This window comes from Pontivivens nitratireducens (genome assembly GCF_014235845.1).
GTDB classification, from domain to species: domain Bacteria; phylum Pseudomonadota; class Alphaproteobacteria; order Rhodobacterales; family Rhodobacteraceae; genus Pontivivens; species Pontivivens nitratireducens.
This window is the reverse complement of sequence record NZ_JACJUQ010000002.1, coordinates 115344-173014: the sequence shown is the minus strand read 5'-3', so window position 1 is coordinate 173014 and position 57671 is coordinate 115344. Positions and strand designations below refer to the sequence as shown.

The window sequence follows — 57671 nt, the reverse complement described above, 5'->3', positions numbered from 1 at the left end:
TCGAGGATCTCCGTGCCGACGGGAACCCGCAGCACGATGTCGTCCCCATCCGCGCCGGTTTTCTGACGCCCCTCCCCAGGCCGCCCGTTCTGCGCAAAGAAATGCTGCTGATAGCGATAGTCGATCAGGGTGTTCAGACCCTCGACCGCCACTGCGATAACGTCGCCGCCGCGCCCGCCATTGCCGCCGTCAGGGCCGCCATACTCGATATATTTTTCGCGCCGGAACGAGATACACCCACGCCCCCCCGCGCCGGAACGCACGGTAACCTTGGCAAAATCGAGAAACTTCATGGGCGCACCCTCCGTCGAACAAGCCGTGCTGATACGCTAAGGTGCGCTGCGCCTCAAGGGGCAGCGCACGGCCTCATGCCCCGGTCCAGATTATCGGTCCAGGTTATAGGTCCAGACCGGATGTGTCGCGGCCCGGGCGACGGAATAGGCCTCCCCCTCACCCAGATAGTGAAAGCCAGCCGTCGTCAGAACCGCCGCTGAGGCATCGTTGTCCTGAAAGACCTGCGCCTTCAAGGCCCCGCCGCCATGGGCGAAGTGATGCGCGACGACAGCGGCCAAAGCCTCGCTGGCGAAGCCGGTGCGCCAGAAGGGCGGGCCGATCCAGTATCCGACCTCCCCGGTGTCGCTGAGGGATATGACGCCCAGAAATTCCTCACCGTCGATCTTGGTCGCATCCAGTGCCCATGCCTGCTCACCATTGTCGTCGCGTTGCGCGCGCTCGATGAACCCCTCGGCTGCGCCGGGCGGATACGGATGGGGAATACGGGTCGTCATCGTTGCCACCCGCGCATCCCCCGCATGAAGAGAGATCAGCCCAGCATCCGACGCGCGCAGCGGGCGCAGGGTCAGACGTTCTGTCTCGATCACGGGTACGGGCATCTGAAATCCTCGGCCTGTGGGGCGAATTGTGTGCATGGTCTGGGCACGTGCTGTGAAACGAGATCGGGGACCGGCGTTTCCGCCGATCCCCGTCATGTGAACTCGATAGGAAGGGCGGCTTATTCAGCGGCCTCCTGCGCGGGAAGCACGCTGATGAACGTACGACCCTTGAGACCCTTGTGGAAGGTCACGTTGCCTTCCTCCGTCGCGAACAATGTGTGATCGCGGCCCATGCCGACGTTCTGACCCGGCCACCACTTGGTGCCGCGCTGACGCACGATGATGTTGCCGGGGATGACCAGTTCGCCACCGAATTTCTTCACGCCGAGGCGGCGACCAGCGGAGTCGCGACCGTTACGCGAGGAACCGCCTGCTTTTTTATGTGCCATGCTATTGTCTCCTGCGTCCTGAAATTATTCGGCTGCCGCTTCGGCCGTCTCGGCCTCGGCTTTCTTGGGGGCTGCTTTCTTCTTCGCAGGCTTCTTGCCGTCTGCGAGGATGTCCACGATCCGGACCTTCGTCAGGTGCTGACGATGGCCGCGACGGCGCTGGGAGGAGTGCTTCCGCCGGCGCTTGACGAAGGAGATGACCTTGTCACCGCGGGTCTGCTCGACCACTTCCGCCATCACGGCTGCGCCGTCGATCATGGGTGCACCGACCGTGACGGTATCGCCACCGATCATGAGCACTTCTGCGAAGCGAATCTCGTCGCCCGCCTCACCGTCGAGCTTCTCGACCGTGAAAACATCGTCTTTGGCAACGCGGTACTGCTTGCCACCTGTCTTGATGACCGCGAACATGCTGGTCTTCCTTTTCATCTTCGCGCCCTGCGGTCCCCTGAACGGGAGTTGCGCGGAATTCCGCACCTCGGGCAGCGGCCCCTGGTGGAGCTCTCTACAAATATCGCGCAGGCATGTTTGCCCGCGAATGGCTCGTATGCTGCGAAGCCCCTGAAGTGTCAAGGCCGAATGAACCTCAGCCAGATCGGAATTCAGACCCGGCCACGACCATCGCTCCGTCAGCCGTGAGCAGGAAAGTTGTCGTTCCCGCCCTACTATCCCTTGCAGCGGAGTTTCCAAACCGCTAAGTCGTCGCCTCACGGAGAGGTGCCAGAGTGGTCGAATGGGGCGGTCTCGAAAACCGTTGAGCCTTCACGGGTTCCCAGGGTTCGAATCCCTGTCTCTCCGCCATTTTCTGCTACGGCCATTAAGTAATTGAAATGGTTGCCACTTCAGCGGCGTCGGAATTTTCAACCACACACGCCTACCACACACGTTAACCACATAGCGGGTTGAACCGCTCACACTCCGACTCGCACCGCTACGCGCAAGAACGACTAGGTGGGCAGGATGTGTGACATGGAGTAACGCGTTTGGCGCAGCTCATCGTTCTCGCTTGCAGCGGGTCTGCTAGGCTGAAATAGTTTCGCAAATGCTTTTAAGGGATAGCGACATGGCTGAATGCATCATCTGTGGCAGTCGGATCGGTTTTTGGGAAGGTGACGAACATCGCCGATGCAAGTCCTGCATCAAGAAAAACGTCTGGCCAGAAGACCACCCTAACTACTCTAAAGAGCAGGCAGAACGCGCTTCGATAATCGAGGAGCGACAGGAGGCGATAGAGGCGATCCTTCTGACAACGGAAACAGCCCCGAACCTACCCATCACAGAGCGAATCGAGATTGTCACTGCTGAGTGCGCCTTTGGCATGAACATCTTCAAAGATTTGTTCGCCGGGGTTCGGGATGTGATAGGCGGGCGCTCTGAGGCTGTGCAAAAGACCATGCGCGATGCTAGGCGAACTGCCCTTTACGAACTCAAAAAAGAAGCCCATGCTGTTGGGGCCAATGCCGTTGTAGGCGTGGATTTGGACTATGTTGAACTCAGTGTGGCAGCAAACATGGTGCTGTTAGTGGCGTCAGGAACCGCAGTTCGGATAAGTAAGAACACACGACAAACTGAGTAGGAAAGAGTTTTGACCAACACGACAGAAAGTTTGAAGCTATACAGCTACGACCTAAAAGAAATAAAGATCAAAGAACGCACTGAATATATATCCACTACGGTTAATATATCTCTCGCGCCTCCGCTTCAAAACCTCACCGGGCACGATATAGAAGTGACATTGCGACTTGCAAAGGATGAATCTCAGCCCATATCCGAAATACGTAGACAGATTGCCGGTGAAGTACCAAGAATCCTAAAAGAAGCCGCCGAACTCCTAGAGCGAAATCTCACTGAGAGCGGAGATAGTATCGAGTCGAAGGCAGGCTTAACTTAACAGCGCGACGGGCTCCACGAAGCAAAAACTAAAAGGCAACACTTTATGAGTATTAGAACCAAATTCTACGTAATTATCGCTTGCGCGACCCTTCTGCCACAAGGAGCTCTAGCACAGCGTGAAGATGCTATGACGCTAACGTACGATGGCCGCTTCCCACAGAACGAAGAATTATGCGGGCTGGCAATTGAAACGATTTCAAAATCCGTCATGCTCAATAGACAGAATGGCACACCCCTCTCCGAAGCTATGTCCCAAGCAAGGGAGACTGACGAATTGTTTGACTTCAATGATACTGTGAAAGACATGGTCTTGGCTGCATATGAATTCCCCACAATGAATTCGACGGAGGGGAAACTTGATGCTTCTGAGGATTTTGCCAATGTATGGGTGAATGCCTGCCATCGAGCTCAACGATAAATTTTCTCGAACCGTTAGGCGTGGAATTGACCAAAGTAATCCATGTGGCGTCATGACAACCTCTAATTCTCGGGAAAATTTCACGACATGATTCGCAAGTCATTAATCATCGTGGCGTTTCTGCCGCTGTCTGCTTGTTGGGAGAGTGAAAAATCCTGCTACGACAAACTAGACGAAAAGCTAGACTCCCTCTACCAAACCGCGCAAAGCATGAGCTCGACGCGAAATACCAACAGCATTGAAAGGGCAATTTTGTCCCAACAAATACGCTTGGCGTCTCTTTATAATGATGAGGATGTGAGTGTTTGTGATTTTTACCTTGACCAAATCACGTTACGTAGAAAATAACTCCTTCAAGACTGACAAGGAATGATTTCTGCTCTGATATGAACTGCAATCTGGGTGAAAGCATTGGGAAAAAATCGGGAATAGGCTTTTAAGTTATCTTGTAAAGTCATTATTTTTCCTCCGAGTTGCAGGGGGGCTGCCAGTTCAAAATCGGCCCGCCCTCTTATTCCCAAGGGGGACCCGTCACTTAGGCAGGGTCCTTCGCGTTTCAGAGCAAACCTCAGCCTATCCGTTCAAGATTCGGTGAACTGACATGCGGCTGATACCCATGTTCGCGGCAATCTTGTAGGTGGACAAGCCCTCTTCCCTCAGTTCCTTAACCCTGTCACGATCTATGCTAGGCTTCCTGCCCTTGTAGACCCCCTTCGACTTGGCCTTGGCGATCCCCTCTGCCTGACGCTTGCGGATGATATTCCGCTCAAATTCAGCGAACGCGCCCATCATGTGAAGTTGCAGCTTGGCAAAGGCATCATCCTTGTCAGCAGAGAAGGTCAGCCCCTCAGTCAGGAAGCGGATGGTAGCGCCCTTGTCGTTGACAGTCTGGATTATGTCCTGAAGGTCCCTCAGGTCGCGGGCAAGGCGATCAATTGAGTATACGGCAACCGTGTCGCCCTCTCGGATGTAGTCAAGCATGGCTTGCAGCGCTGGGCGATCCTTGGCGCTCTTGCCTGACAGCTTCTCTTCAAACACCTTCTCGACCTGGCCGAGGTCCTGACGGTCCAAGTTCTGATCCACGCTGCTAACGCGACGATAACCTACCAAAGCCATAGTACCCTCCAATCTGGTAACATTTGACTTTAGAGTAAGGTGATTCTAGTCACATTTGCAAGCATAAATACCCTATTGTGACTGCTCCGACAGTAACAGCCATCAGTAACCTTACCGTCTACTCTAAAGGGACGCGACAGAGGCAAGAGGGGGCAGGAAACTTGGGCGTTGCTACAGCTTGAGGTAGGGCATCTGATCGTGAGCAAGCCAGGCAGCCAAATCACCACTAACCGCAACGACACATGCAATATTTTAAGTCTCCCTTGACATTCGGCAGGAAGCCTGTCAAATTGCTGTAATGCGTTTGGATAGCATCGGAATTTTCCGAGTTCGCTCCGATGTATCATGGCGACATGCCAACCCGAACCCGCTCCGTAAGGTCGCGGGAATTTTTGTGTCAAACGCTTGGGCGCGACAGCGGCCAAGCTCCCATACATAATTGAACGGATAGCCCTGAGGCATGCGCCTCTCCGAAGGGCCGTCACCCATTGAAAGGACAAAATTTGAAAGACGAAAATCGAACCTACAAAACCTACTCGCACCAGTTTGGCAATGTAATCGAAGGGACCAGCAAAGTGTACTGCGACTTCGAGCCAGCAGACGCCACCACATACGAAGCCCTAGCTTTCTGGCTGAGAGAACTCGGTATCTTCCCTGATCGCCGAACATCCGAGAAAAAATTCATCTGGGCTTTGTCGGACTTCTGCATGGCATATATGTCCAGCATCGACGGGCGGGTGTTTTGGCCGAGCGCGAACGCGGAATTTACGGATAGCGCCTACGGCGGCACCTTTGTGAGGGAGTTAAAGAAGGCCCTTGAAGGTCAATACCTGCAAAAGGTTCAACCCTCATCCAAAAGGGACAGGCTCTGCGCCGTGTATAAAATTCGCATTCCCAACTTTGGCCACGCGCTCAAGTTCAAACCTCACGGCCTAAGCCCTGCCATTCAAGTGCGCAGCCCCAAGGTCCCTCGGGCGGGTCACTCCACGGGTGGACACAAACTTAGCCTCAAACGCTTCGATCAAGAGGAAGTCAGCAGGTTACATAATGAAGTGCGTCTCATTCGGGCTTGCATGGCAGCACACCCGCTAAACCACCCCACGGGAGCTACGTTCAGCACGATCACCCGCATATTTAACAATTCAGACCTTGAGCAAGGGGGCAGAAGCTACGGAAGCTATCAGAACCATTCAGAAAGCGTGAGACTATCCATGACCATTGACCTTGAACCTGTTTGCGAAATTGACCTGAAATCCTGCTACCTTGCTATCATTGCAGGAAAGCTAAGCAAACGGCTGCCTGATGATCCCTACTCAATCCTTCCATACGTCCAGAAGCATCAGGGAACAGACCGGTTTACAGAAGCGCGCAACCTCATGAAGCTGCTAGTATCAAAGCTTTTGTCCGTGGACGGGGAACCTACCTCCTTCCCAAAAGGCGAAAAGGTCAGAGGCGAAGATGGCAAGGTTAAAACACGAACGGTCAAGCAGAAGTATAACGTACCCAAGAAAGTGAGTGCTAAAAGCCTGTATGACGAAATTTACCAAACCTACCCATTCCTGAAAACATGTGACCTTGATGTATTCAAACTTATGAATATTGAAAGCAACATTATGACCGCAACCATTCTTCAGTTGGCCCTCGCGGATGTTCCCAGCTACCCTGTCCATGATTGTCTGATATGCAAGGTTTCTGATAAAGACGTTGTTCTAGAGGCCCTCAGGGAGAACTTAATTCACTACCTAGGAGCGGTTCCTGCCCTTGACATAACCTACCCAAACGGAACCTGTCAGATTTATAAGGCAGATTATCCAGATCACTATACTGACTATTCAGAAATAACTAATTACCCTGAGGAAGATGAAGATTACTCAGTAATAGATGATGAAGATTATCAGTTCCTAGAAGACTTAACAGACCAAGAATTAGGGGAGGGAAGGAAAGGTATAGAGGAAGAAAAGTATACTCCTGAGGTATGGCAATCCACCCAACATGCAAACGCAGGCTATCAGAACCAGCCAAAGTCGGGCAACCCCTAATCTCACGCGCAAAGCACGAGGAGAGGCCCTTCACTGGGCCTCCCTTCCTAATTCAATCCAGACCGATAAAATAGTCCCACATAGGGCTTACTCCACCTATCTCTCAGGCACCAACCACCCATTGCCATCTCCAATCAACTCGGCCCAGCGCCTTTGCCAATACGTCGAAGCTCACGCCACCAGAATATAGACCGTAGGTTATTGTACGGAATTCATGGCCAAGTATTCTTGCAGTTACGTTTTCAGCAACCCCTGCGGTTTCGAGTTGGGTAGCGACACCCTTCCTGAAGGAATGAAACACAAAGTCAGGGCCATAACCAAGGTCTGCCTTCAGCCTGCCAAACTGCTTTCCTACAGCATTGGAGCGGTCGTTATATTTATTGAAGGTCAAGCCGGATAATAGGTAGGCGTCTGTGCTATCTTTCTTGAGTTGTGCCACCAACGTTTTGATGTGGCTATGTATCGGAATTTCCCTGATCCCTGCGGAGGTTTTGGCGTCTTCAATCTTAAAGCGATCATCTGTCAGGTGTTCCAGCTTCAGAGAGCAAAGCTCCTCAATCCTTGCGCCAGTGTATGCCCCTAACTGAATTAGGGCTGAGAGCACCTCAGAGCGCCGCTGAGAGCCGTCTAGCAATTTTTGGTAGTCCCCCTTGCCAAAATGCTTTCTGCGCTTCCTTACGTCCTCTTTTGTCTTCTTTCGAGGGGCGCTGGGCACCACCTTGTCGAAGGGCTGGGGGGTGTCGAGTTTGTGGTGTCGCTCCAAGTATGCCCAGTAGCCCCTGCAAGCTGAAATGATCCTACGGCAGGTTGCGGCAGACAGTTTTTGTTCGGCCATAAGTTCATGGTCCACCCAGTCCATAACCTGCAAACGGGGCGCCTCATCAGCATAGGAGAATTTCTTGGCAAAGCGCCTTAGGTCGGCTGCTTTCATGTCTTTGGTTTTGGCAGTGCCCTCAGTCATGGCGATGTAATCATCTATGTACTGGTCGAGTTGGATGTAGTCACCGTGCACGACGCCAACAGCGTTCCGTAGGTCGTCGTCTTCAAATAATTCGGCGATTTCAGCTTGGCGATGCTTAATGTCATAAGCGTTCCATCCTTGGAGTTGAAGCTCCTCAGCCTGTGCCTGCAATGCAGTAATTGCGTCCTTCGTGGCGACGCCGTTTCGTTTTGCCTCAAAAATTGCCTTCCACGTTGACACAACACCCAAGACAAGCCGTTCGGCTTCGGTCAGGCTCTCTGTTTGTAGCGATCTGACCAGACGAGCCTTTCCACCAAAATGTGGCCTCAGTGATCGTGGTATCTCAAGAACAGCGTACCAGACACGACGACGCTTTTGCAGGTATTTCGCCACGACCATCTCCAACCAAACCACACACGATTACCACACACGTTTAGACTTCTATCGCCTTTATAATCAATAGAAAAAGACCATAAAAACGACTTGACGTCGAATCCCTGTCTCTCCGCCAATTTGCCTTGATTTCACAGGATCAATCGACGCTCAATCAATCCTATTTTTGAACTGCTCATGCGATTTTCAGGGCTTTGAGGAGCGTTTCCTTAGCCTAACGCGCGGGCGTTAGTCTCGTTGCCTCTGTTGACGCGCCATGGGGCGGCATTACAGTAGACCTTCAACCAAGTGACGTTGAAGACTTCCTGAATGATCGGGCGGAATGGTTCGCTAGGAAAAATGGTGCCTTCAAGTCGCAGTATCTTGATTGGCTAGCCACCTACGGCGAACCGCGCTGTGGCGCTAAGACTGCAAAAAGCGAACGCTGCAAGAATTCAGTCAGCGGCGGCATACAACGGCCCATCGACGTTTGGTTGCAAGAAGACGGCGGTTTTTGCCATGCGCATGGCGGCGCAACTAGCAAAGAAGCACATGGGAAGTAATCAACTCTTTGGTGCCCAATCGTCGTAATATGGCACGACACTGGTTCCAAATGTCGTAAACGTAAGAGTGTGGGGATGGCGGCGGAGTTGAGGCCATTCATCTCGCCACGCAGATTATAAGGGAGCAGCTTGTGGTTCCTTCGATATGGGTTGCAAAGAGTGCAGATGAGAGGGGGATTCAGCACTCCGTCTTGTATCATTCTCTGGATGTTGCTGCGGTGGCGGCTCTGCTGTCACATACGTCAGAGGCAAAAATATTCACCTTGTTTGCGGCCTTGCACGATGTCGGTAAGATCGGCGCCAGATTCCAGCTCATGCTCAGAGATGGTACACCTCAAAACTATCGGCACTGGGAAGTGACGGAGGCTCATCTGCACGCGAATGATGATCTACTCGCTGCAGCGATTGGTGGAACGCTCGAGACCCGCAGGGCGCTATATGCTGCATGTGCTGGGCATCACGGTCGACCGCCGACACTCACTCCACTGAAATCGGCGGAATGGCGCAGCATGGTGCGCAGCATCGGCTCGGATGCACAAATTGCCGCGCGCGAGTTCACAGAGATCCTGCTCGATTTGTTTCCTGTTGCGCAGATGACTGATTGTTACGATGCAAATGCAGCGAGTTGGCGCTTGCCTGGATTCATCGCGCTGGCAGACTGGATTGGCTCCAATACAGAATGGTTTCCCGCTGTTGATGCAGTCCACTCCGCGACCGATTATCTGGAAATTGCGCGTGAACGTGCTGAGGTTGCCGTGGCGGCTACAGGACTGGGCAGAGCTGAGGGAATTGGCTCGCCCAGTTTTGATTTCTCGCTAAGCCCACTTCAATTGGCGTGCACCCATACACCACTACCGGATACACCGACATTGGCCATTCTGGAGGATGAAACCGGCGCGGGGAAAACCGAAGCAGCGCTGATCCTCGCCGGTCGTATGTTGGCGCGGCGGCACGGACGCGGCATTTATTTCGCTCTACCTACTATGGCCACGGCCGATGCGATGTTTGCGCGATCAGAAGCGATCGTAAGACAGATGTTCGATGCTCCGCCTTCGCTCACCCTTGCACATGGTCGTGCGCAATTGTCCGAGACCTGGGCTGAGGTTCGTGGGCGTGAGGGTGGTGACGGGCCGGGTTGTTCGGCCTGGCTGGCCGATGATCGGCGCAAGGCACTGTTGGCTGACGTTGGCGTCAGTACGATAGATCAGGCCTTGCTTGCGATCCTCCCGACACGCCACTCCACCATGCGTCTGCATGGACTGTCCTCCAAGATATTGATCGTGGATGAAGCGCATGAAATGGCCGATCCTTACATGGGAGCGTTATTGGCCAAGTTGCTCTATGTGCACGCGCGTATGGGTGGTTCGGCGATCTTGCTGTCAGCAACTCTGCCGTTGAATCTGCGCGCGCAACTGGTCGGAGCGTTCGAAGCGGGAGCAGGACGTGAGACAACATCAGTTGAAGGTGAGCGCTATCCGGCCTTGGTCATTAACGGTCGTGCGAAGGGGATCGCACCGCGAACCGTCGCACGCGGGCCGGTACATGTTACACGCCTCGACAGCGCCGATACCACGCTCGACATGTTGGAAGCCAAGGCGCGCGCAGGTGCGGCCTGCGCATGGGTTCGCAATGCGGTGGATGACGCGATCGAGGCTTACGAGGTGCTCAAAGCGCGCGGAATCCCCTGTGACCTGCTGCATGCCCGCTTTGTACTGGCGGATCGCAAGTTGCATGAGGCAACGGCCCTGCGACGGTTCGGAAAACATCGTGAGGGCGGGGCTGGGCGTGTGCTGATCTCCACCCAAGTTATCGAAAGCTCCCTGGATCTGGACTTTGACGTTATGGTTTCGGATGTAGCGCCGATGGCATCCTTGATTCAGCGGGCGGGCCGGCTCTGGCGTCACATGGAGGAGCGCCCCTCCTCCTCCCGCGCGGTCGAGGGTCCATGCTTGCATGTTCTGGCCCCTGATCCGGACGTTGTGAAGTCATCGCAATGGTTGGGGGATGTACTCGGTGCCGGCGCGTTCGTGTACCCGGTGCCGTCGATCTGGCGCACGGCGCGAATCCTGTTCGACGCGGGTGAAATTCGGGCCCCACAGGGGCTGCGCGGTTTGATCGAACCGGTGCATGGCGCGGAGGCGATCCCCGTGCCAGAGGTTCTGGAGCAGGCGGAAATTGATCGCTTGGGGGCTGTGGGGGCGGAGCGTGGTCAGGGCCTGCGCAATGCCATTGATTGGGACGCCGGTTATCGTGCGATGGGCGCGTGCCACCCCGAAGCCGACTATCCCACACGATTGAGCGGCGAGACGCGCGATCTGCTGTTGCTGCGAAAAGGCGAACACGGATTAGAGCCCTTGCATGGTGATGGATCAATACGGGAGCTGCCGTTCGCACAGGTCTCCGCCTCGATGGCCAGGCTGAAGGGAATTGATCTGCCTATAGTTGAGGCTGACACTTTTACCCGCAATTGGCCGGGCTGGCTGATCGAAAGTTTGACGCTGTGTGTCGTCGAGGAGGACGGAATGATTGCACCGGGGTTGCGATATTCTGCGGAACGGGGTTTGATATTCACGTCCCCGAATTGAGATCAAACGGGGATGGTCCGACTAGGAAGAGTTCAATTCGCGCGGGCGTTTCACTGAAAATTTCACGCAGCGTGTCAATCCACACACCATAATTGCGTGTAAGCTGTTCAGGTGGCCACATGGCTTTGAATCTCATAACAGACCCTTGGATCCCGGTGCGCATGAAGGATGGCAGTACGCGCATGGTGACGCCGGCTGGGGTGTCGGATGGGCAGGTTGCCGCGTTGGAGTGGCCGCGGGCCGATTTGAACCTCGCGTGCATGGAGTTGTTGATCGGGCTCGTCCTGATGGCTGACCCGCCTGTTGACCTGAAGGATTGGTCTGCGCGTCAGGCGCCGGATTCCAGCCGGTTGTCACAGCGGTCGCTGGACTACGCACCTGCATTCGAACTTCTGGGCGGCGGCGCGCGCTTCATGCAGGATCGTGCGGAACTGGAGGGTGCGGGCGACGGGGTGAATATGTTGTTCATCGACAGCGCCGGCACCTCAACCGCCAAGAAGAACGCCGATCTGATGCCGCACCGCGGGCGCTACGATGCATTGCAGCACGGGTTGGCGGCGATGGCGCTGTATACCTTGCAGGCCTTTGCGCCCTCGGGCGGCGCTGGCAACCGGACTTCGATGCGCGGCGGGGGGCCGATGGTTACGCTGGTTGATCCGGGGGAAGGTCTGTGGTCGCTGATCTGGGCAAACGTACCCTATGGAACGCCCGCGACTATGGATGATTTGCCATGGATGCGGGCAACGCGCACTTCCCAGAAAGGGGAAGTGGTAAGTCACGAGGATGCGCATCCTGTCGAAGCATTCTTCGGGATGCCGCGCCGCCTGCGGTTGATCGGCGATGAACGCGGAATTGTCGGCGTGCGCCAGCGCCCTTACGGGACCAATTACGCAGGATGGGTGCATCCGTGCGCACCCTATTATCAGCAAAAGGCGGGCAGCGAACATCTGCCTGTTCATCCCAAACCCGGTCTTTTCGGATATCGCAACTGGCTGGGGATTGCGTATCAGGACAGCGGTGGCCTGCGACATCCCGCGCAGATGGTGATGGAGTGGTTTGCCCATCGGTTGCATCATGTCGAGGATGAGGCGACCCTGCTCGTCGCGGGCTGGGCGATGGCGAATATGAGCGCGCAGGATTTCATCTGGTCGCGCGCGCCTCTGGTCGCGCTGGATCTCGATGGGTTGGACAGGTTGAGTGGTCTGGTCAAGGCCGCGCAGACCTACTCCTCCGCCCTGCGACGCGCCCTGGAACCCGTACTAGAGGGTGAGGCGCGCGAGGCAGAGGTCGAGGCGTTCTTTGCCGAAACCCAAGCTGCGTTCGATGGCCTCCTGCCCCGATTGGCGGAGGGTGAGGACGTGGCCCAGGACTGGCTCACCGAGATGCGCCGCGTTGCGCTGGAACTGTTTGACCGGCGGGCGTTGCCGCTGCTTCATGTCCACAAACTTGAGAAGAAGGCGGAGATCGTGGCGCGGCGGGGTCAGTTGGCGGCAGCGTTCAAAGGTTATGGCAAATATGGCGAAGGTGCCTACAGGGTGTTGGAAATGATGCCGCCCCCACGCAAAAAGGGAAAAGCTGCATGAACGAGAGTAGGCAACCCGACCGGGTGGAAATCATCCGCGACTGGTGGGCGCGCAATATTGCAGCACGCGACCGGCCCGCAGCCCGAGCGCTCGCCGCGCGGTTGCGGCGTGCGGATATCGTGGAAACCCTCTGTCATGCAGAGGTTCACGATCTGTCGCGCAAACTTGGCTTGCGTGACCCTGCCCGTCTGGCCGCTTTGGTGCGCGTTCTGGCGCATGTACGCGACCATAAACCAAGGGCACTGGCGGCGCGCATGGGGGACAGTGATGGTTCCGCATTGCGATTTGAGCGGATGGTGCGCGCCACGGGTGACGAATTGCCCGATCAGGTGCTGCGCGTGCTCCCCATGATCGAGAACACCTGCGACGTGGGCTGGCTGGGTCGCGACATGCTCGACTGGAGCGACAAGACGCGGGCGCGTTGGTGCTTCCAATATTTTGACGACCGGAACGAATCCCGGCCTACTGAGGACGTGACATGACGACATTCGTGCAATTCCATTTGCTGACCGCTTATCCGCCGTCCAATCCCAACCGCGACGATGCCGGGCGGCCCAAGCAGGCCCTGGTGGGCGGTGCGCCGCGTTTGCGCCTGTCCTCCCAATCCATCAAGCGCGCCCTGAGGGAGAGCGATTATTTCCAACAGGGACTCGAGGGGCATGTCGGCACCCGCACCAAGCGAATTGCGGAAGAGATCGAGAAGGAGCTGATCGACGGTGGCGCGGACGCCCAGGATGCACGTGATGCGGCGAAGAGCGTCGCCACCGCCTTCTCCAAGATGGAGGCGAAAAAGGATACGAAATCGCCACAGCGCATGACAACGCTGGCCTTTGTGTCGCCCGACGAATGGGTGCTGGCCCGCGAGCTTGCCGCTGCCATTGTCGCGGGTGAGGATAGTCCCAAGGAAAAGGATTTGCAAAAACGTGTGCTGCGACGTGCCGACGGTGCGGTGGACGTCGCGATGTTCGGGCGAATGCTGGCCGGGGCCGTGGACTTCAACCGCGATGCCGCCGTGCAGGTTTCACATGCGATCACCACGCACAAGGCCGTGGCGGAGGAAGATTACTTCACTGCCGTGGATGATCTGAACAAGCGGGAGGAGGACGCAGGCGCAGGACATCTGGGCGCGCATGGGTTCGGCTCGGGCGTTTATTACCTATATGCATGCGTGAACGTCGATTTGTTGATCGAGAACCTTGACGGGGATGTGGAACTTGCCGCGCGCGGCTTGGACGCGCTGGCGCGTGCGCTGGCGACCGCGACGCCGAAGGGCAAGCAGAACAGTCACGCACACCACCCTCGCGCAGATTATGTGCGCTGCGAGGTTGGCACATCGCAACCGCGCGATCTGACCGGCGCTTTCTATACACCTGTACCGCAGGCAGACGCGCTGCCTCTTTCGGTAGAGATGCTGGAACAGCGAGTCGTAAATCTGGATCGTGCCTATGGGCTGGACGCGCTGGACACTGTGCGAATGCTGGTTGGGAACAGCGGTACTCTGGATGAGATCGCGGCCCATGCGGCGGGAGCTGCGACCCGTGGTTGAGGCACATCTGGTGTTTACGCTGGGGGCCACGCTGGCTGCGATGGGCGATCTTGCGGGACAGGAGCGGAGGGGCAGTTGGAACTGGCCCGGCCGCTCCGCCGTGATCGGTCTGATGGGTGCTGCCCTGGGCATCCGGCGCGACGGGGATTTTCAGGCCCTCGATGCGTTAGCCATTGCTGTGGCGGAGTTTGAGACGGGCACGCCGATGCGCGATTTCCACACTGTCCAAACGGTGCCTACGGCAGTGGTGAAGTTTCCTCAAACCCGCGCGGCGGCGTTGCGCGATGCAGGCGATCGGGTAAACACCGTGCTGACCCAACGCGATTACCGCTGTGATGTGCTTTACGGCGTAGCAGTTCGGGGCGCTGGGTTGGAGGTGATCGCACAGGCGCTGCGGCACCCGGTGTTTACGCCGTATCTGGGGCGCAAAAGTTGTCCTTTGAATACGCCACTGGCGCCGCTGATTGTCGAAGCGTCTTCAGCGGTAGAGGCGCTGGCGCATGTCCAGGTGCCGGAATGGCATGCCGCCAGCGTCGCGCGGTTGATCCACGAAGAACCTGGAATGGGGCATGGACCTGAGCTACAGCGCAGCGCCCGCCACGACAGGGCTTCGGAACGCGATCGCTGGCATTTTTCCTCTCGTGAAGTTGTCACACGGACCTGCGCGATCACTCCGCAGGTGATGGCATGATGCGCTATCTGTCCCGCTTGCAGGTACGCCGCGATCCTGCGACGGCAGCGCTTCGCGGTCTGATAGACCCCGACGACACCGCCCGCGCGATGGATGCACATCACCGTATGATCTGGTCTGCCTTCGCAGACGATCCCGACGCGACACGTGATTTCCTGTGGCGGGCGGAGGGGCAAGGACGCTTTACGGTTCTGTCCGCGCGCCCCCCGTCGGAGGCGGGTCTGTTCGAGGAGCCGAAGATCAAACCCTTCGCTCCGGATTTGCGAGCCGGCGACCGGCTGGGGTTCGTCTTGCGGGTCAATGCGACGCGGACGTTGAAAGGCAAAGGTCGCGTCGATGTAGTGATGGAACGGCTGCACGATGTTCCCAAAACAGAACGTGCGGAGCAGCGATCTGTGGTGGCCGGAAGTGCCGCGCGCGACTGGCTGGAACGCATCGGTGCACGTGACGGATTTGCGGTGCACGCTTGCGATGTTCAGGATTATTCCGTGCAGATGTTGCCCGATCATCGGGGGAAGCGCAAAGGCCAGCCGCAATTCGGAGTCCTTGATCTGAGCGGCAGCGTGGAAGTGACGGAGGCAGCGGCGTTCCTTGCGCGCGTCAATGCCGGGTTCGGGCGCGCCAAGGCGTTCGGGTGCGGATTGATGCTACTGCGCCGCATATGAGCGGGTTGCCACCGCCCAAGCCGATCCCGCTGAAGGATAGGGCACAGTTGGTGTTCGTGGAGCGGGCCCAGCTCGACGTGAAAGACGGTGCTTTCGTCGCGGTGGAGTCGGACGGCGCGCGCACGCACATTCCCGTTGGTGGTCTCGCTGGACTTATGCTGGAACCGGGCGCGCGGATCAGCCATGCCGCCATCGCCCTGGCCGCGCGCACCGGAACGCTGATCACCTGGGTTGGAGAGGCCGGAGTGCGCCTGTATTCCGCCGGTCAGCCAGGCGGGGCGCGGGCGGACAAGCTGTTGTGGCAAGCACGGTTGGCGCTCGATGATGCCGCTCGACTGGGCGTCGTGCGCAAGATGTTCCTGATGCGATTTGGTGAGGATGCACCGCAGCGCCGGTCCATAGAGCAATTGCGTGGAATCGAGGGCGCTCGGGTGCGCAAAAGTTACGAACTATTCGCCGCGCAATATGGTGTGCGATGGAAACGCCGGAGCTATGATCAGGGTGACTGGGATAGCGCTGATGTGCCGAACCGATGTCTTTCCGCGGCGACCGCATGTCTGCACGGATTGTCCGAGGCGGCGGTTCTGGCCGCGGGCTACGCGCCTGCAATCGGTTTTTTGCACAGGGGGCGGCCCCGCTCCTTTGTCTACGACATAGCGGACCTGTGGAAGACCGAAACGGTTGTGCCAGAAGCGTTCCGTATTGCGGCGCGCGCGTCACGCGGTGAGCTGGATATGGCCCCTGAACGCGCCGTGCGCCTGGCATGTCGCGACACGTTTCGCCAAACCAGGTTACTCTCCAAGATTATCCCCTCAATTGAGGAAGCGCTCGAAGGCGGCGGTTTGCTGCGCCCCGAGGATGCTCCTGAGGCTCCCGCGGCATCATTTCAAACGGAAAAGGGCCTCGCCGATGATGGTCATCGTTCTGAATGACGCACCACCGCGATTGCGCGGACGTCTGGCCGCGTGGCTGCTGGAAGTTCGCGCAGGTGTTTACGTTGGGAATTACTCCGCCCGCACGCGTGAGATGATATGGGAACAGGTCGAGGCGTATATTGATCGGGGTGACGCAGTGATGACTTGGCGCGCGCCTACGGATCAAGGCTTTGACTTCCGCACGGTCGGCCGAAACCGGCGCATGCCGCGCGATTTCGACGGCCTGACATTGGTGCGTTTTGCTCCGGTTTCTGATAGAAAATAATCGGTACGCTCTTTGACATCGCGAATATCTCAGTAGATCAGTACTTTGCAGAAAGACTGTTCCCCGCACCCGCGGGGATGAACCGGCACCGGCTTGAGGGTCTGTTTCTTCTGATCGCTGTTCCCCGCACCCGCGGGGATGAACCGGCATTGCGCCCCTTGGGCGTACCGATGAACGTCTGTTCCCCGCACCCGCGGGGATGAACCGCCAATTCGGGCGAGTTCTGCAATCACGCGGTCCTGTTCCCCGCACCCGCGGGGATGAACCGTGCTACACGCGGCCCGTGGTGGACTGGCTGGCCTGTTCCCCGCACCCGCGGGGATGAACCGGCATCAGATCGGGCGTCGCATCCGCGCCGGATCTGTTCCCCGCACCCGCGGGGATGAACCGCGTGCCGTGGTTCGGATGCGATGCGCTCATACCTGTTCCCCGCACCCGCGGGGATGAACCGCAGGCTCAGTTGAAACGGAGACCACGTATATGCTGTTCCCCGCACCCGCGGGGATGAACCGCCTCTGCGCATTTCTGGAATGTTTCCAAGCGCCTGTTCCCCGCACCCGCGGGGATGAACCGCATCAACGTGATCGGCACATCGTACTGGGTGTCTGTTCCCCGCACCCGCGGGGATGAACCGTAGTCAGCCATCGGCCCGCCGCCGGTTTCGAGCTGTTCCCCGCACCCGCGGGGATGAACCGATCAAGGGCCACCTTGAGCATTGCTACGTGCTCTGTTCCCCGCACCCGCGGGGATGAACCGCGCACGACATGCTCCACAGCATCTGGTAGTGGCTGTTCCCCGCACCCGCGGGGATGAACCGCCACCAATGTCTGCTATCAGCATGAAGGGCAGCTGTTCCCCGCACCCGCGGGGATGAACCGGGGGGACCGATCTATCGCATGCCCGTCCGTTTCTGTTCCCCGCACCTGCGGGGACGAACCGCCTAAATTTCAGCCAGTTGCGCGCCTCAGGTCGGCCCCGCAGTCTGCCGACGACGGCAGGAACCGTTGAATTCTGTCACAAGAGGGGGGAAGGTGTTAATCTCAAGGGATTGAAAAAGGCCGATGCGGACTGCGCATCGGCCTTTTCATGGGTGCTGCGTCGGATATCAGCTGGTCGTTTCCATCCAGGCGCGATGGCGGCGTTCGTCCGACAGGCCCTTTTCCAACTCCGGGCGCAAATCAGCACTCGCCACAGGGTTTTTCAAGGCTTGCTCATACGCCATCACCGTGTCGTCCTCATTGGTCTTCATGGCCTTGAGGATGGCGTCATCCCCGACCAGACCGGCCAGTGCGACCTTGCCCGTGGTGAGCCATTGCTTCATGTCGCCCTCCCGAGGAGGAACGACGCCCATGCCGCTCGCGATGCGGCTCAGATCTGCCACATGCGCCTCGTGATCGCGCCGGAAAGTTCCGATCTGCTCCCGGTAATCCGACGTCTCGAGCCGTTCGATCGCACTGTCATAGGCTGCGATCGCATCGTGTTCCAGCGTCAGAAGGTTGCGGATGAGGTCCTTGACGGTGTCCTCTGTTCCCACTGTTGTAGGCATAGCTGATCCTCCTTGCGATTACTGCTGTTCCGTCTGCGTGCCTGAATGCGGACGCGCCTTGCCCAGGCTGGGCTTCTGCCCCAGGGGCTCGGGCTTGTCGCGCTTGCTGAATTCGCCGCGACCGTCCAGCGACGGACCCGATGTCCAGCGGCCCTCGGGCGTCGGTTCATCAAGCGAGGTGTTCAGGAAGTAGTACGAATGCTCGGTCGCCTCATGCTCCTTGGGCGTCGAGTTGGGGATTGGCAACTGAGACTCCATTCCGCCCAGTTCTTCGATGACCGCCATCCATTGCTGCTGGTGCATGGTATCGCGTGCGATGAGGAACGAAAGCATGTCCTTCATGCCCGCATCCTCAGTCATGTTGTAAAGCCGCGAGGCCAGCACGCGCCCACCACTCTCAGCGGTCGCATTGGCCAGCATATCGGCGGCGAGGTTCCCCGTGGCGTAAACATGGCTCATGTCGAAGGGCACGCCGTTGGAATTCACTGGCATCGCGGACAGGCCCGAGGACAGGATGTGGCGCGGGTTGGCCCCCCCCATGATCGCGTTGACGATCGGATCCTTCGCTGCCTCCTCCTGCGCGGTAAGAGGCGCGCCTTCGAGGTTGAGCGCGACCGCATGGCCGAGGAATTCGATATGCGACAGTTCTTCCGTCGCGGTCATCATCAGCATATCACGATATTTGTCATCGCCACGCGCGCCCATTGCCTGAAAGAAATACTGCATCGCAACGCGAATTTCGCCTTCGACGCCGCCGATGGCCTGCTGAAGAAATTTGGCGAACTGGGGATCGGGTGTATCAACGCGCACCTGGTATTGCAGCTTGCTGGAATGGTGAAACATCATTGGCTCCGTAAGTGGTCTTATTGAAAATAGCGTAACAGACTGAAAACCCTTGATGCCCGCATTCGTTCCCATTCTTTTGTTCGTTCGGAGCAGTACAGCAAACTGGTGGCCTGTTTTAGAGCGCAATATGACGTGCGCCGTATCGTGGGGCCGCAAATACGGAATCGTACCTCCGGGAGTAGCAATGAAAATCACAGTCGTGAGCTGATCGGCATTTCGCTGAAGTTCTCAACAGAGGGGTGCCTTGCGCGGGCGATGAGCGGTCGCGTAGTGCCGCAGCCTACTTGACGCCTGCTCTGTATATCTATATTTCCCGATATATGGATAAACAAAACGCCCTCGATGCCTTTGCAGCGCTCGGCCAGTCAACACGACTGGATGTGTTTCGCCTGCTCATCAAGGCGGGCGAAGCTGGCATGTCCGCTGGTGAGGTTGGCGATACCCTTGGCGTTCGTCAGAACACCATGTCCGCCAACCTTTCGATCCTGGCGCGATCCGGCTTGATCCGGAGCGAGCGGCAGGGCCGCAGCATCCGTTATTTCGCGGATATGGACGGCGTGCGCGGTCTGCTGGCGTTCCTGATGGAGGATTGCTGCGCCGGGCGTCCTGAGCTTTGCCAACCTGTCATCGACCTGATCGCCTGTCCCCAAACATAGGAAGATTGCCATGAACGACTCCTCGCTTCCCGCCGCGGCCGGGCTGGGCACTTTCGAACGCTGGCTGTCCGTTTGGGTGGCGCTCGCCATCGGGGCGGGGTTGCTGCTGGGCAATCTCTTTCCGGGTCTCTTCGGTGCCCTGGCCGCGCTGGAGATCGCCTCGGTCAACCTGCCTGTGGCGATCCTGATCTGGGCGATGGTCTATCCGATGATGGTGGGGGTGGATTTCAGCTCCCTCTCCCATGTCGGGGACAAGCCGAAGGGGCTGGTGGTGACGCTGGTGGTGAACTGGCTTATCAAGCCCTTCACGATGGCGGCCCTGGGCGTGCTGTTCTTCAACCATGTTTTCGCCGGCCTGATCCCGCCGGACGATGCGCAGGCCTATCTGGCGGGCGTGATCCTGCTGGGGGCAGCGCCCTGCACCGCGATGGTCTTCGTCTGGTCGAACCTGACCCGCGGCGATGCGACCTACACGCTGGTGCAGGTCAGCGTGAACGATGTGATCATGATCTTCGCCTTTGCGCCGATCGTGGCGTTACTGCTGGGCGTGACGGATATCGTCGTGCCGTGGGATACGCTGCTGTTGTCGGTCGGCCTCTACGTTTTGCTGCCGTTGATCGCCGGGTATCTGACCCGCAGAAGCCTTGTGGAGAAGGATGGAGAGGCTGCGGTTGATGCCTTCAAATCGCGGGTGCAGCCGTTCTCGATCATCGGTCTGCTGATGACGGTGGTGCTGCTCTTCGGGTTTCAGGGTGAGGTCATTCTCGACCGTCCGCTTGTCATCGCGATGATTGCTGTGCCGCTGCTGATCCAGTCCTACGGCATCTTTTTCGTGGCCTATGGCGCGGCGCGGGCCTGGGGAATCCCGTTCAACGTGGCCGCGCCCTGCGCGCTGATCGGCACGTCCAACTTCTTCGAACTGGCCGTGGCGGTGGCGATCAGCCTGTTCGGCCTCGGCTCGGGGGCGGCGCTGGCGACGGTGGTTGGCGTCCTCGTGGAGGTGCCGGTCATGCTGTCACTCGTCGCCTTCGCCAACCGGACGCAGCACTGGTTTCCAAAGGCTGGGGGCACGTCATGAGCATCGTCATTCATCACAACCCCGATTGCGGAACCTCGCGCAACGTGCTGGCAATCATCGAGGCGTCGGACGAGGTGCCCGTGATCATAGAATATTTGAAGACGGGCTGGACGCGACCGCAGCTTCTGGCGCTGTTTGCGGCCGCCGATCTGACGCCCCGCACGGCCCTGCGGACCACGAAATCACCGGCGGAGGATCTGGGGCTGCTCGATCCTTCGGTCAGTGATGAGGCGATCCTGACCGCCATGATCGACCATCCGATTCTGGTCAACCGCCCGATCGTCTGCACCCCCAAAGGCGTGCGGCTGTGTCGTCCAAGCGAGACTGTGCTGGAGCTTCTGGACAACCCGTCATTGGATCCACTGGTGGAAAAGAACGCCCCACCCGCCGCAGCCGCGCGCAACAACCCTGACTGAGGAGCCGCGTCTAATGCGAATACGGCGCCCTACGCGATACCCGCCAGGACGCCGCCAAGATGATTGCTGACTGAAAGGTCAGTCGCCCAGATACTGACCGAAGACCTGAACAGACGTGTCATCGATATAGAGCACACCGCCGACTTCATCGGCACGCGGGCCGTAAAAGCCTGCCTCGTGACTGGTGGTCTGGGTTCCGCTGAAACCACCGCCGCCATTGATCGTCGCGCTTGTCAGGGTTGAGGTGCCGCCCGATACCGTATTGTCCGAGATCATGGCGTCACTGATGGTAATGGTCGCCACGTCCGTCACGTTGCTGGTTCCCAAGATGAAATCTTGCCGTTGCCCCCCCAAATTGTCGAGGGTCACATCAAGCGTTCCGGCACTGAAATCAGCCGTCGCCTCCATGGTGCCGTCCAGATCGTAGAGCGCCAACCCGTCCTGAATTGCAACCTCCGAAACACCGCTATACGTGGCCGTGCCGCCCCCCGGCACATCCCCCACAATGGTGGGAACGCCGACAACGCCGGTCGTGGTATCGCCACCGCTTGGCTGTGAGTCGAAGAAACGGGCGAATTCAGTGGTTCCGGTCAGATCGATGGTGCCGCCACCATTGAGCGTCACCGTGGTACGCGACACGTCGATGGTGCCGCTTTCGGCATCCAGTTCGAAAGTATCCGCCTGCCGGTCCAGCTCACCGGTGATCTGATCGGTTGTGCGCGCACGCACATTCAGACTTTGCGCGTTCAGCGCATCGACACGGTTGGAGGTCAGCGAGTCAAATTCGACATAGCGCGGGTCGCTGCCATCGAAACAGGCGCTCAGCCCGCCGAGGGACAGGACAGCCAGCGCGAATACGGGACGGATCGTCATGGTCAGTATCCTTTAGGTAAGAAAGAAGTCATCTGCGAAGTCATCCACGCTGAGATCGGCCGCAGTCAGCCCTGCGAAGGTGATCGTCGTGCCCTGATCGTCGAAGGTCGCGACGCCGTCCACGTCGAAGACGTGACTGAACGCCTCCGCCGCATCTGCGTAGCCGAATCCGATGAGGAGAATCTGGTCCACTCCGCTGTCGAAATCGGCACCGCTCACAATCGCGGTACGGGCGGCGGTATCAATATCCAGCATGCCGATCGTGTCGTTGCCGTCGCCCGTGGTGAAGATGAACTGATCGGAACCGCCACCGCCCTCCAGCAGGTCGTCGCCTTCACCCCCGCGCAACGTGTCGTTGCCGGACAGGAAGGTCGAGATATCACCGCGCAGCACATCATTGCCGGCACCGCCCTGCATGTTGTCGGTGTCGTAGCCGCCGATCAGCAGATCGTCACCCTCACCGCCGTACAGTTCGTTGTCGCCGCTGACCATGTACAGGAAGTCGTCCCCGGCCCCGCCATCCATCGTGTCGTTGCCGAAGGCATCGCCGAGAGCATCGTTCCCCTCACCGCCATTGATGGAGTCATTGCCGGTGCCGCCGTCGATCGTGTCATCGCCTGCCCCGCCGAAGATGGTATCGTCGCCATCGCCTGCATTGATCGTGTTGTCGCCGGCATCGCCATAGATCAACTCGGGTCCAGCTTCGCCGCCGAATGTCTCCTCGATATCATTGAGCTGCACCGTCAGTGTGGTGACGGTCACGTTGCCTGCCTGATCGGTGGCCTGCACGATAACGTCGCGGCTGACTTGTTCCTCGTAATCGAGCGTGGCCCCCTCCACGACAAGCAGATCGGACCCGCTCAGAACGAAGCGCCCGTCGGCATCGTCGGTCAGTGTCAGCTCGACCGCTTCACTGGTCTGCACCGTGCCGACCAGCGTACCGCCTTCGGCATTCTCATCGACGCTGGAGTTGTCGAGCGTCAGCGCAGCGGCTGCTTGCGTATCCACGGTGATGGCGATCTCGTCGGACACGGTCGAGATATTGCCGGCCGCATCCGTTGCCGTCGCGGTGAAGGTATAGTCGCCATCCGCCAGCGCGGCGGAGGTGAAGGTCCACTGTCCCGCAATGCTGGCAACCGTGCCGACGACCACACCATTGCGCAGGATCGTCACCACCTCCCCTTCCAGGGCGGTGCCGCTCAGGGTGGGTGTGTCATCGCTGGTGATTCCGTCACCGTCGAGGCCTGTATCCTCCGAAAGAAACATGATGCTCGGTGCGTCGGGCGCAGTCAGGTCGATTTCCATGGCGATGGAATCGCCGAACACGATATTGCCCGCGATATCGGTCGACGTGACAGAAATGTCGTAGGGTCCGCTGACAAGCTCCTCGTCAACGGTGACGGACCAGGTGCCGTCCTCTCCGACGACAACCGGCTCCAGTTCGATAGCAGTCTTCGACATCAGGTTGGTCACGGTAACGACGACGGTCGTTCCCGCCTCGGCCGTGCCGGAGAATGTCGGTGTCGTATCGTTGGTCAGGTTGTCGGAATTGTCGGCACCGCTGTCGCTTTGCGCATCCAGACGCAGGGTCGGCACCGTCGGGGGTGTGAGGTCCACAGTGACCGTCAATTCGCTGGACGTCGCGCTGTTGCCTGCCACATCCACGGCCCGTGCGGTCAGAACACGGGATCCTTCCTCGACCTCGGAATACGCAAAGGTCCAGGTGCCGGACACACCGACCGGAACGGAGCCGACCTGAACGTCGCCGTCGAAGATCAGAATGGTTGTGTTCGGGTCGCTGGTCCCGCTCAGCCCCAGAACGGTTACGCTGGTGATATTATCGTCAGAGAACGCGCCCGCATCGGCAATCGGGTTCAGATCGATCGTGGGCGCAGTCGGTGCGACCGTTTCGATCGTCACCGAAACCTCTTCACTGGATATGGCGTTGCCCGCCAGATCGGTGGACACGGCAAAGATCGTGTAATCGCCATCCGGCAGGTCGGAGGAGGTGATGCTCCACTCACCTGAACCGTCCGCCTCGACCTCACCAAGTTCCAGCATCGGCAAAGGCGCCCGTGGCTGGATCTCGCCTTCCCCGCCGGACCGCGCCAGCAGAGTGACAACGCTGCCAGCCTCCGCCGTGCCGCTGAATGTCGGGGTGGCGTCCGACGTGATGTTGTCGTCCTCGCCGGTGTCGCTGCCCGCGTCCAATGCGATGGTCGGCATGTCAGGGCGCAAGGTGTCGATGGTGACTTCCATGGGCGCGGATGTCACCAAATTCGCCGCGACATCGCTCGATTCCGCCGTGATGGAGTATACGCCGTCAGCCAGCGCGTCCGTGGTCAGGGTCCACACGCCTGCCGGTCCCTCGACGCCGAAGCCCAGCTCCGTCTCACCGGCGAGGAACCTTACATTCTGCGCACCGGCAACCGTGGCTGTCAGAGTGATCTGGTTTTCATTGGTGACGTTGTCGGATGTGGAGGCCCCAGTATCGGAATTCACGTCCAGATCGAGGAGCGGAACCTCCGTCCCGGTGGTGTCGATCTCGATTTCCAAAGCAGCCGTGGTGGAGGTGTTTCCAGCAAGATCCACCGCCACGACGTCGAAGCTGTGGGTGCCGGAGGACAGTTCGGGGGTCCTGAACGTCCAAGCACCGTTCTCATCCGCCTCGACGGAACCCAGCAGGGCCTCACCCTGACGGATTTCGATGCGGGTGCCAGCGTCCGCTTCACCTTGCAGAAGCGGCGTCGTGTTGTTGGTGATCAAATCCTGCGAAGAGCCGCTGTTGCTGGCACTATCCAGCGCAACGGTGGGGGCATTCGGCGGCGTGGCGTCGCGCGTGACGGTGAAAGTCTCGGAAATGGAGGAGTTGCCCGCGAGGTCGAAACTGGTGACGTCGATCTGGGTAAGCCCTTCGTCAATCACCAGAACTTCACCTTCGAGCATCGTGCTGGCAAAGTCATGGGACCAGTTTCCAGACGCATCCGCAGTGGTGACGCCCCAGAAAGAACCGCTCGGCGTTGACATGACCACTCTGATTTCGGTCAGCGGATCGGCCGTACCGAATACGACCAATACCCCGTCCGAGGTCACGCCGTCCCCGTCAATTCCGGTATCATCGGATATGCCGGTCACGACCGGGTTTGCCGGCGGTGTCACGTCGATTTCGACCGACAGCACGGCAGAGGCCGCGCTGACATTGCCCGCCGTGTCGGTGGCGACGGCGGTAAAGCTCTTCGTCCCCTCGCTCAACGCAGCGAGTGGGGTGAAGGACCAAATGCCGTTCGGCGCAACCACGCTCGTTCCCAGCGAGGTCGTCCCGTCGAAGATCTCGATGGTGTCGCCTGCATTGCCCGCGCCGGACAGAGTGGGGGTGGCATCATTGGTAAGATTGTCGGTGCCATCGCCGCTGTCGGATGCCGTGACCAGGTCGATGGTCGGGGGCACGGGCGCAGTCGTGTCCACCGTAACGTCGAAGGGATCGGAGACCTCGGACACCAGTTCATCGGCATCCCGCGCCGTGGCGGTGAAGACATAATCGTCATCGCTCAACGTGGTGCCGGTATAGTCGAAGGACCATGCCCCCGCCTCGCCCGCCACGACGGTTCCGAGGGAGACCCCCCCGAGGAAGACCTCGACCGTGGCGTTTGCGGTTGCCGTACCAGACACGATCAGCGTGTTGTCGCTGGTCACGCCATCCGCCCCGTTCGTGTCCTGCGCAATTCCGGTGATGATCGGTGAATTCGTCTGATCGAGCCGCAGCGTTACGCTCGTCGCATCCCCAAGTTCGGAAATGTTCCCGGCCAGATCCTCGGCCCGGGCGCTGAACAGATACGTATCGTCGGCCAAATCCCCGCCAGTGGCGGACCAGTTGCCCTCGGAATCGGCTATGGCCTGAGCGTAGAGGATGTTGTCCGCATCCACGACGCTCACCAAAGCGTCCGGTTCGGATGTGCCGGTGAGTGTGACGGAGCGGGACGCCACCGCGCCAGACTCACCGATGATGGTATTGTCCGTGTATCCTTCGATCACGGGCGCGTTGGGTGGCGTTCGATCAATGGTGACAGTCAGCCCTTCGCTAAGGGTCACGTTTCCGGCCGCATCCGTTGATCGGACGGAATATGTAGCCGTGCCCTCGGAATATTGGGCTGTTAAAATCGAGTCACCGGTCGAAGTGGGCACCAACACAAATGGGTCCCTACCATTCTTGAGGAATTCCATAGTGGAATTGGGTTCGCCTGTGATATCGAACCGAATTGAGGAGCCGTTGGTAATCTCGTCTGCGGTATTCCGCCCGGTATCGGAGGTCGCCCGAAGGTCGAGAGTGGGAATCTGGGGGGCGACCGTGTCCACCTCGACGTCGAATACAGCAGATTCAGCCGAAGGGTTCAGCCCCGAACTTTGGGCAATGGCGGTGATCTCGTAGTTTCCATTCGCCAGAGCCGATGGCAGGGCGGCCGACCAGTTACCGGAAGCGTTCGCAGAAACCGTCTGGACGACCGTGCCGTCCAACAGGATCTGCACGGATGAATTCGCAGCCGCCGTTCCATTGACCGTCAGTGTGGGATCGTTGGTGATGCCGTCATCATCCGTACCACTGTCGTTGCTGATACCGGTGACGACGGGCGTTTCGGTTACCGAAGGAATAATGCTTATGTCATATCCGCTCGACAATGAGGACACGTTGCCGGCGATATCGGTCGCCTGCACGGTTACGACATAGTCGTCAGCCGCAAGCGTACCTGATTGGAAGAACCAATCTCCGGAATTGTTTGCACTCACCGTTCCGGCCGAGACGCCATCGACGAAGATCTCGACCGTGGAACCAGCCTCCGCCGTGCCGAAGAATCGCGGCGTGGCATCCGTCGTGATCTGATCCGCCGCGCCGGTATCGTTGTCAAACCCGCTGATACTGGGGGTCGCGGTCGTCGTGTCGATGGTAAATCCTGCCGAATTCGACTGGAAAGAATTGCCGGCAAGATCTTGAGCGCGGATCGATAGCGGATATGTTCCATCGTCCAGCGCACCGGGCAACTGTACCTCATAGGTTCCATCCCCGTTGACAACGGTGCTGGCCAACGCCGGGCCGGAACCATTGGTCAATCGGATCTCGATCGTTGCGCCAGCCTCCGCCGTGCCGATGATGGTGGGCTGCGCGACACGCGTGACCCCATCATTGTTGGAATTGCCGCTGTCGGAATCAGTCGCCAGCTGCCAGGTGGGGCGGTTCGTCTCCCGATCAAGGGTGATTTCGATCTGCTCGGTCGTGCTGACGCCTTCCTTGGTTGCACGGACCTGAATGGTTTTCTCCGTGTTGGGGGAACTTACAGGATACGCCTGATCGATGGTTACCGTCTGCGATGCGCCTGTGCCGGTTCCCGCCGCCACGAAACCGCGCCCGTCATCCCAGTCGATTTCCAGCGTGTCACCCAGACCGGCGGTGAATTCTACGGTCGGGGTTCTGTCGGCGGTGTAATTGTCGCTCGAGCTGCTTCCGGTATCGGAGCCCGCCGCCAGATCAACCGCAGACATTTCCGGGCCATCCACGGTCAGGACAAGCGCCGGTCCTCGGGATGAGGCATCCGGCCCGTCGCGCGATCCGGCTTGTACGTAATATGTACCATCGACCAGCACGCCATCGGACCCCTGGGGATAGTCGCCCCCCTGCCCGACGGTAACGCTCCATTCTCCGTTGGCCGGGATCGATCCGATATACCCAAGGGTTCCCACACCACTTATTCCGTCTGGACCAGAATCCATAATCTCAAGAGATGCGCCCGGCGTTCCCGTTCCGTAGAACGTCAACGTCCGTGAAGCGGTGACGTTATCGCCACTAGTCCCCGTGTCGGAGAAGAAACCCAGGATTACCGGTTCAGCGGGTGTGGCCATGACAAATTCTCCGTAAACTCATTACTGTGACGTGTTCGCGTGGCAAGCTGCCAAAACCCGCCTGTTGCTTTGCGCAAAGTACCTAAAATTTGTTCTTCCGGGCAAGACAAATTTTATCTAACTGCCGGAATTCAAAAAAAATTTCATCTTTTGTCTGCAAATTCAGAATCCTGCCCGGGCTAGCAAAATAACCGACATAACCATTCGGTGATCGGTATTTGCGAATGCCCCTAACGTCGAAAAATCCGTAGGTATTCAAGAAATTTCAAATCGTTAACAATGGTTTATTCTGGAGGCCGACTGTCGGTCTGCGCCTGATTGCGCGTCTGCATTTCACATCTCAAATCCCTGGCCTGACAGCACGTGGAATCGCCGCCCATTTCAACTTTGCCTACCTTGGCAATGGCCCTTGGGGCGTGGGCGCAGCGATCCGCACATCGCGTTTCCAGACGGTCATATCGCAGGCGTGGTTGTCACCCGGAATGAGGGTGCCGCGCTTGTGCTCTTCATCTGTATTCATCGCCCCGCGACATTACGGCACGGAACCGTCAGGTGTCTGAGTGATTGTTCTGTACGTTTTAGCGCAACAGATTTCAGTGACTTGAGGATTGCAGACATGGATTTGAAGATCGACGGACGCCGCGCCCTTATTACCGGTGCGACCGGTGGGATCGGGCATGAGACCGCGAAAGTTCTGGCGGCGGAGGGTGTCGATCTGACGCTGACCGATCTGGACGCGGACAAGCTTCGCGACATAGCCGCCCCGCTGGGCGCCCGCGCCGTGGCCGCCGATCTGTCGAGCAGGGCCGGGGCGGACGATTTCATCGCGGAGGTCGGAACCGATTTCGACATCTTCGTACATGCCGCCGGCGTCACGGGGGCCAAGGGCGATCCTATGACCATGTCGGACGATGACTGGGACGAGGCCTGGAACATAGATTTCATGTCCGCCGTGCGTCTGGTCCGACATGTAGGCCCCGCCATGCGGTCGCGCGGATGGGGGCGCATGGTTTTCGTGACGTCCGAGAATGTCGCCCAACCCTATGCTGACGAGACTGTTTACAATGTCGCGAAATCGGGGCTGCTCAGCTTTTCCAAATCCATCAGCCTCGCCCATTCCGGTGAAGGTGTTCTGGTCAACTGCGTCGCCCCGGCCTTTATCAAGACACCGATGACAGACGGAATGATGGAAAAGCGGGCCGAGGATCTGGGCGTCAGCGTCGATGAGGCAATCGAGAGTTTCCTGGAGGAAGAGCGTCCGCATCTGAACTTGAAACGCCGTGGCCGCACCGAGGAAGTCGCCCCCGTCATTGCCTTGCTATGTTCGGCGCGCGCCAGCTTCGTCACCGGTGCGAACTGGCGGGTGGACGGCGGCTCCGTCGGGTCGATCGAAACCTGATGCGCCCCCATGATGAGGCATCGCTGCGCGCGCATCTCGACGCATGTCCGATGGGCAACACCCTGTCCAAGCAGCGTGAGGGCTTCATCGCCCGCGCGGGCGTTCAAACGTCAACAGGCACCTGGACGAAGATCGGCGGGATCGACACATTGCGCGTCGGTGCCGCCAGCGCTCCGGCTTTGGTGTGGTTTCATGGCGGTGGTTACGTTCTGGGCAGCCCGGACACTCACCGCGTGATGGCGGCTTATCTGGCATCGCGGGGTGTGCAGGTGCTGTTGCCCGCGTACCCTTGCGCGCCTGAGTGCACATGGCCCGCCCCGCTGAACGCCGCGCTCGCGGTTCTGGATGACCTCGACAGTTCCGTGGCGCTGGGCGGCGACAGTGCCGGGGGCCATCTGGCGCTGAACGCCGCGCTGGCACGACCGGGGCGGGCGAGGGCCCTGGCGCTGATCTCTCCGAACACGGACCGGACGGGAAGCTGCCTTACCCGTGATCGTGAGGGTGATGCGATGAATGACGGGGCCACGGATGCCGCTCTATGGGCGATGGTGGCACCGGAACTGGGCGATGACGATCCGCAAGCCTCACCACATCTGGCGGATTTGCGGGGCCTGCCGCCCTTGCACGTGGAGGCGGTCGGCACGGAGATCCTGCTGGACGACACGCTGATCCTGACGCGGGCGGCAGCGGCGGCGGGGGTGCAGGTTTCGGCACATATCGCACCGGGTCTGATGCATATGCACGCCCTGTGGCCGGACGCGTTGCCCCAGGGCGCGGAGGCGCTGGACCGGATCGCCCGCCACGTTCATGCCGCGTCACCCTGACGCGCGGCATGAACAGCGGGAACCACTCCCCACCCAGACCGTTGACCAAGGCATTTAACGAACGAGGATTTTCATGACCGACGCCCCGAACATTCCCCCCCAGTCGCAGGATCACATGCCCGGTGATGAGCACAAGATGAAGCCCGCCCCGGACTATGCCCCCCGCCATCCCGGCGTGGGCAAGCTGAAGGACAAGGTCGCGCTGATTACCGGCGGCGACAGTGGCATCGGCCGCGCGGTCGCCGTGCTCTTCGCGCGCGAGGGCGCAAAAATCGCGATCGCCTATCTGGATGAGCATCAGGACGCGGAGAAAACCAAGGAATTGGTTGAGGCTGAGGGATCAGAGGCAATCCTGATCCCCGGTGATCTGGGCCAGAAATCCCACGCGACCGAAGCTGTCGAAAAGACCGTGCAGGCATTCGGAAAGCTCAACGTCCTTATCAACAACTGTGCCCAGCAATGGCTAAATGAGGACCTGACCGATCTAGATGAGGGAACCTTGCGTCGCACGATGGACAGCAACGTGATGTCGTATTTCTTCACCACGCAGGCCGCCCTGCCGCATCTGGGCGAGGGGGACGCCATCGTCAACACATCGTCGGTGAACGCGTTTGCAGGCATGGGATCGCTGATTGCCTATTCGACATCGCGCGGTGCCTCGCTGGCGTTCACCCGCTCGCTGGCGGCCAATCTGGCGGATAAGGGGATCAGGGTGAACTCTGTCGCACCGGGCCCGATCTGGACACCGTTCATTCCCGGCACGATGCCGGCGGAGCAGGTCGAGGGTTTCGGCTCCGGCACACCGATGGGCCGTCCGGGCCAGCCGTGGGAGGTCGCGACCGCGTTCCTGTTCCTCGCATCCTCGGATGGCAGCTACTTCACCGGGCAGACATTGCATCCGAATGGTGGAATGGTCGTCGGGGCCTGAGGCCGAGTTCAATCGAATACCTGCACGAAGGGGCCGCGACACCGGCCCCTTCTTCTTGCGCGATCGGCGTGAAGGAGACCTTGCATGACACCCCGAGCCAACTGGCCCCTGCATCCCAGCATCTACGAGATATACCCCCGGTCGTTCCGGGACAGCACAGGCACCGGCGAAGGCGACTTGCGCGGTGTCGTTCAGGGGCTGGAGGCGATCGCGCAGCTGGGCGTCGATGCCATCTGGCTGGCTCCGTTCTATTCCAGCCCGATGGTCGATGGCGGATATGATGTCATGAACCATTGCGAGGTCGATCCGCGATACGGAACCCTCGACGATTTCGATGCTGTGGTGGCGCGCGCCCACGAACTGGACCTGCGGGTCATGGTCGATCTGGTGTTCAACCACACGTCCGACCAGCACCCTTGGTTTCAGGCCAGCATAGCTCGTGATGAGGATATGCACGATTGGTACGTCTGGCGCGATGCAAAGCCTGACGGCAGCGCGCCGAACAACTGGTTGAGCTTCTTTGGCGAACCTGCCTGGACGTGGAATCCGGTACGGCGGCAATTCTATCTGCGCCAGTTCCTGTCCTGCCAGCCCAGCCTGAACCTGCGTCACCCCCCGGTTCAGGACGCATTGCAGGCCATCGTGGCGTTCTGGCGCGGGCGCGGCGTTGACGGATTTCGCTTCGACGCGGTGAACTCCTACCTGTTCGACCTGTCGATGAAGGACAATCCCCCGGCCAGCGAGGAGGTTCAGGATCGCAACGCCACCGGGCCCGAGAATCTCTACAGTTTTCAGGATCACCTCTACGACATATTGCCCGGCGACGGTGCCGCCTTCGCGGAGAATTTGCGCAAGTGGGCCGGCCCGGATGCCTGGTTGCTGGGGGAGGTGAACTCCGGCAACCGCTCGGTCGAGTTGTCGGGCGCATTTACCGCCCCTGACCGCCTGGATGCGAACTATACTGTGGATTTGATGGTCAATCCGGTAACCGCGCAGACGGTTTGCGATCTGATCGCGCGGCATCGGCGCGAAGGATGCGGACTGACCTATTGCCTGTCCTGCCACGATCAGCCGAGGGCCGTCAGCCGAACCGGCGACGGCTCCGTACGCGATGCGAAATTGCTGGCACTGCTGTCCGCCGCCCTGCCCGGTCCGCTGATAATCTGGCAGGGGGAGGAGCTGGGCCAACCGCAGGCCGCTTTGAAACTGCACGAGATCTCAGATCCGTTCGACCGGCTGTTCTGGCCGGTACCGCCAGGGCGGGAGGGCGCGCGAATACCCTATCCGTGGTCAGCGGACGCGCCGAATTACGGCTTCACCACCGGGACACCCTGGTTGCCGATGCAAGGGTTGGACGACATCGCACTGTCCGAACAGGGGCCGGACGGCACCCGTGCGTTCTGGATCGAAGCACTGCGCCTGCGCCGCAACCTCGACCCCGAGGGTCCGGTGGACACTGCCATCGTCAATGACGTGCTGCACATCCAGCGCGGCGATTTCACCTTTGCGTTGAACCTGACGGACAGCGCACGGCCCTGCGGCCATGCGCACCCTGTTCTGAGCACTGAACCACTGACGCCCGGCGCCCTGCCCCGGCGCAGCGGTGTGGTGTGGCGCAAAGGTTATTCGGGATAGGCCTCACCCAGGTTGTCGGCCTTGACCGCGCCACGTTCGCCCATCGCCTCGGCTTTGCCGACGGTGGTGTCGCGGCGGGTCTGGGCCTCGACCTCGGCATTCAGTTCGGCCCCCATGAGCACGATGTAGGCCGACAGCCACAACCATGTCAGCAGCACGATAACACCGCCCAGCGAGCCGAACGTCTCATTATAGCTGCCGAAATTCGCGGCATAGAACGCAAATGCGATGGAGCCGACCAGCCAGATCAGGACCGCCACTATGGCCCCCCCGCTCAACCAGCGCCAATGTGCCGGATCGCGCGACGGACCATAGCTGTAGACCACGCCCAGACCGACGATCATCAGGCAGATCAATATGACCCAGCCGATCCCTGCGATCAGCCATTCGGTGATCGGCCCTAAATCGACAAAGGACAGCACGGCCGGCACCCCCATCATCGCGACGACAGCGTAGATCGCGCCGAGGATCAGGCCCAGGGTCAACAACAACGTTTGCAGTTTCAATTTGATGAAACCGCGTTTTTCCTCTTCACCATATGCGACATTCAGCCCTTCGATCAGGCTGGCCACCCCCTTGGACGCGGACCACAGCGCCAGGGCGATACCCAGGATCGTGGCCAGCCCCAGACCGGCCTGTTCCGAGCCTGCGACCTTTTGCGCCTGCGCGATGATGATCTCCGCGACCTGCCGGGGCATCACTGCGGACAGATCGTCGATCAGGTCGATGACCTGCGCCGGCTCCACGATCAGGCCGGACACCGCCAACAGGGCCGTCAGCGCGGGAAACAGCGCCAGCAATGCGTAGAACGCCACCCCGGCAGCGATCAGGCCGACATGATCCGACTTGACCCTGTCCTTCACGCGAAGGGCGATATCCTTCCAGCCCTTCAGGGGAATAGCGGTGGGAGCTTTGGCCTCGCGGCCACGATTCTCGGTTCCGGTGGTCATTTGCGGTCTGGCCCTTCCCATACGTTTCCGTATTGATCTGGGTCGCGGGACGGGACCGTCCAGTCCGAGGTACAAATAGGCACGGCCCCGGCGGATCGCTCCACCAGGGCCGGTTTGCCAAGTCAGTTTGCCAAGTCAATTCCAAAGCTGGTTACAGGGACCGTTTACGCTTCCTCCGCGTCCAGGGTTCCGATCGTAACCTCATAGGTTTTTTCCGAACCCTTGTGCAGGACCGTCATCTGCGAATCCGCATCCGGTGCGGTTTCGGCCACGGCGCGGGTCAGGTCGCGCAGTTCCTCGATATCCGTACCGTCAAAGGACAAGATGATGTCGCCATTCACCAGACCGGCCTTGGCTGCGGGGCTGTCGGGCATCACGGCCTCAACCACCGCGCCGCGCGGGGCGTCATAGCCCAGGACCGAGGCGACCTCTTCGGTCATCGGGCGGATCTGCACGCCCAGCCAACCGCGCGTGACGGTGCCGTCATCCTCCAGATCCGCGACGATGGTCTGCACCAGGTCGGACGGCACCGCGAACCCGATACCGACGGAGCCGCCATCAGGCGAATAGATCGCGGTGTTCACGCCGACGACCTGCCCCGCATCGTTGAACAGCGGTCCCCCGGAATTGCCCCGGTTGATTGCCGCGTCGGTCTGGATGAAATCGTCGAACGGGCCGCTGTTGATATTGCGCGAGGTCGCGGACACGATGCCCGACGTGACCGTCCCGCCCAGTCCGAACGGATTGCCGACGGCGAACACCTCATCCCCTGCGCGCATCTGCGCCGAGCTGCCGAAATCGATGAAGGGCAGATCGGCCTCCGCCTCGATCTGCAACAGCGCGATATCGGTCAGGGGATCGCTGCCGATAACGGTGGCGTCCATCTCCCGCCCGTCGCTTAGCGTCACACTTACGCGTTGTGCGCCGTCGATCACGTGGTGATTGGTCACGATCTGTCCGTCATTCGAGATGATGAACCCGGATCCCAGACCACTGCGCGGGCCTTGCTCGCCGCCCTTGGGCACCAGTTCCTCGAACCGGCGGCGCAACTCGTCCGGCATCCCCTCGGGCAGGGCCTGACTGTAATCGACGGGGGTGGCGGTGCCGGTCACCTCGATGAACACCACACTGGGGGACACCTGCTCGACCAGATCGGCATAGCCGCCGGCCGGCACCGCGAGGGCCACGGAGGGCACCAGCGCGGTCGAGGATAGGATGGCCGCCGCAACGGCGAGCGAGACTGAATTGCGTGCAATAGGTTTCATGTCATACTCCTGACTGAATGCGATGAAACCAAATTCGGCATTCCGCCTGACAGGAACATGCGCAGGCCTATACAGATTTGTAAGATTGCCCGCGCCGCCGTCCGCACCCTTGCCATTGTGCCCCTACGGGCAAATCTATGGCGCAACCGAAGGGGATCTGTCCATGAAACTGCTGGTGGTCGAAGATGACGAGACGACGGGCACCTACATCGCCCGCGGCCTGCGTGAGGAAGGCCATACCGTCGATCTGGTCACGAACGGCCGCGACGCGCTGATCCAGGCGACCAGCGTCGGATACGACGTGCTGATCGTCGATCGCATGGTGCCGCAGATCGACGGCATGACGTTGGTCAAGACTCTGCGCGGGGCCGGAAACCGGACGCCGGTGCTGTTCCTGACCTCTCTGGGCAGTGTGGAGGACCGGATCGAGGGGCTGACCGCGGGCGGCGACGATTACCTCGTGAAGCCGTTCGCCTTTGGTGAGCTGTCCGCCCGCGTCGCGGCCCTTGCCCGCCGTGCCCCGACGGTGGCGCAGGAAACGACATTGCATGCGGGCGACCTGACAATGGACCTGCTGAGCCGCCGCGTGATCCGGGCGGGCCGTGAAATCTCCTTGCTGCCGCGTGAATTCGCCATTCTCGAACATCTGTTGCGCCGCAAGGGCCGGGTACAGACCCGCACCATGTTGCTGGAGGCGATCTGGGACATCAGCTTCGACCCGATGACAAATGTGGTGGAGACGCATATCAGCCGCCTCAGGGCAAAGGTGGACCGCCCGTTCGACACCGACTTGATCCAGACCGTGCGCGGCGCGGGCTACCGGATCGACGCATGAACCGGCACCTGCCCGCGATATTTCGCTCGATGCCGATCCACCTCGCGCTGGTTCTGGTGGCGGTGTTTACCATCGTCAGCCTGCTCAGCCTGGGGGCGACCTATCTGGTGACGCAACGCTCCTTCGATCAGACGATACGCGCCGATCTGCGACAGGACATGGCCGGTTTTCGCGCGGCCCCCGGCCCCGCAGCCCTGTCCCAGCTGGTGGAGGCGGAGGCCCGCGTTACCGATCCGGCGCGCATGGTGCTCAGCTATATCGGCCCGGACCGCCGCCATTACGGCAACGCCGTCATCGCACGTGACGACGAAGGCTATCATATCGTGACCGATATTTCCGGCGACCCGCAGATCGAGGGACAGTACATGGCATTGACCACCTCGCTTCGCGGCGGGCAGCTGACCATCGCCCGTTCCCTGGCGGAGATCGACGCCCTGCGGGAGGCATTCCTGCGGGTCCTCGGCCTCAGCCTGATCCCGACGATCCTGATCGCACTGGGCATCGGCCTGACCCTGGCCCGGCGCAGTGCGCGGCACGTCTCGACCATCGCGCGGACTCTGGATCAGCTGACGGGCGGCGAATTGGAGGCTCGCGTCTGCCCTGCACCGGACTGGCCGCAGGATCTGGCGACGATCGGCACCCGGATCGACAAGATGGCCAGCGCGCAGGAATCGTCGATCGCGGCGATCCGGCAGGTTTCCTCGGACATTGCGCACGACCTCAAGACGCCGATCCAGCGGGTCGCCGTCCACCTCTCCGAACTTTCGGAGCACGGGCCCCTCGACGCCACCGCCCGTGACCTGCTGGACAAGGCGAACGCCGAACTGGACGGCATCGTCGCGACCTTTCACGCCCTGCTGCAAATCGCCCGGATCGAGACGGGATCGCCCAAGGCGGGCTTTGAGGTTGTCGATCTGGACCGGGTCTGCGCGACCATTGTCGAACTCTACGAACCTGCCGCAACCGATGCGGGTCATAGGCTGCACTACACCCCTGCCAGCGGCATGACGATCAGCGGCGACCGGCACCTGTTGGGGCAGACCCTCGCCAATCTGATAGAGAACGCCCTGCGTCACACGCCTGCGGGCACAGATGTTCGGATTGAACTGAACCGCATCCGGGACCGGATCGTGTTGAGCGTCACGGATAACGGCCCCGGCGTGCCCGAGGCGGAGCGTGAACTGGTCCTGCGGCGTCTCTACCGCATGGATCGCAGTCGAACCTCGCCGGGGGCGGGTCTGGGGCTGAACCTTGTCGCCAGCATCGCCACCCTTCACGGCGCGACAGTGGGTCTGCACGATGCGATGCCGGGTTTGCGCGTCGAACTGGCCTTCCCCGCGACCCGGACTAGCTGAGCGGTGCAGTCGAGAAGAACTGTTTATTGAGGGCGCATGTTTGATTGGATCGTATCGCTGTTGGCACGGGGTGGATATGTCGGTGTCGCGGGACTGATGTTCGCGGAGAACGTCTTTCCCCCCATCCCGTCCGAACTGGTCATGCCCCTTTCCGGGTATCTGGCGGCGCAGGAGACACTGGCGCTGATCCCTGTGATCCTGGCCGGAACGCTGGGATCCGTGGCGGGCGCGGTGCTGTGGTACTGGATCGGCCTGCGCATCGGTCAGGAGCGCCTCAAGAGATTCGCCCGCAACCACGGCAAGTGGTTGACCCTGTCGCCCGAGGACGTGGACGGCGCGTCGCGCTGGTTTCGCGATTACGGCTGGCGGGCCGTGTTCTTCGGGCGGATGGTGCCGGGGGTGCGGACCTTTATTTCCGTGCCCGCCGGGGTTGCCCGGATGCCGATCCTGCCGTTCCTGGCCTTCACCACCGTGGGCAGCGCGATCTGGACCACCTTGCTGGCCTACGCGGGCTATCTGCTGGAATCGCAATATGAGAAGGTGGCGGATTGGCTGAACCCGATCTCCACCGTGATCGTTGTGGGTATTGTCGGCTACTATATCTTTCGGGTGATCCGGCAATCGCGTTAGGCTTCTCGCGGGGAATGCGCGGGTTCGGACAGCGCGCAAGGTATAATGTCGAGGCTGTCCAGAACGGTGCGGCCCTGATCGGCAGCAAGGGAGTATGTCGAGATGAACGCGATCTACTGTGGGCCTGCGCCACTGCCGCAGGAGATCTGGGGCAGTTGGAACTTCGATCCGATCCTGCTCCTCGCACTGGTCGGGCTGGGCGTCACCCTTCGCCGCGAACCTGCCGGGATCGCAGCGGTGGCGCTGCTGTTCCTGGCGTTCGTGTCGCCGCTCTGCGCCCTGTCCTCGGCACTGTTTTCCGCCCGGGTGGTGCACCATGTCATCCTGATCGTAGGGGCCGCGCCGCTGCTGGCGCTGGTGACAAAACACCGGGTCCGGGGCGGCGTCGCCCTGCCCTTCGCCGTCTCGACGATCATCCTGTGGCTCTGGCATCACCCGGTCGCCTATGATCTGGCCCTGTCCAACGTTGCAGTCTACTGGCTGATGCAGCTCAGCCTGCTGGGCAGCGCGATCTGGTTCTGGAAAGCCGTCTATACCGCCGAAGTCTCACCGGTCGAACGTTTCCTCTTCGTCCTGTTCAGCTTCGCGCAAATGGGCATGTTGGGCGCCGTGCTGACATTCGCCCCCACTGCGCTGTATGCCGCGCATTCCATCGCCCCATTCGACTGGGGCCTGACGCCGCTGCGCGATCAGCAACTGGGGGGGCTGATCATGTGGGTGCCGGCGGGGGTTCCCTACGCCGCGATTGCCGCACTGCTGGCGCGTTGCAGTTGGGGTCGGCTGAGGGAGGATATGGCGTGCCGGACTGGATCGTAGCAACGATACCGATCTTCAAGATCGTGCACATTGCCGCCCTGACCCTGTGGTGCGGCGGTTTGCTGGCAATGCCGTTGATGCTGGCCCACAGCGACCGGTCCGTGATGATGGACGACTATCGGCTGATCCGCCGCGCCACCCACCTGACCTATACGTTATGCGTCACACCTGCCGCCGTCATCGCGGTGATCGCCGGAACATGGCTGATCTTCCTTCGAGAGGCCTTCGTGCCATGGATGTTCGCGAAGCTGGTATTCGTAAGCCTTCTGGTCGTGGCCCATGTCTGGACCGGCAACATGCTGGTCAGAACCGCCGAGGATCCCGCCCGCTATGATCCGCCCCGCGCGGTGCTGCCGCTGGCGGCGGTTCTGGTGCCTGTGATCGTCATTCTGACCCTCGTGCTGGCCAAACCGGGATTTCACTGGATCGACTTTCCCCAATGGATGCTCGAACCGCGCGGCGGTCAACTTCCCTTCGACGTGCCCAGCCGATAATCGAAAACGAGCTTACCGCCATGCCAACCCGTGAAACTGACCACCAACACGCACAGCCCCGACAGCATCAGTCCATAGGGCAGGACGGCCTGTTCGTAACCGTAGAGCCTGTATCCCCAGTTCGCCCCCAGCAGCGCCAGAAGCGTCACCGCGATGATGAAATGTGTCCATGCCGGCGCCCGCGCCCGGATGCCGGAGACGAGCAACAGCTCCGCCGTGCCGGACAAACCGGCGAGCATTCCGAACAGGAATCCGGTTCCCGCGGCCCACAGCGCGGCTCGCGCCCAGAACGCATCCCCCGTCCACCAATAGAGCATATCGGCCCCCAGCACACAGAAGGTCAGCGCCACCGGAAAGGCGACCGACATCGCGTGAATGGGGTGCCCCAGAACGGCGATGCGCGATTCCGTCTCCTCGAATCCCGGCAATTCACTGATCGGGTCGATCAGGTCATCCACTTCCCTGTCATCCTGCTTCGTCGCCATATCGCCCCGCATTTTCGGCTTATCCTCGCTCTGACAACTCTTACCGCGCTTTGCGGTTGCGGGGGAGTGCTTTCTACCGTCGATCCGGCGGGACCGGCGGCGCGCACCATCGCGACGCTGTGGTGGGTGATGCTGTCAGGCGCGGGGGTGATCTTCGCGCTGGTGATGGTGCTGCTGGTTCTACCGTATCGTGCGCAAAACGGGCCGAAGGGCGAGACGCGGCAGATTCGCGTCTGGATCGTGGGTCTGGGCCTGGCCTTTCCGATGACCGTCCTCGCCGCATTGCTGGGATATGGCCTGTTCGTGGGGGAACAGTTGCTGCCCCGCGACTTGCCCGATGTCGTGCGGGTCGGGGCCGAGGGGCGTCAATGGGCGTGGACCTTCACCTATGAGGACGCCCCGGGCACCACCACGCAGGACGTGCTGCATATCCCCGCCGGTCGGCCCGTCGATGTGGCGATCACGACGGCAGACGTGATCCACAGCTTCTGGGTACCGCGTCTGGCCGGTAAGCTGGATGCGGTGCCGGGACGCGCCAACATCCTGCGGATCGAGGCGGACGCGCCGGGCGTCTATCAAGGGTTGAGCGCCGAGTTCAGCGGCGCGGGCTACGATCGGTTCACGTTCTCCGTCACGGCGCATGACGCCGCCGGATGGCAAGCGTTCCTGAGGGGGGATGAGCGATGAAGGCACTTGAGCGTCACCGCAAGCTGACCACGATCTGGGCATCCGAACCGGGATTTCGCGGATGGTTTTCGACCGTGAACCACACAGATCTGGGGCGCATGTTCCTGACCACGGCGTTTTTCTTCTTCATCGTCGGCGGATTGCTGGCGATGCTGATCCGCGCGCAACTGGCCACGCCGCATTCCGCCTTCGCGGGAGCCGAGATCTACAACCAGATCTTCACCATGCACGGGACCATCATGATGTTCCTGTTTGCGATTCCGACATTCGAGGGGCTGGCGATCTATCTGCTGCCGAAAATCCTCGGGTCGCGCGACCTCGCCTTTCCCCGCCTGACGGCCTACGGCTATTGGTGCTATGTCTTCGGCGGGTCGATGTTGCTGGTCGCGATGGTGCTGGGCATCGCACCTGAGGGCGGCTGGTTCATGTATCCGCCCCTGTCCGGGCCGATCCATTCGCCGGGGATCAACACGGATTTCTGGCTGATCGGCATCACCTTCGTCGAGATCTCGGCCATCGCCGCCGCGGTCGAGATCACGGTATCCGTTCTGAAGTATCGCGCGCCGGGCATGTCATTGGACAAGATGCCGATCTTCGCATGGTACGCGCTGATCACCGCGTTGATGATCCTGACCGGATTTCCGCCACTGATCCTCGGGTCGGTGTTGCTGGAACTGGAACGAGCCTTCGGATTGCCGTTCTTTCAGGTGGATCTGGGGGGCGACAGTTTGCTGTGGCAGCACCTGTTCTGGCTGTTCGGCCATCCGGAGGTCTATATCATCTTCCTGCCTGCGGCGGGCGTCATCTCAACCGTTTTGCCGGTGATGTGCCGCACGCCGCTGCTGGGCTATGGCTGGGTCGTCGCGGCGGCGGTCTCGCTCGCATTTCTGTCTTTCGGATTGTGGGTGCACCACATGTTCACCACCGGCATTCCGCATATGGGGCTGGCGTTCTTCTCCGCCGCGTCCACGCTGGTTGCGGTGCCGACGGGGATTCAGATCTTCGCGTGGATCGGCACGATGTGGAAGGGCAAGCCGGACCTGCGCCTGCCGATGCTGCATATTCTGGGCTTTTTCTGCACATTCGTGATCGGCGGGCTGACCGGGGTGATGGTCGCCGTAGTGCCGTTCGACTGGCAGGCGCACGACACCGCGTTCATCACGGCGCATCTGCATTACGTGCTGTTCGGCGGGTTCGTCTTTCCGATATTCGCGGGGCTGTATTACTGGCTGCCGCATTTCACGGGGCGGCAGAGATTTTTCCGGCTGGGGGAGTTCGCCTTCGCGCTGATCTTCGTCGGATTTCATGTGACGTTCCTCGCCATGCACTGGGTCGGCCTGCTGGGGCAGCGGCGGCGCATTCCGACCTACGCGCCCGAGGATGGCTGGACCACGATCAACCTGATCTCCTCCGTTGGCAGCTTCGTTCTGGCCATCGGGATCGCCATGGTCCTGCTGGATGTGATCCTGCATGGGCTGACCTTTTATCGCGGGCCGCGCAATCCGTGGAATGCGGGCACGCTGGAATGGGCAATGACGACACCGCCCCCGGCCTATAACTTCGCCAGCCTGCCGCATGTCACCGGGCGGGAGCCGCTGCATGACGACCCCGAGCTGCCCGCACGGTTGGCGCGGGGTGAGGGATACCTCGGCACGCCAAAGCATGACTGGCGCGAAACGCTGACCGTCGATATCGCCAGCGGCCGACCGGACATGCACGTCATCTATCCGGGCAACACGCGCCTTCCGATCGTCATGTCGGCGGTGACGGGCCTGTTCTTCTTGTCATTGCTGCTGAAATTCTACTGGACGGTGCCGGTCGCCGTGGCTGGCGTCATCTGCCTTGCGTGGCGATGGGTGTGGAAGCAGGGTCGGAAGGACGATCTGGAACCGATGTCGCTGGGCCGCGGCCTAAAGGTGGCGAATGCCGCGATGTCGCGCAGATCGCCGGGCTGGTGGGGAACCGCATTTCTGTTGACGGCGAACGCGACGTTCTTCGGCTCTCTGCTGTTTGGCTTCGCGTTTCTGTGGACGGTCGCACCCGGCTGGCCGCCCCCCGCATGGTTGGCCGCGTCACCCTTCGAACTGGGGGCGGGCTTGGCTGGCGCGGTTCTGTCCTCGGGGGCGATGCGGCATACGATGCGGACAAATCGCAAGGGCGGCAAGCCGGTACTCGGCCTGATCCTGACGCTGGCGGGCGCACTGGCGATTGCCTTCGCATGTGCGGCGCTGATGACCCGCGCCCCTGCCCCGGTGGAGCATGCCTATGGTGCCACGCTTCTGGTTCTGGGCGGATACGGCCTGTTCCATGCCTGCCTTGCCGCGCTGATGGTGGTCTTTCTGATCGCGCGCGTGCGCGGCGGCTATACCTCCAGCGGACGACAGGCAGAATTTTCGATTGTGACCCTGTGGGTCGATTACGCCGCCGTGATCGGCGTGCTGATCCTGCTGGTCGCCCATGCATCCGGTTTTTCGTCATGAAGGATATTCTGCGGATCCTCATCGCGCCTCTGACATGGCTTGCCGCCTTCAGTGCGATCTACGGATTGCACGGCGTGTTATGTGCGTCTGGCATCAGCGGCCAGACCCTTGGCATATCCTGGGTGCGGCTGATTCTGATGGGCGCCTACATCCTGGTCATACTGGGCCAAATCGCGCTGGTTGCGGTGCTGTACCATCCGAAATTCGCCTCACGCTCCAGCTTCGTGCGGTTTGTCAGCCATGCGACCGGATGGGTCGGCCTTGTGGCGGCGATCTGGTCTTTGGCCCCCGTCGTGATGACCAGTCATTGCGGGTGAACGGGGTCTCGGACCGGCGCGGCGTACAAACTGAACCGCGCTTTTAAGATTGAACCCAAACCGTCCCCGCTCGTTGGTTTCCATACGCCAAAAAGGGGGTGTTCATGGCAGATCAAAGCGAAGCGATCATCGTAATCACCGGTGCGGCTGGAAAAATCGGAAGCGAACTGTCCCGAAAGTTGAGCGCATCATACCGGGTGATCGGACTGGACTTGCCCGATGCGGTCGGGGACGGACAGGACGATCTGATCGGGTGTGACATCACGGACCCCTCCTCCGTCTCACAGGCCATGGATACCTTGCGCGACAAGGCCGGCGGACGCCCCGTGGCCTCGGTGATCCATCTCGCGGCCTATTTCGATTTCAGCGGTGAACAACGCCCCCAATACGAGATCGTGAACGAGAATGGCACCCGCAACCTCTTGCGCGGATTACAGGAACTGGAGGTCGAGCAATTCGTCTATTCAGGCACGATGCTGGTTCATCGCCCCGGTGTGCCGGGGGAACGGATAACCGAGGAGACCCCGATCGAACCGGGCTGGGCCTATCCCCAGTCCAAGGCCCGCACGGAGAAGATCATCCGCGAGGAAGCCGGTGAGATTCCCGTGGTGTTTCTGCACCTCGCCGGGCTTTACGACGCTGAAACCGCGGTTCCCACCCTCAGCCATCAGATCGTCCGCATCTATGAGCGCACGTTCAAAAGCCACGTTTTCTCCGGCGATCCGCATGCGGGACAGGCCTTCATTCACAAGAGCGACATGCTCACCGTGTTCGAACGGGTGGTGGAGCGGCGCGAGGTTCTGGAATCCGGTGAGGTGATCCTCGCCGGGGAACCCGACACGATGAGCTATGAGGCGCTGCAGGACCGCATCGGAAAGCTGATCCATGGCGAGGAAACATGGTCCACGCTGGTGGTTCCCGCCCCCATCGCGAAACTGGGCGCGAAGGTGCAGACCGATACCGAGCCCGTCGTGCCCGATACGCTGGACGAGGGGGAAAAGCCGTTCATCCGGCCGTTCATGATCGACATGTCGTCGGATCACTACGCGCTGGATATCTCCAAGGCGCGAACCCTGCTCGACTGGCAGCCGGAGCACGATATCTCACAGGATCTGCCCGCCTTGATCGACACGCTCAAATCCGATCCGCTGGGCTGGTACGAGGCGAACGGCATCACGCCCCCGCCCTGGCTGAAATCGGTGGATGCGCGCGGCGCCGACGCGGAGCAGTTGCGCCAGGACCATGAAACCGAGTTCCGCACCCTCCACCGTAACAACCTGTGGGCGGCATGGGCAAATGCGGGGCTGGGCGTCTGGTTATTGACCTCGCCCCCCTTGCTGAACCACGACCATGCGGGGCTGGTAATCAGTGACGCGGTCGCAGGCGTGCTGCTAGCCGTTGCGGGACTGCTGTCACTGTCATGGCGCATGTCCTGGGCGCGGTACTGCGCGGCGGCCATCGGATGCTGGGTGATGTTCGCGCCGCTGGTGTTCTGGACGGATAGCGGTGCAGCCTACCTCAATAGCACGATCACCGGCATGTTGGCGGTGGCGTTCGCCCTGTGCCTGCCGCCGACGCCCGGAATCTCACCCGCTGCGGCCCGAACCGGCCCGACCATACCCAAGGGATGGGACTATTCGCCATCGGACTGGTTCCAACGGCTGCCGGTCATCCTGCTGGCTGTGGTCGGCTTGTTGGTCTCACGATATCTGGCCGGGTATCAACTGGGGACCATCGACAATGTCTGGGAGCCATTCTTCGCCGGGACCGTGGACGGCAAGAACGGGACGGAGCAGATCATCACCTCGGACGTTTCGAAAAGCTGGCCCGTCCCCGATGCCGGCCTCGGGGCGTTGACCTACGCGCTGGAGATCCTGGTGGGCATCATCGGTTCATCCCGGCGGTGGCGCACCATGCCCTGGCTCGTCGTGGTGTTCGGCATCATGATCGTGCCGCTGGGCGCAGTCTCGATCTTCTTCATCGCGATCCAGCCGATCCTGATCGGGACCTATTCCACACTTGCCCTGATCGCGGCGGCGGCGATGGTCTGGCAGATCCCGTTCTCGCTGGACGAACTGGTCGCGACGTTTCAGTTCCTGCGCCGCAGGCACCGCGCGGGGCAGCCGTGGATGCGCGTGTTCTTTACCGGCGATACGGATGAGGGACCCGATGACGCGCCTGTCGATGATTTCGAGCAATCGCCCAAGGAGATCGTGGTCGACATGCTCAGCGGTGGCCTGACATTCCCCTGGACGCTGATGGCCTCCATAGGGATCGGCATCCTTCTGATGTTGTCGCCGCTGGTGTTTCCATGGGGCAGCGGTGTGGCGGCGACCAATCATATCATCGGTGTGCTGGTGATAACCGTTTCGGTGACGGCGCTGGCCCCGGTGGCACGGGCCGGACGTTTTCTGAACGCGCTGATGGGTGTGGTCCTGCTGTTCGCGCCGTTGGTGGCCGCAGCAAGCTTGGCAGCGCTGGGATTTTCAGTGGTGGTTGGTCTGGCCCTGATCGTGCTGAGCATTCCGCGCGGGCCGGTTCACAGCAGTTTCGGAACATGGGACCGGTTCATCTGGTGACTGCCACACAGGACTCGAAACAGGATCGGGGGCGGCGTGTAGGGAACGCCGCCTTCCGGGAGTGTCTGTCGAGACGTCCGGGCGCAGTTACAGTCTGGCCAGCAGCTCCGATTTCTTGGTCGAGAACTCTTCCTCCGACAGGGCACCTGCATCGCGCAACTGCGCCAATCGCGCGATCGTGCCGAGGATATCGTCCGTGTTCTGCGGGGGCTGTGTCGGGGCCTGATTTGAGGCCGTGTCCTGACCCTGCGTATCGAATGGCATGTTCGTTGGTTCCGGGCCGAAATCAGGGTTCCCCGCCGGTGCCGGGGGCGCGGACATCGTCGATTCCCCCTGCGAATTCTGATCCACAACCGGAAAGGACGACAGCGCGAACTGCCCGAACTGGCTGGAAACGGAAACGCCGCCGAACGGATCGCTCAGCCCTGATTGCTGCTGGCTGAACCCGCTGATCTGGTGATCGCCCGTGTCCAGCAACACCAGCGCCCCGCCATTGCCGTGGTCAAAGGCCAGACGGCGGGCCTGTGGAAAATAGGCGTATCGCGCCTGGTTCTGCCCACCGGAGGCCGCAGGCTGGCCCAGCCATTCGGGCCAACTGCCGCCGCCCATCGTTGTCTTGGGTTGCTCGAAGAACAGGGTCGAGGCCATGGCGTTCGACAACTCGCCGCACAGGTTGGAAACCGTGTTTTGCAAGCCGGAGTTGAACATGTCGCCGACCATCGTCATGCCGCCGGCCATCCACTGACCCGACCCGCCAAGCTCGGGTACGTTGAACTGCGCCATCGTACCGCCCCCGTTCGAGACGGCGCGCGCCATATGCTCCACCGCGCCCGAGGAAAGACCATAGCGTCGCGCGATCTCCTCGATGGTATTGCGGCCATTCGCTGTCAGGTTCGACATTGGAATTCCTCTCAAACTCTCCACCATGGGTGGGTTGATGCCTCATCCGGGACCGCTGGGCATAAGTCAACTCCAGCGACGGGAGATTCCCGTGATAGGGCCAACTTGCACCATTTCAGCGTCCCTGCGACCGGAACGGATCGTCGCAAACCCCCTTTGAAACGACGACGCCCCCTGAACACCTGAAAAAATCTGCCTGAACATTGCCCCAACGCACAAATCGGGGGTACGCCGGGGCCGGGTTCTGCTATCTCAAGCATATGGACATCGTACTTATCACCACAATAATCGCATGTTTTTTCGTTGTCATCGGCGCAGCGGAACCGCTCGCCGCGCGGGTGCGCCTTCCGTACAGTGTGATCCTGGCCGTGATCGGCGTGCTGATCGGTATGGGAGCGACCTTTCTGCTGCGCACGGAGCTGACGGATGCCCTGAATCCCATGGCAGAGGCGATTCTGGGTCTGCCGATCCGATCCAACGTCTTTCTGTACGTCTTTCTGCCCACATTGCTGTTTCAGGCCACGCTGGGGATGAACCTGCGACGTATGGTTGATGACTGGGTGCCGATCATGGTGATGGCCGTGGTGGCTGTCGTCGTGGCCACGCTCAGCGTCGGGTACGCCCTGTCATGGGTCAGTTCGCTGCCACTGGCGGCTTGTTTGCTGGTCGGGGCGATCGTGTCCACCACGGATCCGTCGGCGGTGGTCTCAATCTTCCGGTCGATGTCAGCCCCGCGTCGCCTTGCCCGCATCATCGAGGGGGAGAGCCTTCTCAACGATGCCGCCGCCATCGCCCTGTTCGGCCTGTTCATGGGATTCGTCATGCTGGGAATGCCCGACCCCAGCTTGACCGATGCACTGACGCAATTCCCGGTCCTGATCGCGGGCGGTGCGCTGACAGGCTGGCTGGCCGCGCGCATCGCGGTGTGGATCATGGCGATGTTCAGCAATCACGAACTGGCGCAGATCACGATCTCCGTCGCGCTTCCCTACCTTGCCTATATCGTGGCCGAACAAAGCATCGGCGCATCCGGTGTGATCGCCGTCGTGGCGGCGGGGTTGACCCTGAACCTGACGGCGCCGGGCCGGTTGCCCCCGCAGGCCTGGACCAACCTGCGCGAGTTGTGGGACGTGCTGGCACATTGGGCCGGGGCGTTGATCTTTATCCTTGCCGCATTGCTGATCCCCCGCCTGCTGGAGGAAGCCAGGGTCGAGGATTTCGCGCTGGTCGCGGTCGTGATCCTGGCCGCGATCATGGCGCGGGCGTTGATCCTGTTCGGGCTGTTGCCGCTGCTGACGAAACTACGGATGTCGCCCGCGGTGGATCGACCCTACAGGGTGGCGATCCTCTGGGGGGGATTGCGGGGTGCTGTGACGCTGGCGCTCGCACTGGCCGTGACCGAGAGTTTTCGCGTACCGGACGGCATCCAGCGGGTTGTCGGCATCCTTGCCACGGGCTTCACCTTGTTCACGTTGATCGTACAGGGCACGACGCTGCGCTGGATCATCGGGCGTCTGGGGCTTGATCGGCTCGCCCCGCTGGATGAGGCCCTGTCCCGGCAGGTCGTCGCGGTCGCCCTTCAAACCGTGCGTGAGGACGTGGCCCGCACCACCGAAAACTACGATCTGAGCCATGACATCGTCCGTTCCGAAGCCAAGCGTTTCGGGGAGCGGCTGGACGATGCCGTCAAGATGGCCGAGGAAGGCGCCGATATTCTGGACCGGGACAGGATCGCACTGGGTCTGATCGTGCTGGCAGGTCACGAACGTGACACCATTCTGGTACGGGTTCGGGAGCGGACGATCTCCGCCCGTATGGCCGAAAAGGTCATTTCCGACGCCGACCGGCTTATCGAAGGGGCGCGGACCCAGGGGCGAAACGGATATCAGCGCGCCGCCCGGAGAAGCGTGGCATATGGCAAGACGTTCCGCACCGCCGTCGCCCTGAACAGCAGATTTTCGATCTCCGCCCCGCTCGCCCAGATGACCGCCGACCGGTTCGAGCTTTTCCTGTCGCAACGCCTGATCCTTCGCGATCTGGACGGGTTCATCGACGGCCGTATCCGCCGGATCCACGGCCGCCGGGTGGCGGAATTGCTGCACGAACTGCTGTCGAGGCGCATCGAAATGGTCGAAACCGCGCTGGAGGGTTTGCGCCTGCAATATCCCGGCTACGCCGAAGAGCTGGAACGACGGTTCATCCGCCGCACGGCCCTGCGTCTGGAGGAACGCGAATACGTCATGATGCGAGAGGACGGCCTGATCGGAGCGGAAGTCTACACCGCGCTGATGCAGGATCTCATCGCACGCCGCGCCGCCGCCGAAAATCGCCCACGCCTCGACATCGCATTGCAAAGGACCGCTCTGGTTCAACAATTCCCCCTGTTCGCCGAATTCGACGAGCGGGCGCTGAAACTTTTGGGTCGCGCACTCGAAGCGCGCTACATCAACGCGGGTGAGGTCATCATCCGCAAGGACAGCGCCGCGAAGAGTGTGTTCTTCATCGCGTCGGGCGCGGTGGAACTGGAAACCGCCGGCCAGACATGGCGTCTGGGCCGGGGTGAGATGTTCGGGCAGATGGCCATCCTGATGAAAAGATCCGTACGCACCGAGGCCCACGCCATCGCCCCCACCACCGTTCTGGTCCTGGACGAAGATCGCTTCAGACGTATGCTCAATCGCAGCAAGGCCCTTCGCGAGGCAGTTCTGGCCAGCGCCCGAAAACGGGGCATCGAGTGGTCCGAAGACGCCTTGCGGCAAGACCCCGCTGACCCTCAAGCTGGCGCGGCAACAGATAAGGCGGCCAAGCGCCGATCCAACTGAGGTCCGGGCGGATTTGCGTGACGGCTACCCTGCATGGGTTGTGGCTGGTCCAAGGTTACCAGTGATCCCTCCGCAAGCGCGGCGAACACGGCCAATTCCTGCGTGAGAGCTATGGACAATGCGCCCCGGCGCATTTAAACGACGTCTCGCGCACCGGCATTGATGAGCCGGTGTTCCAATGGGCGGCAAACACCGCCCCCATTGAAAGCCCCTATAGCTCAGCTGGTAGAGCAACTGATTTGTAATCAGTAGGTCCGCGGTTCGAGTCCGTGTGGGGGCACCATAACTTCATGATTTAGCTGAGAAATTTTACCTTATAGTTGGTCGAAAATTTCTCTTGTTGGGCAACGTGACTAAAACGTGACTAACGCTATCGGTCCAGAATCTGCCGAGCTTCGTCTGCTATGGGGAATGAACAGAAGGCACAGTTGGTGATCGACGCGATGAATATGGCGATCAGGACAGGTGAAATCCGCGATACCCCATTCCTCAATAGCCAATATGGCCTATGTGATCGACAACAAGTCATTGTCCGAGAGGTAATGTCCAATAACTCATTGTCCGATCCGGCGGCCCCGCATCCTGAAGCCTTCTGCAAAAAATTGAGCACCCCGCATGCAATTCATAGAAAACAAGACCTTCGATGAGCTTCGGATCGGTGACAGCGCGGAACTGACGCGCAAGCTGACCACACAGGATATCGAGCTGTTCGCCGTCATGTCCGGCGATGTGAACCCCTCCCATGTCGATGAGGCCTTCGCCAAATCCGACATTTTTCACAAGGTTATCGCACATGGCATGTGGGGCGGCGCACTGGTTTCGGCGGTGCTGGGTACGGAACTGCCCGGCCCCGGCACGGTCTATCTCAATCAGAACCTCAGCTTCCTGCGCCCGGTCGGACTGGGCGACACGGTCACGGTCCGGGTCACCGTCAAGGACAAGGCGAGCGAGCATCACCACGTCACGCTCGACTGTCTGTGCCTGAACCAAAGCGGCGAAACCGTGATCGAGGGGGAGGCCGTGGTCATCGCCCCGACGCAAAAGGTCCGCCGCCCGCGGGTTGTTCTGCCGGAGGTTCACCTGCACGAGCGCGCCGCCCGGTTCCAGGATCTGATCCATGCGACGGCCTCGCTTCCCGCCGTGCCCACGGCCGTGGTCCATCCCTGCGATCCGCTGTCACTGCAAGGCGCGCTTGAGGCAGCGTCGCAAGGCATAATCATCCCGGTTCTCATCGGCCCCCGCTCCAAAATCGAGGCGATTGCGCAGGAAATCGGACGCCCGCTGACCGACATCAGGATCGTCGATGTTCCCCACAGCCACGCCGCCGCCGAAAAGGCCGTCGCCCTCGCACGCGCTGGCGAGGTGGGCATGCTGATGAAGGGCAAGATACACACGGATGAGCTGCTCGCGCCTGTGGTTGACCGCAAAACCGGCCTGCGTACCGAACGGCGCATCACCCATGTCTTTACGCTGGATGTGCCGAATTACCCCAAGCCGCTGATGATCAGCGATGCCGCGATCAATATCTTTCCCGACCTGGCGGCAAAACGCGACATTGTCCAGAACGCCATCGAACTGGGTCAGGCGCTGGGGGTTGCCTGTCCGAAGGTTGCGGTCCTGTCAGCGGTTGAGACCGTCACGCCCAGCATTCCGTCAACCGTCGACGCCGCCGCATTGTGCAAGATGGCCGCTCGCGGGCAAATCACAGGCGGGGTGCTGGACGGCCCGCTTGCCTTCGACAATGCCATCTCTAGATCAGCGGCACAGACCAAAGGCATCGTTTCTGACGTGGGGGGCGATGCCGACATCCTGATCGTGCCGGACCTTGAGGCTGGCAACATGATCGCGAAGCAACTGATCTATCTGGCCGGGGCGGATGCGGCGGGCCTGGTTCTGGGCGCGCGGATTCCGATCGTGCTGACCAGCCGGTCTGATGGCGTGATGTCGCGGCTGGCCTCCGCCGCGATGGCGCAGCTTTTCGTTCACCGTCGCGCGGCGGACATCTCGCTATGACCGGCGATATCCTGACATTGAACGCCGGGTCATCGAGCCTGAAATTCGCGATTTTCGAAGCGGAACAGCCAGACGCGCGCCCCCGCATTTCCGGCAAGATCTCGGGCATCGGCGGCGCGCCCGTCTTTTCTGCGAAAGATGAAGCAGGCATCGCCCTGACCTCGACACAACTTGCGAAGCTCAGCCCGGCATCCAGCCACGAGGACCTGATTGCACTGCTGCTGAACTGGCTTGAGCGGCATCTTGGCGACCGATCCCTCACGATGGTCGGGCATCGGGTCGTGCATGGCGGGCGTAATTTCAGCCAGCCCGTGCGCCTTGACGATAATGTCCTCAGGCAGCTGGATGAGCTTGTGCCGCTGGCCCCCCTGCACCAGCCCCACAACCTTGCAGCAATCCGGGCCGTGGCGAAATGGCTGCCGGACCTTCCCCAGATCGCCTGTTTCGACACCGGGTTTCACCGCACGCAGGACCCGCTGGCCACCGTGTTCGCCCTGCCCCGCGCGCTGAGTGACGAAGGCGTCATCAGATACGGGTTCCACGGCCTGTCCTATGATTACATCGCCGGTGTGCTGCCCGACAATATCGGCGCGAAGGCCGAAGGCCGGGTCATCGTCGCCCATCTGGGCAACGGGGCAAGCATGTGCGCGATGCAAAATCGCAGAAGCGTCGCGACAAGCATGGGCTTCACCGCGCTGGACGGCCTTATGATGGGGCGCCGTTGCGGTGCGCTGGACCCCGGCGTGGTGCTGTACCTGTTGCAGTCCAAGGGCATGGACGCGACGCAGATCGAGGCGCTTCTCTACCAACAATCCGGTCTGCTCGGCGTGTCCGGGATCAGCAACGACATGAGGGTGCTGGAGGACAGCGACGCGCAATCCGCCCGCGATGCCATCGACCTCTACGTCTATCGCGCGGCCAGCACACTGGCAGGCCTTGTGCCCGCGATCGGGGGTCTGGATGCCCTCGTGTTCACTGCGGGAATTGGCGAAAACTCCGCACATGTCCGGCGGGCGATCTGCGACCGGTTGCAATGGCTGGGGATCGGGGTGGATGAAGCCGCGAACGACGCCAATGAAACTCGGATCAGTTCGGCGGACTCCGCCATTGATGTTCTGGTGCTGCCCACCGACGAAGAGGCTGTGATTGCCGCCGCCTGCCGGACCCTGATGGAACCTTGAGGACAAAAGCTGACTCTGTCACCCGGCGGGAATTGATGTTTGTCAATCCGCGAGTCTGCGAATCTGCTTTATGGAAGGCAGCGAGACCGGGACCTCTGCAAAACCAGAACCCGCGCCATCGCCGCCCAGTCACACAAGGCCAGTCACACAAATCCAGTCACACCAGAAAGCAGGAGACCGGAATGACAAATCTCAGCAAGACATTCGCGAACATGCAGGACATGGCGAAGTCGACCCCATCCGCATTTGCGGCTCTGCCGGCGTTCGGTCTTCAGAGCACCCACTTCTGGCAGGCGCAGGATACTTTTCTGAAGGAATTCGAGGCTTTCTCCTCCGCCTGGTTCAAGCGGCGTCACGAAGGCACGCAAACCGCGCTTGATGTCAGCAAACAACTGGTTGACGACGCGATGGGAAATCCGACGGCGGCGATGGGCATTCTGACAGGATGGCAATCCCATTCGATGGAACGCTTGGCCGAGGACGCGAAAGACTACATGACGATGCTGACGGCCTGCGCCGCATCCGCCACCGTAAATGAAGTCGAAGCCTTGGAGGAAAGCGTTGAGACTGCAAAGCGCGTAACAAAATCCACCAAGTCTGAGCCGGTTTAAGCGCAGAGCACGCCAATAGCGGCCAGCAATTGACAAACGTCAAACGACGCTTCGATCCGTGATCTAGAATGGCGGGGAACGTCAGAGGGAATTCTCCATGAAAAACAGCACGATCCTCATCGCCGTGGGCAAGGACGCCCCCCTGGATGACCTTGCGCGAAAGCTCGAAACAATTCGTGCCATTCCGGCAAGGGTGGACATTCTCCTTGTCGGTGTGGTGCCGCATTTCCCCTATTACGAAATCGGTGCTCCGCCATACGGCACCACCGTCACCCCGCCGGAATGGCAGGATGCCCTGTCCGAAACCAAAACCGCGCTGAAAGCCAAGCAGGACGAGATCGAAACGCTCCTACAGCAGCATGATATTGATGGCGGAATCTCGGTTATTTCCGCTGACGCCTCGCAGGTTTCCGACATTATTGCCCCGCACGCCATGCTCTGCGATATCGCGCTGGTCAGCGAAGATCTGCGCGAGACCGATTTCCTGTTTGCGCAAATCACCCATGGCATCCTGTTTCGATCACCTGTCGGGATGATATTGAACGCGCCCGACACACAGGTGCTGGCGCAATCCAAGCGGGTCTTTGTCGCGTGGAATCCCGAATTGCACGCCGCGCGCGCGGTGCATCAGGCCCTGCCCATCCTGCGACAGGCCGAGGAGGTCACAATCGGCATGGTGGATCCGGTCATGAGGACATATCGCGCGGGCGAGGATCCCGGCGTGGATCTGGCCAAATGGCTGAGCGGCCATGGCTGCAAGGTCACGATCCAGCAATATCCCAGCGGCGGCCGCGATATCGGACGCTCCATTCTGGACCGGTCCAAGGAGATCGGCGCCGATCTGGTCGTCATGGGCGCCTACAGCCATTCCCGCGCCCGGCAGGCTGTTTTCGGGGGCACGACGCGAACGATGATCGAGCAAACGGAACAAGCGGTCTTTCTCGCGCACTGACCCGTCCCCGCTCGACGGCACACATGGCCGCCCGTCCTGTCTGGGCCGGGCGGCACCTGTTCGGGGGCGTCGCTATTCGCGTGAAAAGCAGCCATGAATTGCGGAATGCTCCGGCATGTTGCGAAGGAAAGCGCGGTCGCGCGGGGTCACTTCCAACTATCCGCCATCGCTCGCAAGACATCGGCGCGGCTGATCTGGCCGACCAGGCGTCCATCCTCCAGCACGGGAAACCGTCGTAGAGAGCCATTCACGAACCTCTCGGCCGCCGTCAGAATGTCCTCTCCGGCCTCCATCGTGGCGACGTCCCTTGTCATATGCCGGGCGACCGTCGCGCCCCAGTCACGATAATAGCTGGCCTCGATGGCGGCACGCAGACAGTCCTTTTTCGACAGAACACCCACAAGCGAACCCTCGGCATCGACCACGGGCGCGCCCGAGATGCGATGCCGCAAAAGCGTGTGCATGGCTTTATTAATCTCGGTGTCGGGGGACAGGGTGATCAGATCGCGCGTCATGTAATCCGCGACAAGGGCAACGTTCTTCATGTCTTGCCCTCATTCCTGAGGCGACAGGACTTGCAGTCGATTCCCGGATGGCAGGCCAGCCCCCCGCAACTGCCCTTGATCGGCGCGCGCCCGAAAAGGACACCGATGGCAAGGCCAGAGACGGCCAATAGCAGAACAGCAAGGGCGAGGATAAAGGTGTACATCGCAGCTCTCCTAACTGACCACATGGTCGCGAAAACCAGCCGTCATGACCTCGACCGGCTGTGCCGTTGACCCGATGATAAAGAGGGCAGGAATATCCAGCCGTCGCGCCATTTCGACACCGTCCACCGGGCCAGCGGCGCAAAGGGCGGTGGCAAGCACATCCGCCCGCATGGCCGTCGGCGCCAAAACGGAAACCGAACGCAGCATGGGCGATGCCGGCGCACCCGTTTGCGGGTCGATGATATGGCTGGCACTGACCCGGCCCGTCACGCCGTTGGCCGCGTGACCGGAGGTGGCAAGCGCCAGCGGTCCCGGCGCGACAATTGTCCAGGCGCGCAGCAGTGCAGTGGAGGTCGGATCGGCTATGGCAACGGTCCAGGGCCTGCCTTCGGGGTTTTGGCCCAGGGTCCTGACCTCCCCGCCGACGTCCACCAAGGCGTTGCGCATGCCACGCGCCCTCATCGCCTCGACGATGCGGTCCAGCGCAAACCCCTTGGCTATCCCACACAGATCGAGGGTCAGATCGACCGATGATTTTCGAAGCCGGTCTGCCGCGACCTCGATCCCGGTATAGCTGCCTGCGCCACCGGTAATCGGGCCGAAGCCCAGCCGGGACACGAGCGGGCCGACGGTCGGGTCAAAATGCCCGCCGGTCATCCCGGCAACCTCCAGCGCCTCCCCGGCAACCGTGCAAAGCGCATGGGGCATCTGCTGCCATTCCGTCGTGCGGGCGGCATTGAATTTCGAGATATCCGACTGGGCTATATAGGGGGACATCTGCATGTCGATATCGGCAATTACACCCTGCACCACGCGGTGAACGCCCAGCAGATCGCCCGAAGCCGCCGTAATCCGCCAGCTGGAACCGAAGGCCAAACCTCCGATTGACTGGCCTCCTATTGACTGGCCTCCGATTGACTGGCCTCCGATTGACTGGGCCCCCCCGTCTTGGCCTGCCGCGAAGACACCGGAGGGTGGGGCAACGGCAAATCCGATAGAAGACAGCATCATATGTCGTCGTGTCAGCATCATGTTCACACTCCGAAATCGTCGTTGAAGATGTGGTCAGGCTCAACGCCGAGATCATCCAGCATCGCCAGAACCGCCTGCGTCATCAGGGGTGGGCCGCAAAGGTAGTATTCACAGTTTTCCGGTGCGGGATGATCTCGCAAATGGTCCTCATAGACGACCGAATGAACGAATCCGGTGCGTCCGCTCCAGCCATCCGTGTGCTGAGGATCAGAAATCGCCACGGTCCATTCGAAATTGGGGTGTCGGGCCGCCAGCGCGTTGAGCTCGTCTATATAGTAAAGATCGTCCGCCGAACGTGCACCGTACCAGAACGTGATCTTGCGCGACTGATCCTGCCGCGAAAGCTGCTCGAATATCATCGCGCGCAACGGCGCCATTCCGACGCCGCCGCCTATGAACACCATCTCGCGTTCGGTGTCCTGCACTCGGAACGACCCATAGGGACCGGAGGCGCTTATCCGGTCGCCTGATCGGCGTGAAAACAGATATGACGACACCACACCGGGCGGCGCATCCGGCACCGATGGCGGCGGCAGGGCCAGCCGGATGTTGAGGACCAGCAGGCCGGCTTCGGTATCCTCGGGACGATTGGCGACCGAATAGGCCCGGGTGACTTCGCTTCCGGTTGAAATCGACAGATGGCGCAGCGCGCTCCATTGATCCTCGAAAACCGGCGGCACGTCGATCTGTTGATAGTCCAGCGAATAGGGCGGCGCGGTGATCTGCAAGAAAGACCCGGCATGAATGTCCGGCAAACGTCCCGTGGGCATCTGCAGCACGACCTCGCTGATCAGTGGGGTAAGCTGCCGCGTTGATACCACGTTCAGCTCGAACGTCTCCGCCGACAGCAATGCCTCGTCAATCTGCAAGGCCATGTCCTCGCGCAACACGACCTGACAGGCCAGATGCATCCCGGCGCGCGCCTCGCTTCGGGAAAATCGCGCGGCCTCGACCGGCAACAGGTCGGGGCCGTCCGGTATCTGCACCCGACACAGACCGCAGGTCCCTGCCCCGGCACAGGCCGATGGGATCAGGATGCCGTTATCGGTCAACGCGGTCAGCAGCTTTTGCCCCGTCCGGGCCGGGATTGTCGTGTCGCCGTTGACCCTCAATGAGATCGAACGATCCGGCACCAGAGCGGCCCGCGCCGCAACGACAAAAATGGTCTGAAGCAGGATCAGCGCGATCAGAAGCAGACTGCCGACGATGATTTCCGTCATAGCCCGACCCTCGCAAACGCGGCGAAGCCGAGCGACATCAGCCCGGTTACCAGAAACGCACTGCCCAACCCCTGCAATCCCCGCGGCATGTCACTGTATTCCAACCGCTCGCGGATGGCGGCAAAGGCGATGATCGCCAGCGCCCAGCCCGCACCACTGCCAAAGCCGAAAACGACGGATTCCGCGAAGTCGTATTGCCGCTCGACCATGAACAGGCTGCCGCCCAGAATCGCGCAGTTCACCGTAATCAGCGGCAAGAAGATGCCCAGCGCGCGGTAAAGCGGCGGCACATAGCGATCCAGAAACATCTCCAGCACCTGCACCACGGCGGCA

52 protein-coding genes, 2 tRNA genes and 1 CRISPR repeat array (2 of these 55 cut by a window edge) are annotated in these 57671 nt (G+C 60.6%); of the genes, 35 read left to right on the top strand and 19 right to left on the bottom strand.

Annotation, left to right across the window (positions count from 1 at the left end; all coding sequences use genetic code 11):
• From obgE to rplU, 4 genes are all read right to left on the bottom strand, one after another.
• Positions 1–293 carry the 5' portion of a GTPase ObgE gene (gene obgE, locus H1S03_RS03595; protein ID WP_185803200.1) on the bottom strand. Its footprint begins 748 nt before the window's first position, so only the first 293 of its 1041 coding nucleotides appear in the window; the start codon lies at positions 291–293; the stop codon falls past the left edge of the window.
• A 90-nt stretch (positions 294–383) separates the two neighbouring features.
• Positions 384–893 carry a GNAT family N-acetyltransferase gene (locus H1S03_RS03590; protein ID WP_185803199.1) on the bottom strand — a complete coding sequence of 170 codons (510 nt, stop codon included), beginning with the start codon at positions 891–893 and terminating at the stop codon, positions 384–386.
• A 119-nt stretch (positions 894–1012) separates the two neighbouring features.
• Positions 1013–1282, bottom strand: coding sequence for a 50S ribosomal protein L27 (gene rpmA, locus H1S03_RS03585; RefSeq protein WP_166192250.1), 270 nt, complete (start codon positions 1280–1282; stop codon positions 1013–1015).
• 24 nt (positions 1283–1306) lie between these two features.
• Positions 1307–1693 carry a 50S ribosomal protein L21 gene (gene rplU / locus H1S03_RS03580; protein ID WP_166192254.1) on the bottom strand — a complete coding sequence of 129 codons (387 nt, stop codon included), beginning with the start codon at positions 1691–1693 and terminating at the stop codon, positions 1307–1309.
• A 300-nt stretch (positions 1694–1993) separates the two neighbouring features.
• Between rplU and H1S03_RS03575 the strand changes: the two genes are divergently transcribed.
• The 4 genes from H1S03_RS03575 (at position 1994) to H1S03_RS03565 (ending at position 3593) form a co-directional block, all read left to right on the top strand.
• Positions 1994–2083 (top strand) — tRNA-Ser (locus tag H1S03_RS03575).
• Between the two features lie 262 nt (positions 2084–2345).
• Positions 2346–2858 carry a YbjQ family protein gene (locus H1S03_RS03570; protein WP_185803198.1) on the top strand — a complete coding sequence of 171 codons (513 nt, stop codon included), beginning with the start codon at positions 2346–2348 and terminating at the stop codon, positions 2856–2858.
• A gap of 9 nt (positions 2859–2867) precedes the next feature.
• Positions 2868–3173 carry a hypothetical protein gene (locus H1S03_RS17335; RefSeq protein ID WP_221892582.1) on the top strand — a complete coding sequence of 102 codons (306 nt, stop codon included), beginning with the start codon at positions 2868–2870 and terminating at the stop codon, positions 3171–3173.
• Positions 3174–3218: 45 nt separating this feature from the next.
• The gene (locus H1S03_RS03565; protein WP_185803197.1) at positions 3219–3593 is read left to right on the top strand and encodes a hypothetical protein; all 375 of its coding nucleotides are present in this window, start codon (positions 3219–3221) and stop codon (positions 3591–3593) included.
• 573 nt (positions 3594–4166) lie between these two features.
• Here H1S03_RS03565 and H1S03_RS03560 read toward each other — a convergent pair.
• Positions 4167–4709: a recombinase family protein gene (locus H1S03_RS03560; protein WP_185803196.1), complete on the bottom strand. Its 543-nt coding sequence runs from the start codon at positions 4707–4709 to the stop codon at positions 4167–4169.
• A 503-nt stretch (positions 4710–5212) separates the two neighbouring features.
• On the opposite strand from H1S03_RS03560, the gene H1S03_RS03555 reads away from it, so the two are divergent.
• On the top strand, positions 5213–6748 hold the full coding sequence (locus H1S03_RS03555; RefSeq protein WP_185803195.1) for a hypothetical protein: 1536 nt from the start codon (positions 5213–5215) through the stop codon (positions 6746–6748).
• 103 nt (positions 6749–6851) lie between these two features.
• Here H1S03_RS03555 and H1S03_RS17705 read toward each other — a convergent pair whose 3' ends face one another.
• Positions 6852–8102, bottom strand: a complete 1251-nt coding sequence (locus H1S03_RS17705; RefSeq protein WP_185803194.1) for a tyrosine-type recombinase/integrase — start codon at positions 8100–8102, stop codon at positions 6852–6854.
• Positions 8103–8775: 673 nt separating this feature from the next.
• Here H1S03_RS17705 and cas3 point away from each other — a divergent pair.
• The 8 genes from cas3 (at position 8776) to cas2e (ending at position 16914) form a co-directional block, all read left to right on the top strand.
• Complete coding sequence (cas3, locus tag H1S03_RS03545) at positions 8776–11229, top strand: CRISPR-associated helicase Cas3' (protein ID WP_347339201.1); 2454 nt, start codon at positions 8776–8778, stop codon at positions 11227–11229.
• A gap of 119 nt (positions 11230–11348) precedes the next feature.
• Positions 11349–12812 (top strand): type I-E CRISPR-associated protein Cse1/CasA, encoded by a 1464-nt coding sequence (gene casA, locus H1S03_RS03540; RefSeq protein WP_283810326.1) that lies wholly within the window; start codon positions 11349–11351, stop codon positions 12810–12812.
• Complete coding sequence (gene casB, locus H1S03_RS03535; RefSeq protein WP_185803191.1) at positions 12809–13294, top strand: type I-E CRISPR-associated protein Cse2/CasB; 486 nt, start codon at positions 12809–12811, stop codon at positions 13292–13294. Before casA ends, casB begins: the two co-directional genes overlap by 4 nt.
• Positions 13291–14358: a type I-E CRISPR-associated protein Cas7/Cse4/CasC gene (cas7e, locus tag H1S03_RS03530; protein ID WP_185803190.1), complete on the top strand. Its 1068-nt coding sequence runs from the start codon at positions 13291–13293 to the stop codon at positions 14356–14358. Before casB ends, cas7e begins: the two co-directional genes overlap by 4 nt.
• Positions 14330–15049: a type I-E CRISPR-associated protein Cas5/CasD gene (gene cas5e / locus H1S03_RS03525; protein WP_185803189.1), complete on the top strand. Its 720-nt coding sequence runs from the start codon at positions 14330–14332 to the stop codon at positions 15047–15049. Before cas7e ends, cas5e begins: the two co-directional genes overlap by 29 nt.
• Complete coding sequence (cas6e, locus tag H1S03_RS03520) at positions 15049–15714, top strand: type I-E CRISPR-associated protein Cas6/Cse3/CasE (RefSeq protein WP_249777794.1); 666 nt, start codon at positions 15049–15051, stop codon at positions 15712–15714. The genes cas5e and cas6e overlap by 1 nt, the downstream gene beginning before the upstream one ends.
• Positions 15711–16646: a type I-E CRISPR-associated endonuclease Cas1e gene (gene cas1e, locus H1S03_RS03515; protein ID WP_185803187.1), complete on the top strand. Its 936-nt coding sequence runs from the start codon at positions 15711–15713 to the stop codon at positions 16644–16646. The genes cas6e and cas1e overlap by 4 nt, the downstream gene beginning before the upstream one ends.
• Entirely contained in the window at positions 16627–16914 is a 288-nt protein-coding gene (gene cas2e / locus H1S03_RS03510) for a type I-E CRISPR-associated endoribonuclease Cas2e (RefSeq protein ID WP_249777793.1), read from the top strand. Before cas1e ends, cas2e begins: the two co-directional genes overlap by 20 nt.
• 56 nt (positions 16915–16970) lie before the next feature.
• A CRISPR array of direct repeats spans positions 16971–17853; the repeat unit is 29 nt; unit sequence CTGTTCCCCGCACCCGCGGGGATGAACCG.
• A 166-nt stretch (positions 17854–18019) separates the two neighbouring features.
• Here cas2e and H1S03_RS03505 read toward each other — a convergent pair.
• The gene (locus H1S03_RS03505) at positions 18020–18460 is read right to left on the bottom strand and encodes a DUF2383 domain-containing protein (RefSeq protein ID WP_185803185.1); all 441 of its coding nucleotides are present in this window, start codon (positions 18458–18460) and stop codon (positions 18020–18022) included.
• A gap of 18 nt (positions 18461–18478) precedes the next feature.
• Positions 18479–19303, bottom strand: coding sequence for a manganese catalase family protein (locus H1S03_RS03500; protein WP_185803344.1), 825 nt, complete (start codon positions 19301–19303; stop codon positions 18479–18481).
• 323 nt (positions 19304–19626) lie between these two features.
• Here H1S03_RS03500 and H1S03_RS03495 point away from each other — a divergent pair, with 323 nt between their 5' ends.
• The 3 genes from H1S03_RS03495 to arsC are packed head-to-tail and all read left to right on the top strand — an operon-like array spanning position 19627 to position 21456.
• Positions 19627–19962: an ArsR/SmtB family transcription factor gene (locus H1S03_RS03495; RefSeq protein WP_185803184.1), complete on the top strand. Its 336-nt coding sequence runs from the start codon at positions 19627–19629 to the stop codon at positions 19960–19962.
• Between the two features lie 10 nt (positions 19963–19972).
• Positions 19973–21040 carry an ACR3 family arsenite efflux transporter gene (arsB, locus tag H1S03_RS03490; RefSeq protein ID WP_185803183.1) on the top strand — a complete coding sequence of 356 codons (1068 nt, stop codon included), beginning with the start codon at positions 19973–19975 and terminating at the stop codon, positions 21038–21040.
• On the top strand, positions 21037–21456 hold the full coding sequence (gene arsC, locus H1S03_RS03485; RefSeq protein WP_185803182.1) for an arsenate reductase (glutaredoxin): 420 nt from the start codon (positions 21037–21039) through the stop codon (positions 21454–21456). The genes arsB and arsC overlap by 4 nt, the downstream gene beginning before the upstream one ends.
• Before the next feature lie 78 nt (positions 21457–21534).
• On the opposite strand, the gene H1S03_RS03480 is transcribed toward arsC, so the two are convergent.
• Together H1S03_RS03480 and H1S03_RS03475 are read right to left on the bottom strand one after the other, a co-directional pair.
• Complete coding sequence (locus H1S03_RS03480; protein WP_185803181.1) at positions 21535–22329, bottom strand: transferrin-binding protein-like solute binding protein; 795 nt, start codon at positions 22327–22329, stop codon at positions 21535–21537.
• A gap of 12 nt (positions 22330–22341) precedes the next feature.
• Complete coding sequence (locus tag H1S03_RS03475) at positions 22342–28218, bottom strand: Ig-like domain-containing protein (RefSeq protein WP_185803180.1); 5877 nt, start codon at positions 28216–28218, stop codon at positions 22342–22344.
• 616 nt (positions 28219–28834) lie between these two features.
• Here H1S03_RS03475 and H1S03_RS03470 point away from each other — a divergent pair.
• The 4 genes from H1S03_RS03470 (at position 28835) to H1S03_RS03455 (ending at position 33004) form a co-directional block, all read left to right on the top strand.
• Positions 28835–29617: an SDR family NAD(P)-dependent oxidoreductase gene (locus H1S03_RS03470; protein WP_185803179.1), complete on the top strand. Its 783-nt coding sequence runs from the start codon at positions 28835–28837 to the stop codon at positions 29615–29617.
• Positions 29617–30441 carry an alpha/beta hydrolase fold domain-containing protein gene (locus H1S03_RS03465; protein ID WP_185803178.1) on the top strand — a complete coding sequence of 275 codons (825 nt, stop codon included), beginning with the start codon at positions 29617–29619 and terminating at the stop codon, positions 30439–30441. Before H1S03_RS03470 ends, H1S03_RS03465 begins: the two co-directional genes overlap by 1 nt.
• A gap of 73 nt (positions 30442–30514) precedes the next feature.
• Complete coding sequence (locus H1S03_RS03460; RefSeq protein WP_185803177.1) at positions 30515–31369, top strand: SDR family oxidoreductase; 855 nt, start codon at positions 30515–30517, stop codon at positions 31367–31369.
• 84 nt (positions 31370–31453) lie between these two features.
• Positions 31454–33004, top strand: coding sequence for an alpha-amylase family glycosyl hydrolase (locus H1S03_RS03455; protein WP_185803176.1), 1551 nt, complete (start codon positions 31454–31456; stop codon positions 33002–33004).
• Here the strand turns inward: H1S03_RS03455 and H1S03_RS03450 are convergent.
• A complete protein-coding gene (locus H1S03_RS03450) occupies positions 32992–33954 on the bottom strand; it encodes a YihY/virulence factor BrkB family protein (protein ID WP_185803175.1) in 963 nt (320 codons plus the stop codon). The two genes, H1S03_RS03455 and H1S03_RS03450, sit on opposite strands and share 13 nt — an antisense overlap.
• Before the next feature lie 164 nt (positions 33955–34118).
• A complete protein-coding gene (locus tag H1S03_RS03445) occupies positions 34119–35219 on the bottom strand; it encodes a trypsin-like peptidase domain-containing protein (RefSeq protein ID WP_185803174.1) in 1101 nt (366 codons plus the stop codon).
• Positions 35220–35382: 163 nt separating this feature from the next.
• Here H1S03_RS03445 and H1S03_RS03440 point away from each other — a divergent pair, with 163 nt between their 5' ends.
• The 5 genes from H1S03_RS03440 (at position 35383) to H1S03_RS03420 (ending at position 39349) form a co-directional block, all read left to right on the top strand.
• On the top strand, positions 35383–36054 hold the full coding sequence (locus tag H1S03_RS03440; protein ID WP_185803173.1) for a winged helix-turn-helix domain-containing protein: 672 nt from the start codon (positions 35383–35385) through the stop codon (positions 36052–36054).
• Entirely contained in the window at positions 36051–37409 is a 1359-nt protein-coding gene (locus tag H1S03_RS03435; RefSeq protein WP_185803172.1) for a sensor histidine kinase, read from the top strand. The genes H1S03_RS03440 and H1S03_RS03435 overlap by 4 nt, the downstream gene beginning before the upstream one ends.
• Positions 37410–37445: 36 nt before the next feature.
• Positions 37446–38039 (top strand): DedA family protein, encoded by a 594-nt coding sequence (locus H1S03_RS03430; protein ID WP_185803171.1) that lies wholly within the window; start codon positions 37446–37448, stop codon positions 38037–38039.
• Between the two features lie 102 nt (positions 38040–38141).
• Positions 38142–38855 carry a cytochrome c oxidase assembly protein gene (locus tag H1S03_RS03425; RefSeq protein WP_185803170.1) on the top strand — a complete coding sequence of 238 codons (714 nt, stop codon included), beginning with the start codon at positions 38142–38144 and terminating at the stop codon, positions 38853–38855.
• Entirely contained in the window at positions 38837–39349 is a 513-nt protein-coding gene (locus H1S03_RS03420) for a HemJ family protein (RefSeq protein WP_185803169.1), read from the top strand. The genes H1S03_RS03425 and H1S03_RS03420 overlap by 19 nt, the downstream gene beginning before the upstream one ends.
• Here H1S03_RS03420 and H1S03_RS03415 read toward each other — a convergent pair.
• On the bottom strand, positions 39319–39834 hold the full coding sequence (locus H1S03_RS03415) for a DUF2231 domain-containing protein (RefSeq protein WP_185803168.1): 516 nt from the start codon (positions 39832–39834) through the stop codon (positions 39319–39321). The genes H1S03_RS03420 and H1S03_RS03415 overlap by 31 nt on opposite strands.
• Before the next feature lie 66 nt (positions 39835–39900).
• Here H1S03_RS03415 and H1S03_RS03410 point away from each other — a divergent pair, with 66 nt between their 5' ends.
• The 4 genes from H1S03_RS03410 to H1S03_RS03395 all read left to right on the top strand — a co-directional run bounded on the left by H1S03_RS03410 (position 39901) and on the right by H1S03_RS03395 (position 45897).
• The gene (locus H1S03_RS03410) at positions 39901–40521 is read left to right on the top strand and encodes a cytochrome c oxidase subunit II (RefSeq protein ID WP_347339199.1); all 621 of its coding nucleotides are present in this window, start codon (positions 39901–39903) and stop codon (positions 40519–40521) included.
• Entirely contained in the window at positions 40518–43001 is a 2484-nt protein-coding gene (gene ctaD / locus H1S03_RS03405) for a cytochrome c oxidase subunit I (RefSeq protein ID WP_185803167.1), read from the top strand. Before H1S03_RS03410 ends, ctaD begins: the two co-directional genes overlap by 4 nt.
• On the top strand, positions 42998–43318 hold the full coding sequence (locus H1S03_RS03400; RefSeq protein WP_185803166.1) for a hypothetical protein: 321 nt from the start codon (positions 42998–43000) through the stop codon (positions 43316–43318). Before ctaD ends, H1S03_RS03400 begins: the two co-directional genes overlap by 4 nt.
• Before the next feature lie 104 nt (positions 43319–43422).
• A complete protein-coding gene (locus H1S03_RS03395) occupies positions 43423–45897 on the top strand; it encodes a vitamin K epoxide reductase family protein (protein ID WP_185803165.1) in 2475 nt (824 codons plus the stop codon).
• 87 nt (positions 45898–45984) lie between these two features.
• Here the strand turns inward: H1S03_RS03395 and H1S03_RS03390 are convergent, their stop codons facing one another.
• Positions 45985–46797, bottom strand: coding sequence for an SHOCT domain-containing protein (locus H1S03_RS03390; protein WP_185803164.1), 813 nt, complete (start codon positions 46795–46797; stop codon positions 45985–45987).
• Between the two features lie 260 nt (positions 46798–47057).
• On the opposite strand from H1S03_RS03390, the gene H1S03_RS03385 reads away from it, so the two are divergent.
• The 6 genes from H1S03_RS03385 (at position 47058) to H1S03_RS03360 (ending at position 54376) form a co-directional block, all read left to right on the top strand.
• Positions 47058–49619: a cation:proton antiporter gene (locus H1S03_RS03385; protein WP_185803163.1), complete on the top strand. Its 2562-nt coding sequence runs from the start codon at positions 47058–47060 to the stop codon at positions 49617–49619.
• Positions 49620–49826: 207 nt separating this feature from the next.
• Positions 49827–49902 (top strand) — tRNA-Thr (locus H1S03_RS03380).
• Positions 49903–50234: 332 nt separating this feature from the next.
• Positions 50235–51632 carry a bifunctional enoyl-CoA hydratase/phosphate acetyltransferase gene (locus H1S03_RS03375; protein WP_185803162.1) on the top strand — a complete coding sequence of 466 codons (1398 nt, stop codon included), beginning with the start codon at positions 50235–50237 and terminating at the stop codon, positions 51630–51632.
• Positions 51629–52813: an acetate/propionate family kinase gene (locus tag H1S03_RS03370; RefSeq protein WP_185803161.1), complete on the top strand. Its 1185-nt coding sequence runs from the start codon at positions 51629–51631 to the stop codon at positions 52811–52813. The genes H1S03_RS03375 and H1S03_RS03370 overlap by 4 nt, the downstream gene beginning before the upstream one ends.
• A 182-nt stretch (positions 52814–52995) precedes the next feature.
• Positions 52996–53424: a hypothetical protein gene (locus tag H1S03_RS03365; protein WP_185803160.1), complete on the top strand. Its 429-nt coding sequence runs from the start codon at positions 52996–52998 to the stop codon at positions 53422–53424.
• A gap of 97 nt (positions 53425–53521) precedes the next feature.
• Positions 53522–54376: a universal stress protein gene (locus H1S03_RS03360; protein ID WP_185803159.1), complete on the top strand. Its 855-nt coding sequence runs from the start codon at positions 53522–53524 to the stop codon at positions 54374–54376.
• Positions 54377–54522: 146 nt separating this feature from the next.
• Here H1S03_RS03360 and H1S03_RS03355 read toward each other — a convergent pair whose 3' ends face one another.
• From H1S03_RS03355 to nqrE, 5 genes are all read right to left on the bottom strand, one after another.
• The gene (locus H1S03_RS03355) at positions 54523–54921 is read right to left on the bottom strand and encodes a CBS domain-containing protein (RefSeq protein ID WP_185803158.1); all 399 of its coding nucleotides are present in this window, start codon (positions 54919–54921) and stop codon (positions 54523–54525) included.
• Entirely contained in the window at positions 54918–55085 is a 168-nt protein-coding gene (locus tag H1S03_RS03350) for a (Na+)-NQR maturation NqrM (RefSeq protein ID WP_185803157.1), read from the bottom strand. The genes H1S03_RS03355 and H1S03_RS03350 overlap by 4 nt, the downstream gene beginning before the upstream one ends.
• A 10-nt stretch (positions 55086–55095) precedes the next feature.
• Positions 55096–55962 carry an FAD:protein FMN transferase gene (locus tag H1S03_RS03345; protein WP_185803156.1) on the bottom strand — a complete coding sequence of 289 codons (867 nt, stop codon included), beginning with the start codon at positions 55960–55962 and terminating at the stop codon, positions 55096–55098.
• 158 nt (positions 55963–56120) lie between these two features.
• On the bottom strand, positions 56121–57338 hold the full coding sequence (gene nqrF, locus H1S03_RS03340) for an NADH:ubiquinone reductase (Na(+)-transporting) subunit F (RefSeq protein ID WP_185803155.1): 1218 nt from the start codon (positions 57336–57338) through the stop codon (positions 56121–56123).
• Positions 57335–57671 carry the 3' portion of an NADH:ubiquinone reductase (Na(+)-transporting) subunit E gene (gene nqrE, locus H1S03_RS03335; RefSeq protein WP_166192354.1) on the bottom strand. It continues 263 nt past the right edge of the window, so only the last 337 of its 600 coding nucleotides appear in the window; its start codon lies beyond the right edge, outside the window; the stop codon is at positions 57335–57337. The genes nqrF and nqrE overlap by 4 nt, the downstream gene beginning before the upstream one ends.

What these genes read in the sequence shown, in the direction of transcription:
- H1S03_RS03475 (WP_185803180.1), bottom strand. Translation starts at nt 28,218, where the DNA reads ATGGCCACACCCGCTGAACCGGTAATCCTGGGTTTCTTCTCCGACACG.
- H1S03_RS03365 (WP_185803160.1), top strand. Translation starts at nt 52,996, where the DNA reads ATGACAAATCTCAGCAAGACATTCGCGAACATGCAGGACATGGCGAAG.
- H1S03_RS03460 (WP_185803177.1), top strand. Translation starts at nt 30,515, where the DNA reads ATGACCGACGCCCCGAACATTCCCCCCCAGTCGCAGGATCACATGCCC.
- arsC (WP_185803182.1), top strand. Translation starts at nt 21,037, where the DNA reads ATGAGCATCGTCATTCATCACAACCCCGATTGCGGAACCTCGCGCAAC.
- H1S03_RS03570 (WP_185803198.1), top strand. Translation starts at nt 2,346, where the DNA reads ATGGCTGAATGCATCATCTGTGGCAGTCGGATCGGTTTTTGGGAAGGT.
- H1S03_RS03415 (WP_185803168.1), bottom strand. Translation starts at nt 39,834, where the DNA reads ATGGCGACGAAGCAGGATGACAGGGAAGTGGATGACCTGATCGACCCG.
- H1S03_RS03430 (WP_185803171.1), top strand. Translation starts at nt 37,446, where the DNA reads ATGTTTGATTGGATCGTATCGCTGTTGGCACGGGGTGGATATGTCGGT.
- arsB (WP_185803183.1), top strand. Translation starts at nt 19,973, where the DNA reads ATGAACGACTCCTCGCTTCCCGCCGCGGCCGGGCTGGGCACTTTCGAA.
- H1S03_RS03480 (WP_185803181.1), bottom strand. Translation starts at nt 22,329, where the DNA reads ATGACGATCCGTCCCGTATTCGCGCTGGCTGTCCTGTCCCTCGGCGGG.
- rpmA (WP_166192250.1), bottom strand. Translation starts at nt 1,282, where the DNA reads ATGGCACATAAAAAAGCAGGCGGTTCCTCGCGTAACGGTCGCGACTCC.
- cas7e (WP_185803190.1), top strand. Translation starts at nt 13,291, where the DNA reads ATGACGACATTCGTGCAATTCCATTTGCTGACCGCTTATCCGCCGTCC.
- H1S03_RS03385 (WP_185803163.1), top strand. Translation starts at nt 47,058, where the DNA reads ATGGACATCGTACTTATCACCACAATAATCGCATGTTTTTTCGTTGTC.
- H1S03_RS03440 (WP_185803173.1), top strand. Translation starts at nt 35,383, where the DNA reads ATGAAACTGCTGGTGGTCGAAGATGACGAGACGACGGGCACCTACATC.
- H1S03_RS03425 (WP_185803170.1), top strand. Translation starts at nt 38,142, where the DNA reads ATGAACGCGATCTACTGTGGGCCTGCGCCACTGCCGCAGGAGATCTGG.
- H1S03_RS03450 (WP_185803175.1), bottom strand. Translation starts at nt 33,954, where the DNA reads ATGACCACCGGAACCGAGAATCGTGGCCGCGAGGCCAAAGCTCCCACC.
- nqrF (WP_185803155.1), bottom strand. Translation starts at nt 57,338, where the DNA reads ATGACGGAAATCATCGTCGGCAGTCTGCTTCTGATCGCGCTGATCCTG.
- H1S03_RS03370 (WP_185803161.1), top strand. Translation starts at nt 51,629, where the DNA reads ATGACCGGCGATATCCTGACATTGAACGCCGGGTCATCGAGCCTGAAA.
- H1S03_RS03435 (WP_185803172.1), top strand. Translation starts at nt 36,051, where the DNA reads ATGAACCGGCACCTGCCCGCGATATTTCGCTCGATGCCGATCCACCTC.
- H1S03_RS03390 (WP_185803164.1), bottom strand. Translation starts at nt 46,797, where the DNA reads ATGTCGAACCTGACAGCGAATGGCCGCAATACCATCGAGGAGATCGCG.
- H1S03_RS03495 (WP_185803184.1), top strand. Translation starts at nt 19,627, where the DNA reads ATGGATAAACAAAACGCCCTCGATGCCTTTGCAGCGCTCGGCCAGTCA.
- cas2e (WP_249777793.1), top strand. Translation starts at nt 16,627, where the DNA reads ATGGTCATCGTTCTGAATGACGCACCACCGCGATTGCGCGGACGTCTG.
- H1S03_RS03355 (WP_185803158.1), bottom strand. Translation starts at nt 54,921, where the DNA reads ATGAAGAACGTTGCCCTTGTCGCGGATTACATGACGCGCGATCTGATC.
- H1S03_RS03375 (WP_185803162.1), top strand. Translation starts at nt 50,235, where the DNA reads ATGCAATTCATAGAAAACAAGACCTTCGATGAGCTTCGGATCGGTGAC.
- H1S03_RS03505 (WP_185803185.1), bottom strand. Translation starts at nt 18,460, where the DNA reads ATGCCTACAACAGTGGGAACAGAGGACACCGTCAAGGACCTCATCCGC.
- H1S03_RS03445 (WP_185803174.1), bottom strand. Translation starts at nt 35,219, where the DNA reads ATGAAACCTATTGCACGCAATTCAGTCTCGCTCGCCGTTGCGGCGGCC.
- H1S03_RS03350 (WP_185803157.1), bottom strand. Translation starts at nt 55,085, where the DNA reads ATGTACACCTTTATCCTCGCCCTTGCTGTTCTGCTATTGGCCGTCTCT.
- cas6e (WP_249777794.1), top strand. Translation starts at nt 15,049, where the DNA reads ATGCGCTATCTGTCCCGCTTGCAGGTACGCCGCGATCCTGCGACGGCA.
- H1S03_RS03455 (WP_185803176.1), top strand. Translation starts at nt 31,454, where the DNA reads ATGACACCCCGAGCCAACTGGCCCCTGCATCCCAGCATCTACGAGATA.
- H1S03_RS03590 (WP_185803199.1), bottom strand. Translation starts at nt 893, where the DNA reads ATGCCCGTACCCGTGATCGAGACAGAACGTCTGACCCTGCGCCCGCTG.
- H1S03_RS03465 (WP_185803178.1), top strand. Translation starts at nt 29,617, where the DNA reads ATGCGCCCCCATGATGAGGCATCGCTGCGCGCGCATCTCGACGCATGT.
- cas5e (WP_185803189.1), top strand. Translation starts at nt 14,330, where the DNA reads ATGCGGCGGGAGCTGCGACCCGTGGTTGAGGCACATCTGGTGTTTACG.
- casA (WP_283810326.1), top strand. Translation starts at nt 11,349, where the DNA reads ATGGCTTTGAATCTCATAACAGACCCTTGGATCCCGGTGCGCATGAAG.
- H1S03_RS03360 (WP_185803159.1), top strand. Translation starts at nt 53,522, where the DNA reads ATGAAAAACAGCACGATCCTCATCGCCGTGGGCAAGGACGCCCCCCTG.
- H1S03_RS03395 (WP_185803165.1), top strand. Translation starts at nt 43,423, where the DNA reads ATGGCAGATCAAAGCGAAGCGATCATCGTAATCACCGGTGCGGCTGGA.
- casB (WP_185803191.1), top strand. Translation starts at nt 12,809, where the DNA reads ATGAACGAGAGTAGGCAACCCGACCGGGTGGAAATCATCCGCGACTGG.
- rplU (WP_166192254.1), bottom strand. Translation starts at nt 1,693, where the DNA reads ATGTTCGCGGTCATCAAGACAGGTGGCAAGCAGTACCGCGTTGCCAAA.
- H1S03_RS03470 (WP_185803179.1), top strand. Translation starts at nt 28,835, where the DNA reads ATGGATTTGAAGATCGACGGACGCCGCGCCCTTATTACCGGTGCGACC.
- H1S03_RS03565 (WP_185803197.1), top strand. Translation starts at nt 3,219, where the DNA reads ATGAGTATTAGAACCAAATTCTACGTAATTATCGCTTGCGCGACCCTT.
- H1S03_RS03560 (WP_185803196.1), bottom strand. Translation starts at nt 4,709, where the DNA reads ATGGCTTTGGTAGGTTATCGTCGCGTTAGCAGCGTGGATCAGAACTTG.
- H1S03_RS03500 (WP_185803344.1), bottom strand. Translation starts at nt 19,303, where the DNA reads ATGTTTCACCATTCCAGCAAGCTGCAATACCAGGTGCGCGTTGATACA.
- H1S03_RS03400 (WP_185803166.1), top strand. Translation starts at nt 42,998, where the DNA reads ATGAAGGATATTCTGCGGATCCTCATCGCGCCTCTGACATGGCTTGCC.
- ctaD (WP_185803167.1), top strand. Translation starts at nt 40,518, where the DNA reads ATGAAGGCACTTGAGCGTCACCGCAAGCTGACCACGATCTGGGCATCC.
- cas1e (WP_185803187.1), top strand. Translation starts at nt 15,711, where the DNA reads ATGAGCGGGTTGCCACCGCCCAAGCCGATCCCGCTGAAGGATAGGGCA.